This window comes from Pseudomonas pudica, assembly GCF_015680405.1.
In the GTDB taxonomy this organism is placed as follows: domain Bacteria; phylum Pseudomonadota; class Gammaproteobacteria; order Pseudomonadales; family Pseudomonadaceae; genus Aquipseudomonas; species Aquipseudomonas pudica.
The window spans coordinates 1-57,235 of record NZ_JADLJS010000024.1 but is presented as its reverse complement, the minus strand read 5'-3'; the positions used below and the strand labels follow the sequence as shown (position 1 = coordinate 57,235).

Here is a 57,235-nt window from a genome sequence, read left to right as displayed (position 1 = left end):
GCAAGAGCAAGATTGCGATGTTTACCGGGATCATTGCGGGGATACTCATTTCACGACGTTTTGGGCGCATCAAAGGTTGCAAATTGGGCAACCCCGTTGCGGTCGCCACGGGTAGCAAGTTCCAGGACGGTCCAGAGGATGTTGATTTCAACTTACCTGGCTTGCTGGGAATCCAATGGGCTCGTAGTTACGACAGTAGAGACTTACGCACTGGCGGCCTGTTCGGAAAGGGCTGGAGTGTTCCTTATGAAGTTGAACTGGTCCGCGTCCCGCATCCTGACGGCGGCGAGTTGTGGATTTACGTCGATGAAGAAGGCAATCGCCTGGAACTCGGGCGCCTGCGCGCCGGCGATGCCTTTGTCAGTGTTGTGGACGGCTTGGCTTTCTTCCAGTTGGAGGATGGCCAAACAGTTGTCGAGGACATTCATGAGGGACGCTACAAGGTTTTTGATGTCGACCCGCACGAGCCCAGTCGTTCAAGACTCATCAGGCTGAGCGACCGCAATCTCAATTACGTAGATGTGCTTTACGACAAACAAGGTCGCCTGCAAGCACTCTATGACAAGTACGGCCAGACGGTTGTCCAGCTTCACTATGATGCTGCGCATACAAGGCGCGTATGCAAGGTGTCGCGGCTCTTCCTGTCAAACAACGGTGAGCCCGCTATCGAGCGGAACGAGCTGCTGGTCAGCTACAGCTATACCGACAGAGGGCAGTTGCAGGAAGTCCTGGATGCGACAGGTCAGGTGGTGCGCCGCTTCAGCTATACCGAAGAGGGCTATCTGAAGCGCCACCAATTGGCTAGCGGCGCCGTCCGCGAGTACGAGTGGGAGCGCTACACCATCCCTGAAAAACGCCCTTTGCCTGTAAGAGCAAATGGCACACCCTATCGCCTGCCACCTTTGCTTGAGCCGCAACCTGACCACGAATGGCGGGTGGTTCGCCACTGGGGTAGCGATGGGGAGGAGTACAAGTTCGAGTACAACCTCGAAGAAGGCGAAACCCTCGTAACAGACGGACTGGGACGTATAGACCGCTATTTCTGGGGCCCGCTATACGACGTTTACAAGCATGTCGATGCACTTGGGAACTGCTGGCAAGCAGAGATCGTCGCCGGCCAGTTGGTCAAACGAACTGATCCACAGGGCGGCGAGTGGGAATACAGCTATGACGATATCGGGCGTCTGATCGAGACACGTGACCCGCTTGGGCGAAGCGAACGCATAAGCTATCTGCGCCACTGGGCCTTGCCCGTTCAGGTCACAGACGGAGCAGGACGTACCCGGCGCTACGGCTACGATGCTCATGGCAATTTACTGTGGGAACAGGACCCACTGGGCCGGAGCACACAGTATCAATACAACCCGGAAGGTCGTGTTACCCGCGTCACCGATGCCCTCGAAAAGACCAAGCACCTGGGTTGGAACACCCGTGGCCAGTTGCTCAGCTATCGCGACTGCAGCAACAACCAGACGCTGTACCACTACGACTTGCATGGCCGCCTGAGCGAAAGCATCAATGCCCGCGGAGAGCAGACCCACTTCCGCTATGACGCTCGCGGCTATCTCATAGAAAGCGAACGACCCGATGGTCGTATCGACCGCTACGAAGTTGATACCGCCGGCCAGCTGACGCGCTACATCGATCCCGCGCAAAAGATCTTGCAGTTTCGCTATGACCGCAGCGGCCGCCTGGTAAAACGCACCGATGCCATGGGGTACAGCGTGAAGTTTCGCTACGACGCCTATGGTCGCCTGCTGCAACTCACCAACGAGAATGAAGAGTCCTACACGTTTGGCTGGGACAAACTTGACCGCCTGGTGGCACAACAAGATCTGGATGGAAGTGGCCGGATATACGAGTACGACACACTCGACGGTGTCACCAGCCTAACCCATGTCCCCTCTTCATACGAACAGCCACCCCTCTCCGACAACGCCCCGCCGACACGGGCCACTTCGATTCGCCATGATTTCCAACGTGATGCCGTTGGCCGCCTGCTGAGCAAACGCACCGAGGATGGCATCACCGACTACAGCTATGACCCCGCCGACAACCTGTTGTCCATCACGTTCACGGACAACCAGGGTGAGCAACAGCAGCTTGATTACACCTATGACGCGAACGGGCAGTTGCTCAGCGAAACCAACAGTGCCGGGCTGCTGCAATACCGCTATGACGAACTGGGCAATCTGCAGACGTTGACACTGCCTGACCAGCGACAACTGAACTACCTGCACTACGGCAGTGGGCACCTTCATCAGATCAACCTGAACGGCCGGGTCATCAGTGACTTCGAGCGCGATGCGGTGCACGACGAAGTGCTACGTACTCAGGGAAGTCTCATCACTCGCACCCGCTATGACCAGAGCGGCCGTCTGGGTAGCAAGACCATCCACTATCGCGATGCCCCGGTTGAAATGCTGCCTTTACTTGAGAAGAGCTACCGCTACGATGCTAGTGACAACCTGATTGCTGAGATTCTGACCCAAACCCAGCGTCGTGGTGTTGCCGACGTTGCAACTGAAGACGCCGCACACCTTGAACAGATCATCGGCCATTTTCATCGCTCCCCACACACCGGCAAGAGTTACACCGGTAGCAACCGGTATGGCTACGATCCGAACGAGCAGTTGCAGAGTACTCAGCAGTCTCGCCCCAACTGGCAAGCGACACAGGTTGAGGATTTCAAATATGACAAGGCCGGCAACCTGTTCGACGGGCCGAAGCTCAACGGCCTGATCAAACACAACCGTGTACTGGTCTATCAGGACAAACGCTATCGCTATGATCGATTTGGGCGATTGTGCGAGAAAAGGATTGGGAGTAACTGGGTACAGTACTTCGAGTACGACGCTGAACAACGTCTGATTTGCGTAGACCAGTATCGCAGCGGTGAGCGCGAACGTGTTGTGTTTCGTTACGATCCACTGGGAAGACGAATCAGCAAGGAGGTTTACCAAGACGAACACTCTGAACCACGTCAACAGGTAGTGTTCTACTGGCAAGGGTTCCGCCTGCTGCAGGAGATACAAAGTGGTATGTACAGTCTTTTCATCTATGCCAACACGAACGGCTATGAGCCATTGGCGCGAATAGATGGAAGTCCTAGCCAAGAGGATATCCACTATTTTCACACCAACTTGGCAGGACTTCCTGAACAACTAACTGATAGCAATGGGGATATCACGTGGCGAAGTGACTATCATGGCTGGGGCAAGACACATGGCGAGTGGCACCGCTTAGCAGAAAGACGACAACAAAATCTTCGACATCAAGGCCAGTACGCAGATATTGAAATATCTTTTTATTACAATATTTTCAGACTCTACGACCCAGATCTTGGTCGCTTCACACAGCCGGATCCTATCGGGCTCATGGGTAACACCAATCTTTATCCATACCCACCGAATCCGACTACCTATACCGACCCACTTGGTCTGGACTGGAACTACGTCCTAGTCGACAGTAGTGGCCCATATTACCATGGGCGCGCATCTGATAAAGAAACCCTAAAGACCGTAGCGCGGCGCCATAGTAAGAACAAAGGTATCGATGGATACCGCTTCCAAGCTGGAGATACAATTCACCAGGTCACACCAGTCGGCACGAGAAGAGACATTGTCCGGGGGATAGAAGATATTGGTAGTCGCGAGAATGGCGTACTTGGCCGTGGAACAGGTAGAGTTAGAGGAAACGTGGATCCTGGCATCTCAGACAAAAACCGTAACCGTTCAGCATATCTTGCTCAAGCAGGGGCGTATTTAGAAAGCAAAGGGGTCACATCACCAACCAAACTTCCCTCTCTTAACAACATGGCTCACCCACACACCCCACCCACTCAGAAAATCCCAAGTATTTGCAAATAGCAGAGCACTCCATCATGAAAATCCCAGCCAGAACCAAAAAAGCGTTAAAGAATTACTCTATAGGTATAGACAGCCATGACGAAGATATCAGCATCTTGATTGAATCAGAGCTATACATCCCCCCAAAAACAATGTCTCACGACGAGTGCCTGAGGTGGCTTGACCATTCACTCAAATCAACATCCAAAAAACTTGTTACAGATCACTTCCTCTACGGGGTTCAAAACTTCAAACCTGAATACAGAGCCGCTTTTTCGGCCTTTTCAGTTGCATCAAAGTTACCACGCCACACTTACCAAGGACTCGACGTTTACTGCAAAACTTGCGGAGCCTTCGAGACTCAAACCATAGACCTGACACTTATCAACTGCTCCAGATACCTCTACGGCTCATTAAGAAGCATGACTCCTGCAGATCTAGCTCTCTATTTACAACTAGACACTAATCTACCAGCACCAAAAAAATTCACAAACGAGAGATTCATAGTTCTTTTAAGCGAACTAGCCATCTCTCCAATAAACGAGACTCCCACATCGCTACTTAAAAGACTAAGCAACAATAAGCACTTAAATTTTCCAAAAGAAGAAATCAGAGGCCTACTAGAAACTCTCGGATTTACCGGAATCTTGCAATCCCCTTTGCACCCAGGCTATATCTATGAATACACACCTCCCTTTTCAAAATCCGCAAAAACATCAAAATCTGATTGGCGATACCCCATTGACTTCTGGACAGGCACAAACGGAATTAATGACTCAGCTATAAAATTTTGGTTTTCCGAACAGCAAGATATCATGGACAAAATATAAAAACTCACAGCAATTGGAGTGAGCGAACAATAGAAACCAATATAGATGTATATCTATTGCTGCCGCTCCTGCCCTAGGGACTCTCCGATCAAGTCAGCACAACCAGAGCCATGGAACGCGGTGAAGGCATGGATATGATGAATGTCGAGCTGACCATTCACTAAGCGAAAAGGGCGATCAACAGACATCCAGCAGTATGTCTGTTGCCACCAAATAAAACCACTTGCCCACAGGAGAAAAACATGGAACTCCCTTTCGCAAAATTCCAAGCCCAATACACCAACATGCAAAGTGGTGCCATTAATAAAAATCCACTTTACGCAAAGGTTAAGACAAATGGGCAAGAAAAAGCTATTTACCCATAATGACATCATGCTCAACGACTCACTGCCAGGATTGAGCATTAACTCATTAAAACAGATATTCCCTAACAATTTCCCTGAAAGAGACAGCCTAATATCATTTTACTCCACCTATAATGGAGGATACCTTGATGGCGGCGCCTATATCTACAGAGAAGACATTTACACCTTAAAGCCAGACGACTACAACCTCCTAGAAATCGAAGCGTTCAACTTTATACCCGCGCACCCAAACCAGACACACTCAAGATTAATGTCGACAACAGAAAAACTAGACTTAAGAATAATTCATCACAAAGCTAACTCCTGCTTTCTTTCAAAAAACATCCCTTTCGCGGGTGACGCTGGCGACAACGACTTCTGGATTGACACAGCAACCGGAGTTATTAGATACACGAGATCAGAGCACCTATCCGATCCCTCGAGCGCAATACTTATCGCTCCCAATTTTCGCGCTTTCCTCGACGCCATAAGAGGATCGAGAAAACCATAATTATGTAAATATCACCATCTGCGTGGCGTTATAAACATTGACGGCGATTGCAGATAGATCTGCAACCACCGTCAAATCAATACTACTTTATGGTCAACCAAAGCAGGCGAACAACAGACATCTCAGCAGTATCTGTTGCCGCCGCTTCCGACCTAGGCGAGGAAGCACCTGAAGACCTGACGCTCAACATGCTGCGCTTTCGTGCTCGAGACACCACGTTGGTAATGGCGCGCAGCCCCGTCGGCAACGACAAGACTCTAGACCAAGCCATCGATGACCAACTGCGGATGCTGCGAAAAAAGTCCGGGGCAATGACCATCACACCCACGAAGATCGCACGTTTGGGGGAGGTGAGCACTCCGTCGAAGCTCGAGAAATGGCCATTGAATTCAAGGTGGGGGACAAGCCCAACTTCCAGCTCCAGGCCGCCTGCATGATTCTAGGTCAGCACCGGCTGCTGGTGATCAACTACAGCAAGTCAACATGCCACTCAACATCAATTAAGCCAGCAAGAACAAAAAAATAGGAGCTTGCCCATGAAAGAACTAAAAACCTGGAAGTGGGAAGATAAAGAGAGAACAATGCTGAGAAAAATCTCTGTTGGAGATATATTTTGCCTCACCAAAGACAACAGCAACTATCATTTCGGTAAAATCTTGTCAAAAATGATTGTAGGCCACGCAGTCGAAATATTAAATATCACTAAAGACAGCCCATCAATCACCCAGCAAGAACTTGAACAATCAGCCTTAGCAGGCCGACCGCTACTGCTAGATAGTTACGCTTTATTCGACAAGAAAATTGACAAAGGTGGCGACTGGAGAATAATTGGCCATCAAGAGATATCATCACCAGAATCCTATCGAAACTACTACTTCCTGTACGGAACACACAACAACTGGAAAAAAGTCAACATCCTCAATGAGGAAGTTGAAATATCAAATACAGAGGCCCTAACGCTCCCCTTGCTTAAAGCTCTTAGCAATCACAGATTCTGGGAAACAATAAACGAAGAACTAAAGCTAAACTGGTAAAACCATAATTTCACCAGCATAAGTGTACGCAACCGGACTTGTCGACCAATGAGCTGTCCATGCAGTTCATGCACGAAGAACACCATGGACCTCATCGTCACATCGGCGGAGCACACGAGGCTACCTTGGTCGGCCCGAAGGGAGAAGAGATCTATTGCGATGAGTGGGGCCGAGTAAAGGTCAGCTTTCCCTGGTACCGTGAAAGCCAGAACAACGAGTCAGCTCCTGCCGGGTGCGGATATCCCAAGGCTAGGCCGGTAGCTGCTGGGGCTTGATGAGGAGCTCGGAGACCACACCCCACACCTCGTCCGAGTATTCGTAACGCTTTGCCATCACAGAATGCCTTTCCGTCGATGCCGGGGGACTCTGCAAAGTTTCAGCGTTCGAGGGGCGGTGATTGGGTTTCTTGGGATTTCGTACAAAGCCTGGAAAGGCCCGAATGCCATGGATCCTGATGGATCTGACTGAAACGAAAAAAGACGCCGAAGCGTCTTTTTTCAATGATTTACAGATTTCCATGGAACCCTGTAAATCTATATTTGGAGCGGGAAACGAGACTCGAACTCGCGACCCCGACCTTGGCAAGGTCGTGCTCTACCAACTGAGCTATTCCCGCGTCGTGATGGGTGCCATTCTAGCGATTTCTAAAACAGCGTCAACCCCTTGATTCAAAAAAACTTTTATTTCTGCTCAGAGCCTTCGCGCAGGTGCGGCCAGGCGGCCAGCAGGTAGTGCACCATCGACCACAGGGTCAGCCCCGCCGCCACCAGCAGCAGCGCGTAGCCGAGGATTACCCAGAAGGTCACCGCCGGCGGGTTGGCCAGCAGGATCACCAGCGCCAGCATCTGCGCCGCGGTTTTCCACTTGCCAAGGTTGGACACCGCTACATGCGCCCGGGCGCCCAGCTCGGCCATCCACTCGCGCAGCGCCGACACCACGATCTCGCGGCCGATGATCACCGCGGCCGGCAGGGTCAGCCAGAAGTTGGCATGGGTCTGCACCAGCAGCACCAGGGCCACCGCCACCATCAGCTTGTCGGCCACAGGGTCGAGGAAGGCACCGAACGGCGTGCTCTGCTGCAGGCGACGCGCCAGGTAGCCGTCCAGCCAGTCGGTGGCGGCGGCAACGGCGAACACACTGCTGGCGGCCATGTAGCTCCAGTGGTACGGCATATAGAACAGCAGTATGAAGATCGGGATGAGCAGGACGCGTAGAACGGTGAGCAGGTTTGGAATATTCATCGGTACGACTGGCCGCAAGTTGAGCCCGCATTCTACTCGCTATGCAGGCTGGCATAAATCGACTCGGCAAGCTTTTTACTGATGCCGGGTGCTTTGGCGATTTCATCGACACTGGCGCGGTTGAGCTCCTGCAGGCCGCCGAAATGTTTCAGCAGGTCGCGCCGGCGCTTGGGCCCTACCCCGGCCACATCCTCCAGGCTGGACACCCGGCGGGCCTTGCCACGGCGGGCGCGGTGGCCGGTGATGGCGAAACGGTGGGCCTCGTCGCGGATCTGCTGGATCAGGTGCAAGGCCGGTGAGTCGCCCTTGAGGGTGAACTCGTGGTGCACGTCGTTCAGGTACAGGGTTTCGAAACCGGCCTTGCGCGTCACGCCCTTGGCCACGCCAAGCAGGGTCAGGTCGCTGAAGCCCAGCTCCTGCATCACGTCACGGGCCATGTTCAGCTGGCCTTTGCCGCCGTCCACCAGCAACACGTCTGGCAGCTTGCCCTCGCCATCCTTGATGCGCCCGTAACGGCGGGTCAGGGCCTGGTGCATGGCGGCGTAGTCGTCACCAGCGGTGACGCCTTCGATGTTGAAGCGGCGGTAGTCGGACTTGAGCGGGCCTTCGGGGCCGAACACCACGCAGCTGGCCACGGTGGCTTCGCCGCTGGAATGGCTGATGTCGTAACACTCCAGGCGCTGCGGCACCTCGTCCAGGCCCAGCACCTCGGCCAAGGCCTCGAAACGTGCGGCCATGTGCTGGCGGTTGGCCAGGCGGGCATTGAGCGCCTGCTCGGCGTTGGTCACCGCCAGCTGCTGCCAGCGGGCGCGGGTACCGCGTACCCGGTGGCTGATGGTCAGCTCACGGCCGCGCAGGGTCTGCAGGGCTTCGCTGATGGCTGCGAAGTCTTCGTGCACCACGTTGACGATCAGTTCGCCCGGCAATTCGCGCTCGGCATTGCCCAGGTAGTACTGGGAGAGGAACGCGGCCATCACTTCGGCTACCTCCTCTTCGATGCCCACCTGCGGAAAGAAATTCTTGCTGCCCAGCACCCGCCCGCCACGCACACTGATCAGGTGCACGCAGGCGCCACCGGGGTTGACGAAGGCGGCGATAACGTCGACGTCGCCGCTGCCGCCTTCGATGTACTGCTGGTCCTGGACGCGGCGCAGCAAGGCGATCTGGTCACGCAACTCGGCGGCCTTCTCGAAATTGAGGGCCATGGCGGCCTTCTCCATCTCGGCATTGAGCTCATTGCCCAGTTGCTGGCTACGCCCTTCGAGGAACATCACCGAGTGGCGCACGTCCTCGGCATATTCCTCGGCGGTCACCAGGCCCGTGCAGGGCCCTTTGCAGCGCTTGATCTGGTATTGCAGGCATGGCCGGGTGCGGTTGGCGTAGTAGCTGTCTTCACACTGGCGCACCGAAAAGGCCTTTTGCAGCAGGCTGAGGCTTTCACGAATGGCCCCGGCGCTGGGGTACGGGCCAAAGTAGCGGCCCTTGGCCTTCTTCGCCCCACGGTGAATACCCAGCCGCGGGAACTCGCCGTCGGAAAGGAACACGTAGGGGTAGGATTTGTCGTCGCGCAGCAGGATGTTGTACGGCGGCCGCCATTCCTTGATCAGGTTCTGCTCCAGCAGCAGCGCCTCGGTTTCATTGGCGGTGATGGTGGTTTCGACCTGGGCGATGCGCGCCACCAGCGCGGCGGTCTTGGGAGCCAGGCCGGTCTTGCGAAAATAGCTGGCCAGGCGTTTCTTCAGGTTCTTGGCCTTGCCCACGTAAAGCAACCGGGCTTCGCCATCGAACATCCGGTAGACGCCCGGGCGACCACTGCAGGTCGCCAGGAATGCGCTGGCATCGAAAACTTGAGACATGAGGTTTACAGGCTTGCGTCGACCATACCGTGGCGAACGGCCAGCAAGGTCAGTTCGACGTCGCTGGTGACCGAGAGTTTTTCAAAGATCCGATAACGGTAAGTATTGACGGTCTTGGGCGAGAGGCACAACTTGTCGGAAATGATCTGCACTTTCTGGCAGCCGACGATCATCAGGGCAATCTGGATTTCCCGCTCCGACAAGGCATCGAACGGCGAGCCCTGTGGCTGGAATGGCTTCAGCGCCATCTGCTGGGCAATCTGCGGGCTGATGTAGCGCTGGCCGGCGAAGGCCAGGCGGATAGCCTGGACCATTTCGTCAAGGCCGGCGCCCTTGGTAAGGTAGCCAGCAGCGCCGGCCTGCAGCAGGCGCGTGGGGAACGGGTCTTCCTCGCACACGGTCACGGCAACCACCTTGATGTCCGGGTGGCTGCGCAGCAGCTTGCGGGTGGCCTCCAGGCCGCCGATGCCGGGCATTTTCACATCCATCAGCACCACATCCGGCTTCAGTTCACGGGCCAGCCTGAGTGCCGACTCGCCCGAATCGCCCTCACCCACCACCTGCAGGCCATCGATGTCGGCCAGCATGCGTGTAATACCGGTTCGTACCAGATCGTGATCGTCGACCACTAAGACCCTAATCAAGCACACACCTCGTCAGCAGGGCGATTGGATCCTGCCACCTTAACAAAATTTTTCACGGCGGACCTAACGCATTCCTTCCGTAAGAAACGCCTGACGTTAAACCGTAAGCGGCCTCACTGTCTGCCTGGATTTGTCGTTGTTGGTCAACCGCCGCAACAAATGCCAGAGTGCAGCCTGATCGTCGCACGACAACTGCCGGAAAGCCCCCAGCAAACAGGACTCATCGGCGCTCAGCCCCTCGAGCGGTACCGGGGTGCGGATACCGCTGAGCACATATAGCGCATCTACACCTCGGGTTGCCAATGCCGCCAGGTAATCAACCCGTGGCGTGCGTTCACCACTCTCGTATTTGCCCTGGGCATTGGGTTCGACCCCGCCGATATCGCCAAACACGCGTTGGGTCATCCCCAGACGTTCTCGCTCTTCCCTCAGCCGCGGACCGATTCCATTCATGGGGGTCTCCTTATCCCTGATCACAGTCATGTACGGCCTACCTACCTGCAGGCGGCCGTGAACGCCTGGGCACTATGCCGATGCTCACCAGTCGCGACAAGCCATCATTGAGCTATTAGTCGATCATGCGCTGCATGCGCACAAAGCATTCGTCCTCACCCATTTCGACGAAACCATGGCGCTGGTAGAGCACACGCGCCGGGTTGCTGCGAAACACCATCAGCCGCAGCAGCGGCAGGTGCCGCTGGCGGGCCCACAATGCCAGCTGCTCCAGCACCCAGCTGCCGACCCCACATCGACGGTGCTCGGGTAGCAGGTGCAACTCGCGGATGAACAGCGCCTGGCGGTCCTGGCTGAGGCTGCAGAAACCGAACACGGCGTCGCCTTCAGTCACCAGCCACTGCTCGCGCCAGCCCCAGGCTTCGTCGAAGGCTTCCTCTAGCCAAAGCAGGTCGTATTCGCGGTAGTACGGCAGCATGGCGCGGCGCGTGAGGTCACGGGCGAAGGTGCGGTGGGTGTCGTTGGCGGGGGTCAGTTTCAGGGACATCACATTTCGGACTCTTCGGTTTGCCAGGCCCGGCCCTATCGCCGGCAAGCCAGCTCCCACAGGTACAGCGATAGCCTTGAAGGCAGCGCCGTACCTGTGGAGCAACTGTCTTGTATTGCCTGTTTTGACCCTATCGCCGGCAAGCCAGCTCCCACAGGTACAGCGATAGTCTTGAAGGCAGCGCCGTACCTGTGGAGCAACTGTCTTGTGTTGCCTGTTTTGGCCCTATCGCCGGCAAGCCAGCTCCCAGAGTTACAACGATAGTCTTGAAGGCAGCGCCGTACCTGTGGGAGCTGGCTTGCCGGCGATAGGGCCAGCACAACGAATACCAATCATTGGGCGTAGCACACGGGCGAACTGCCGGGCCCACGCCGGTCCAGTTCATCCTCCAGCCATTCAGCCAACACCCGGGCATTGTTGTACTCGGTATCCTTGCCCGCATAAAGCAATGTCAGCGTGCCCTTTCCGGCCTGGTCCAGCAGCGGGTACCAATACTCGGGGTGGGCCGCCAGCTCTTGCTGGTAAAGCTGAGTGAAGCCGGCGAAATCCACTTCACCCTGGTGAAACGCCTTGCGCAACTCATCCGAGGGTGCAACTTCGCGCAACCACTGCCCGTGCAGGTCTTCCTTGCGCTTGTTGCGCGGCCACAGGCGATCGACCAGTACGCGCAGGCCGTCGTCCTGCTCAACCGCATCGTAGACACGCTTGCAGCGAATCATGGGTCTCTCCTGCCATTACCGTCCGTCTTGAGCCTAGATAAATCATTGATCGAGGTCACGGCCGGGTTACGAATTGTTTCTATGCTCAAGGCCTTCGGCACCCTTGCCCCACCCCGACCGGAGCCACCATGGCAACCCCCTCACTGGCCAGCTTGCCGCAACTGGCCCAACGCGATGCCCGCCCGCAACTTGCCCACAAGCCCGGGCGAGCCACCCTGGTGTTGTTCTTCGGCCTGCTGCTGGCCGGTATCGCCTACACCGCCTGGAGCCTGAAGCAGGATGTGACGGCCAGCGGCACGGTAATCACCACGGTCACGCCATTCCTGCTGCTGGGCCTGGCGTTGCTGATTGCCCTGGGCTTCGAGTTCGTCAATGGCTTCCACGACACCGCCAACGCGGTGGCCACCGTCATCTACACCCACTCGTTGCCGGCCCCCGTCGCCGTGGTCTGGTCCGGGCTGTGCAATTTCCTCGGCGTGCTGCTTTCCAGTGGCGCGGTGGCGTTCGGCATCATCGCCCTGCTGCCGGTGGAGCTGATTCTGCAGGTCGGCTCCTCGGCCGGTTTCGCCATGGTCTTCGCCCTGCTGCTGGCAGCGATCATCTGGAACCTCGGCACCTGGTGGCTGGGCCTGCCGGCATCATCCTCGCACACCCTGATCGGTTCGATCATCGGTGTGGGCGTGGCCAATGCCCTGATGCACGGGCGCGACGGTACCAGCGGCGTGGACTGGGCCCAGGCCAGCAAGGTCGGTTACGCCCTGCTGTTCTCGCCACTGATCGGCTTTGCCTGTGCCGCCCTGTTGCTGCTGGCCCTGCGCGCGCTGGTCAAGCGCAAGGCGCTGTACCAGGCGCCGGAAGGCCAGACACCACCACCGTGGTGGATTCGCGGTGTACTGATCCTGACCTGCACCGGGGTGTCCTTCGCCCACGGCTCCAACGACGGCCAGAAAGGCATGGGCCTGATCATGCTGATTCTGGTTGGCACCCTGCCGATGGCTTATGCATTGAACAAGACCATGCCCAATGAACAGGCCTTGCAGTTTTCCGCAGTCGCCGAGGTTACCCGCCAGGCACTGGTGCGCGACGCCCCGCAAGCAGCACCGGCCGACCCACGTCAGGTGCTGACTACGTTCATTGCCGAGCCCAAGGCCAACCCCCAACTGATACCGGCGCTGGCGGCACTGACCGGCATGATCGGCGAAGAGGTCAAAGGTTATGGCTCGCTCAAGCGGGTACCGGCAGAAGCCATGGCCAACGTGCGCAACGACATGTACCTGACCAGCGAAGCCATCCGCCTGATCGAGAAGAACCAGCTGGTGATGTTCGATGCAGACACGCGCAGTCAGGTGCTGCTATTCAAGACCCAGCTGGACGATGCCACCCGCTACATCCCGCTGTGGGTGAAAGTGGCCGTGGCCATCGCACTGGGGCTGGGCACCATGGTCGGCTGGCGGCGCATCGTGGTGACGGTAGGCGAGAAGATCGGCAAGACCCACCTCAGCTATGCCCAAGGGGCTTCGGCCGAAGTGGTGGCAATGTGCACCATTGGTGCGGCGGACATGTTCGGGCTGCCGGTGTCGACAACCCACGTGCTGAGTTCCGGGGTGGCCGGGACCATGGTGGCCAACGGGTCGGGGATACAGAAGCATACGCTGGTCAACCTGTTGATGGCCTGGGTGCTGACCCTGCCGGCAGCGATGCTGTTGGCCGGCAGCCTGTACTGGCTGCTGCACCACATCTTCTGAGCCTGAATACAGTTTCGCCTTCACTGGCCCTATCGCCGGCAAGCCAGCTCCCACAGGAACACCACAGACCTCAAGCCCTGTGCATTACCTGTGGGAGCCGGCTTGCCGGCGATAGGGCCCTTACAGCCAACCTCAACCTGGAATTTTCAGCCCGCGTTGCACGGCCGGCCGCTCGAGGAACGCCGCCAGCACCCGCTGCACTTCCTTGAACTGATCGAAGCCGACCAGGTCTCGGGCGTTGTAACGCTCAACCAGGTTACGCACCCACGGGAAGATCGCGATATCGGCAATGCTGTACTCGTCGACCATCCATTCCCGGCCGTTCAGATGCCGGTCCAGAACACCGAGCAGGCGCTTGGACTCGTTGACATAACGGTCCCGCGGGCGCTTGTCCTCGTATTCCTTGCCAGCGAAGAAATGGAAGAACCCGACCTGGCCGAACATCGGCCCGATGCCACCCATCTGGAACATCAGCCACTGCAAGGTCTGGTAACGCTGTGCCGGGTCCTGGCTGAGCAACTGGCCGCTCTTCTCCGCCAGGTACTGCAGGATCGCCCCCGACTCGAACAGCGGCAGCGGCTGGCCGCCCGGGCCATTGGGGTCGAGGATGGCGGGGATCTTGTTGTTGGCGCTGAGCGAGATGAACTCGGGGCTCAGCTGGTCATCGTTGTCGAAGCTGACCTTGTGCGGCTCATAGGCCAGGCCAATCTCTTCGAGCATGATCGACACCTTGACGCCGTTGGGCGTCGGCAGCGAGTAAAGCTGCAGGCGCTCGGGGTGTCTGGCGGGCCATTTGCGGGTAATGGGGAAAGCACTGAGATCGGTCATGATCAACCTTGCCTGGGGAATGAAGCTCTCACTCTAGAGACATCCCCGGCCGCTGACCATCACCGACCACTCATCAGCACTGGCACCTCACGCCTGGCCGTGGGCCTTGAGCTTGAGCTTTTCGGTATCGACGCGAACGAATACCGAGTCGGCAGTCACTGTCAGCACATCATCGGCCCAGACTTCGCAGATCACCCGGGTCTTGCGCCCGACTTCACCTTCCACACGCGCCTTGAGCAGCAGTTCGACGCCCATGGGCGTGGGCTTGAGGTAGTTCAGGCCAAGGCTGCCAGTGACGCAGTCGATGCGCGGCAGGCTGCCCGCTTCGCGACCTTCGTTGCGGTAGTGGTAAGCCATTGCCGTCCAGTTGGAGTGGCAGTCGACCAGCATCGCCAGCAACCCGCCGTAGACCAGCCCGGGCCAGCCGATGAAGGTACTGTCGGGCGCGTGCCGGCACACCAGGTGGATGCCGTCGGCGTCCCAGTGGCTTTGCAGGTGCAGGCCGCTGGGGTGGGAGCAACCGCAGCCGTAGCAAGTGCCGTCGGGTGCGGCGAGGGCCTGGAGGGAAAGGGAATGGTCGTTCATACGCTTCCTGTGCTTATTGATATGGGGGGCGCGCAACGCCCCCACATTAAAGCAGAAACATCAGGCCGCCTGGGCAACCACCCTGGCGCGCCGCTGGGTCAGCGAAACCAGCAGGATGAACGCGGTCACCCCGGCAGTCATCAGCGTCTCGTAGCGGTAGGCATCGCTGAACAGCATGTAGCCCAGCACCATGACGATTGTGCCGATCACCAGCCAGGTCAGCCACGGGAACAGCCACATCTTCAGCTCCAGCGGCCGCCCTTCACGCTCGGCACGGGCCCGCATGCGCAGCTGCGACACGGCAATCACCAGGTACACCAGCAAGGCGATGGCGCCGGTGGTGGACAGCAGGAAGCCGAATACCTTGCCCGGGAACACATAGTTGACAAAGCATCCGGCAAAGCCGGCCAGGGTCGAGAAGATGACCGCCACGGTCGGTACGCCAGAGCCGGAGATACGCTTGGTAACGCTCAGTGCCTGGCCGCGGGCACCCAGCGAATAGAGCATGCGCGACGCGGTGTACAGGCCCGAGTTCATGCAGCTGGTCACGGCCACCAGCACCACGATATCCACCAGCAGCTTGGCACCCGGCACGTTCAGCACTTCCAGCACGCGCTGGAACGACCCCACCGCTTTCAAGCCCGGGTCGTTCCACGCCACCAGCGACACCACCAGGAAGATCGACGCCAGGTAGAAGATGGCGATGCGGTACACCACCAGGTTGGTGGCGCGGCGGATCTTGTCTTTCGGGTTGGCGGTTTCGTCAGCCGCAATGGTGACGATTTCGGCGCCGAAGAACGAGAAGATGGTGATCAGCACGCCACCGAGCACAGTGCCGAAACCGTTGGGCATGAAGCCGCCGTTGTCCCACAACCGGCTGACCCCCGACACCTCGGCCAGCGGCCAGACGCCGAACACCGCCAGGCTGCAGACCACGATGAAGGCGATGATCGCCACCACCTTGACCAGTGCGAACCAGTACTCGAAGGCACCGAAGCTCTTCACGCTGATCAGGTTGGTACCCGACAGCACCAGCATGATCAGGAAGGCGAACAGCCACGACGGCACGCCAGGGAAGTAGGCATGCAGGATGTCGGCACCGGCAATGGCCTCGACCGGAATGATCAGTACCCAGAACCACCAGTACAGCCAGCCGATGGTAAAGCCCGCCCAAGGGCCGATGGCTTCGGAGGCATAGGTGGAAAACGAGCCACTGTTGGGGTTGGCGATGGCCATTTCGCCCAGCATGCGCATCACCAGCAGGACCAGCAGCCCGGTCATGGCGTAGGAGATGAGGATGGCCGGGCCGGCGGTGGCGATGGCGTTGGAGGAACCGATGAACAGGCCGGCGCCGATGATGCCGGCGATGGAGATCATGGATACCTGACGGGACGTCAGGCCGTGCTGCAGGGAGCGCTGTTTGTTGTTGTGTAGCGAAGCCATGAAGAACCCTCGAATGGGTCGGCCGCAGCAAGGCGGCTGAAGACTGGAGCAGAATTCTTATAAATTTCTGATGTTCGTTGTTGTTGTTTTGCAGATGCCGGAAGCGGGTACTGACCTCCTCTTCGCACGACCGGTTGTAATCGTTGATCCAGGTCAGTATTAATCTATAGGGCGGGGTCAACAAACGACCTTTTCGAAACACATGATTCCGTTATGGAATGAACTCCTTCCTTTTTTGCTCGGTATTTGCCCGTCATGTCCAAACGCCTGATGCCTTCGACCACCGCCCTTCAGTGCTTCGAAGCGGCCGCCCGCCACCTGAGTTTCACCCGCGCGGCCCAGGAACTGCACCTGACCCAGAGCGCCGTCAGCAAGCAGGTAGCGCAGCTCGAAGACATGCTGTCGCACTCGCTGTTCCAGCGCATTCGCCGGCGCCTGCACCTGACCCCGGCAGGCGCGCTGTACCTCACCGAAGTGAACAAGATCCTCACCCAGATCGACATTTCCAGCCGCTACATCCTCAGCTACGGCGACGAGACCGAAGTGCTGCGCATCGCCACACAGCCCACCTTCGGCGCACGCTGGCTGGTACCCCGGCTGAAGGGTTTTGGCGACCGCTACCCGCGCATTCACCTGGATATCCGCAACGAGCTGGAGCCGTTCGATCTGGTGCAGGCCAAGGCCGACATTGCGTTTTTCTTCGGCCAGGGCACCTGGCCCGGGGCAACCTGCATCGAGTTGTTCAGCGAGGAAGTGGTGCCGGTGTGCAGCCCGCAACTGCTGGCCAATTACCGTTTCGACAGTGCCCAGGCGCTGACCGAACACCGCCTGTTGCAGTGCGTGTCGCGCCCGGAGGCCTGGCACGAATGGTTCCTGGGGCTGGGGCTGCACAGCCAGAACAGCTACCACGGGCCCCGCTTCGACACGTTCTACCTGTGCATCCGCGCGGCCATTGCCGGCTGCGGCATCGCCCTGATTCCGCGCTACCTTGTGGCCGAAGAGCTGAGCGAGGGCAAGCTGGTGGTGGCCTGGGACCACCCGGTGGCGAGCAATGGCCGGCACTTCATCGCCCATGCCGAGCATGCGGCCGAAGTGCCCAAGGTCAGGGCCTTCGTGCAGTGGATTCGGGAGCGGGTGGCCGAGGGGGATTGATGCTGCCTGCATCGGCCTCTTCGCGGGCTTGCCCGCTCCCACAGGATCGCTGCAGGTTTGAACACTGTGCAGTACCTGTGGGAGCGGGCAAGCCCGCGAAGAGGCCGGCACAGGTAACAAAAAAATGGCGAGATCACGAATCCATGGAATGATCGCAATCGAATAATTCGTTTGCGGAATAACCTGCCAACACGCTTGGATAATAAGAAATTCGAACAAAGGTCCGCGTGCCCATGAACCAGGAAAGTATCAGCCAGTCCATTGCCATCGTTCATCCGATCACACTTTCCCATGGCCGCAATGCCGAAGTCTGGGACACCGACGGCAAACGTTACATCGACTTCGTCGGCGGTATCGGTGTACTCAACCTGGGCCACTGCAACCCGGCCGTGGTCGAGGCGATCCAGACCCAGGCCGCTCGCCTGACCCACTACGCCTTCAACGCAGCCCCCCACGGCCCATACCTGGCGCTGATGGAACAACTGAGCCAATTCGTACCAGTCAGCTACCCATTGGCCGGCATGCTCACCAACAGTGGCGCGGAAGCTGCGGAAAACGCCCTGAAAGTGGCCCGTGGTGCCACCGGAAAACGCGCCATCATTGCCTTCGACGGCGGCTTCCACGGTCGCACCCTGGCCACCCTGAACCTCAACGGCAAGGTCGCCCCGTACAAGCAGCGGGTCGGTGAACTGCCGGGGCCGGTTTATCACCTGCCCTACCCCAGCGCCGACACTGGGGTTACCTGCGAACAGGCCCTCAAGGCCATGGACCGCCTGTTCAGCGTCGAGCTGGCAGTGGAGGACGTGGCGGCGTTCATCTTCGAGCCGGTGCAGGGCGAAGGCGGCTTCCTCGCCCTTGACCCAGCTTTCGCCCAGGCCCTGCGCCGCTTCTGCGACGAGCGCGGCATCCTGATCATCATCGACGAGATCCAGTCGGGCTTCGGCCGCACCGGCCAGCGCTTCGCCTTCCCGCGCTTAGGGCTCGAGCCCGACCTGCTGCTATTGGCCAAGAGCATTGCCGGCGGCATGCCGCTGGGTGCAGTGGTCGGGCGCAAGGAGTTGATGGCAGCGCTGCCCAAAGGCGGCCTGGGTGGCACCTACTCTGGCAACCCGATCGCCTGCGCAGCGGCCCTGGCCAGCCTGGCGCAGATGACCGACGAGAACGTCGCTACCTGGGGTGAGCGCCAGGAGCAGGCAATCGTGCGCCGCTTCGAGCACTGGAAGGCCTCGGGCCTGAGCCCGTTCATCGGCCGCCTGACCGGCGTCGGCGCCATGCGCGGGATCGAATTCGTCAATGCCGACGGCAGCCCGGCACCGGCGCAACTGGCCAAGGTGATGGAAGCGGCGCGGGCCAAGGGCCTGTTGCTGATGCCGAGCGGCAAGGCGCGGCACATCATCCGCCTGCTGGCACCGCTGACCATCGAGGCCGAAGTGCTCGAGGAGGGCCTGGATATCCTCGAGCAGTGCCTGACCGAGCTGAACTGATACTTACAAACCCAGTTCTGCCGGAGTGAGCATGTCGGACTCGAAGGCAATCCAGCCGCCTTCGAGCTCGGCGTGGCCGTTGACGATCGGGCCGTAGTAGGTCAGGCCGTTCTCCAGGGTCACGCAGATGTGTGTGGCGTTCTTTTCGGGGGCTGCGAGCGTACCGACGAAATGCACCTTCTTCAGCGTTTCGGTCACCGCTTCCAGACCAACGCGCATGTTGGGGTTTTCCGAGGCCTCGGCGTCGCCGCCACGGTCTTCGGCGCTGACGGTGATGGTGGCGATGTACGGGTACTTGGTGCTCAAGCGGGGTTACCTCAGTGGGTGTGTAGGCGTATGGGCGCGTAGAGTACGGCAGGTGGTCTCTATTGTCTCTACTGGCCTCTTCGCGGGTAAACCCGCCCCACAGGGACCGCATGCGCAGTACCTGTGGGAGCGGGTTTACCCGCGAAGAGGCCGGGCCTGCAAAAGGTGATCTGAAGGGCCCGATCTGTTAGGGTGCCCGCCGATGCATGCCACACCACACGAGGATACCGAGTGAGCGCCGAAGAACCCCTGATCGCCGACCTGTTCGAAGTCGACAAACGCCTGTCCCTCAAGCCCGTGGTGGACTTCAACAGCTACCTGCGCAACGCCTTCGGCGAAGGCGCGTGCCGTTGCCATCGCTGCACCGAAGGTGGCGACCAAGGCACCTACAGCCACGCCCACACCTTCACCTTCGACGGCAGCCAATGGCACCGCCGCTTTGCCAGCACCTCCGGCAGCGACGTCGCCCAGGCCCTGAAAAAGGCCTGGCTGTCATACACCAAGGCCGATCTCAACCTGGTCGGCGCACTGGACCTGGCCACCCTCAAGACCTTCACAGAGGCTGCCCTGCACGCGCGCCTGCTGGCCCTGCTGCCTGCCAGCGGCCTGGCCCGCGAAGTGGATGGCCAGTGGCTGCTGCAAGCCCAGGCCGACTGACGGCCCGGCGGTAAAGCAGGATTCTCCCGTTCTGCTACCGTGGGAGAATCCGTTCATCCGCAGGTAGTCCGCCATGGCCCGTACAACGCCCATCGAGCTGTACCGCAATATCGGTATCGTCGCCCACGTGGACGCCGGCAAGACCACGACCACCGAGCGGATCCTGTTCTACACCGGGGTCAATCACAAGATGGGCGAAGTGCACGATGGTGCCGCGACCATGGACTGGATGGCCCAGGAGCAGGAGCGCGGCATCACCATCACTTCGGCGGCGACCACTGCCTTCTGGCAGGGCTCGACCAAGCAGTTCGCCCACAAGTACCGCTTCAACATCATCGACACCCCGGGCCACGTCGACTTCACCATCGAGGTGGAACGCTCGCTGCGCGTGCTCGATGGCGCGGTGGTGGTGTTCAGCGGCGCGGACGGGGTCGAACCTCAGTCCGAGACCGTATGGCGCCAGGCCAACAAGTACCACGTGCCCCGCCTTGCCTACATCAACAAGATGGACCGCCAGGGCGCCGACTTCCTGCGCGTGGTCAGGCAGATCGATCAGCGCCTGGGCCACCACCCGGTACCGATCCAGCTGGCGATCGGCAGCGAAGAGAACTTCATTGGCCAGATCGACCTGGTGAAGATGAAGGCGATCTACTGGAACGATGCCGACCAGGGCACCAGCTACCGCGAGGAAGACATCCCCGCCGAACTGCAGGCACTGGCCGACGAGTGGCGCGCGCACATGGTCGAGGCAGCGGCCGAGGCCGATGACGAACTGCTCACCAAGTTTCTCGAAGGCGAAGCGTTAAGCATCGAAGAGATCAAGGCCGGCCTGCGCAAACGCACCCTGAACAACGAGATCGTGCCGACCATCCTCGGCTCGTCGTTCAAGAACAAGGGCGTGCCGCTGATGCTCGACGCGGTCATCGACTACCTGCCCGCCCCGTCGGAGATCCCGGCCATCAAGGGCACCGACCCGGATGACGAAGAAAAGCACCTGGAGCGACACGCCGATGACAGCGAGCCGTTCTCGGCCCTGGCATTCAAGATCGCCACCGACCCGTTCGTCGGCACCCTGACCTTCGCCCGGGTCTACTCCGGCGTGCTCAGCTCCGGCAACGCGGTGCTCAACTCGGTCAAGGGCAAGAAGGAACGCATCGGTCGCATGGTGCAGATGCACGCCAACCAGCGCGCCGAAATCAAGGACGTGTGCGCCGGCGACATCGCCGCGCTGATCGGCATGAAGGACGTGACCACCGGCGACACCCTGTGCGACATGGACAAGCCGATCATCCTGGAGCGCATGGACTTCCCCGACCCGGTGATTTCCGTGGCGGTGGAGCCAAAGACCAAGGCCGACCAGGAAAAAATGGGCATAGCCCTGGGCAAGCTGGCCCAGGAAGACCCGTCATTCCGCGTGCGCACCGATGAGGAGACCGGCCAGACCATCATCTCGGGCATGGGCGAGTTGCACCTGGACATCATCGTCGACCGCATGCGCCGCGAGTTCAACGTCGAGGCCAACATCGGCAAACCGCAGGTGGCCTACCGCGAGAAAATCCGCAACACCTGCGAGATCGAGGGCCGCTTTGTCCGCCAGTCCGGTGGCCGAGGGCAGTACGGTCACTGCTGGATCCGCTTCGCCCCCGGCGACGAGGGCAAGGAAGGCCTGGAGTTCATCAACGAGATCGTTGGCGGCGTGGTACCACGCGAGTACATCCCGGCGATCCAGAAAGGCATCGAGGAGCAGATGAAGAACGGCGTGCTGGCCGGCTACCCGCTGATCAACCTGAAGGCGGCGGTGTACGACGGCTCGTACCACGATGTCGACTCGAACGAAATGGCCTACAAGATCGCCGCCTCGATGGCCACCAAGCAGCTGTCGCAGAAAGGTGGAGCGGTGTTGCTGGAGCCGGTGATGAAGGTGGAAGTGGTGACCCCGGAGGAGTACCAGGGTGACATCCTTGGCGACCTGAGCCGGCGCCGCGGGATGATTCAGGATGGTGATGAAACGCCGGCCGGCAAGGTGATCCGTGCCGAGGTACCGCTGGGCGAGATGTTCGGCTACGCCACCTCGATGCGCTCCATGACCCAGGGCCGGGCCAGCTTCTCGATGGAGTTCACCCGTTATGCCGAGGCACCGGCGAGCATTGCCGATGCCATCGTCAAGAAGAACCGCGGGGAATAGTTCATTCGCCTGTACCGGCCTCTTCGCGGCTAAAGCCGCTCCCACAGGGAATGCATAACACCTGTGGGAGCGGCTTTAGCCGCGAAGAGGCCGGTACAGGCAACAACCACTCTCAGTGCTGCTCCCCAGCCCGCTTCAGCAGCTTCTTGCATCGCTCGGACAGATGCACCACCCGCAACTGCTTGCCCGCCCTCGCATACCGCTCCCGCAAGGTCTTCAACGCCGCAATCGCCGAATAATCGACAAAGCTCAAATGCTGGCAGTCCAGGGTCACCTTGGCCGGGTCGTTAGCCGGGTCGAACTGGTTCAGGAACACCGTAGTCGAGGCAAAGAACAGTGTGCCGTGCACCTGGTAACGCTTGCCGCCCTCCCCATCCTCACGGCTATCGGCATACAGCTCCCGCGCATGCTGCCAGGCAAAGTTCACCGCCGCGATGACGATGCCGAACAGCACCGCCACCGCCAGGTCGGTGAACACCGTGACCACGGTCACCGCGATGATCGCCAGCACATCGCTGACCGGCACCTTGTGCAGCACCCGCAAAGACGCCCAGGCAAACGTCTGCTGCGCCACAACGAACATCACCCCGACCAGCGCCGCCAGCGGAATGCGCTCGATAAGCGGCGACAGGAACAACACGAACAGCAGGACCATCACCCCGGCCACCACGCCCGACAGCCGGCCGCGGCCATTGGAACTGAGGTTGATTACCGTCTGGCCGATCATCGCGCAGCCCCCCATGCCACCGCACAGGCCGGAAACCATGTTGGCCGCGCCCAGTGCCACGCACTCGCGGTCCGGGTAGCCACGGCTCTCGGTGATTTCATCGGTCAGGTTGAGCGTCAGCAGGGTTTCCAGCAGGCCGACCATGGCCATCAGCACCGCGTAGGGGGCGATGATCTTCAGGGTCTCGAGGTTCCACGGCACGTCTGGCAGGGCCAGCTGTGGCAGGCCACCGGCGATGCGCGCCATGTCGCCCAGGGTGCGGGTAGGCAGATCTAGCAGGTACACCAGCAAACCAACACCAAGGATCGCTACCAGCGCTGGCGGCACCGCACGGGTCAACTTCGGCAGCACATAGACCACCGTCATGGTCAGCGCCACCAGGCCGATCATCAGGTACAGCGGTACACCGCCTAGCCAGTGCCCGCCCTCCTTGAAGTGCTCCAGCTGGGCCATGGCGATGACGATAGCCAGGCCGTTGACGAAGCCGAGCATCACCGGGTATGGCACCAACCGCACCAGCTTGCCCAGGCGCAGCAAGCCGAACAGGATCATCACCACGCCGCCCAGCAAGACCGTGGCCAGCAGGTACTGCGCACCGTGCTGCACCACCAGCGCAACGATCACCACCGCCATCGAGCCGGCGGCACCGGAAATCATCCCCGGCCGACCACCGAACAGCGCCGTCAGGGTGCAGATGATGAAGGCGCCATACAGGCCCATCAGCGGGTTGAGGTGAGCCACCAGGGCAAAGGCGATGCACTCGGGCACCAGGGCGAACGAGGTGGTCAGGCCGGCGAGCACGTCGGCACGGAGTCGGGCGGGTTTCATGGGTATCCTGTGGTGCAGTCCGGATGGACAAATCGAAAACAAGCGGGCGCGATGTTACGGAATTTGTCCGGCAGCGGCCACCGTTCAGCGCACCCGCTCCCGGCTCTGCACTGCAAGGTCCAGGGCGCGCTGCATGTCCAGGCGCGCCGAACGCCCCAGGTCGGGGTGGTTCAGTTGGCCGCCACGCTCAGACGGCAGGATCGGCGCCGTCAGGTCCTCGGCGTCCATCGCTTCGAAATCCTGCTCGGCGCCCAGGGTCAAGGCGCTGCGTCGCAACAGCATGCGCACCTGTTCGGGGGTCAGGGCCGGGTTGATCGACAGCATCGTCGCCACGGTTGCAGTCACCAGCGGTGTTGCGTACGACGTGCCACAATGCGCAGCGCCCGCACCCGGGCGAATGCAGGCCGCCGCACTGACATCCACGCGCATGTCGATGTTGGAGCTATGACGCTTGCGCACATGGCCAGGGTGTTCGACCGCCACTGACTTGTCACTGCGCTGGTGCCCGCCCACCACCAGCAATTGTTCGGTGATGAACGACGATGGCAGGCGATATTCATCCGTACCCGACCAGGACGCACCATTACCCGCCGAGTTGACCACCACCACATCAGGGTGCTCGGCGCGCAGCCACAGGAAGAACTCCTCGAGCAGTTCCTCATAGCCACTCATGGCCAGCCCGGAACGCACCAGCGAATCGACTTCGTCACCTTTGACATCGCGCGCCCCTACCCGATGGATGCCCCAGCTCCAGTTCAACACCCGCACCCCATCCTCGACCAGGTTCACCGATGCAGCGATATTGGCGGTGATACCGGCATCCGAGTTGCGCTCGACAATCACCTCGAAGCCAGGACTGTGCTTGCCCAGCCTTGGCAAAAAGCCTTCATCCTGGTTCGCCAGGATACCGGCCACATGGCTGCCGTGACTGCCTGGGCGGTCATCGTCGCGCGCATACAGGCACGTCTGCGCCTGCTCGCAGCGCCCTCGATAATGGCTGAACCCTGGCGCGTCGAAGTCCACCTCTCGCTCGATCACCCCGACCCGCACCGGTTGCACCGGCAAGCTGGAAGCGGCAATTCGCCGCTGGTAGTAATACAGCGCGTCCATGAAGCGGTTGGCGGCCCATTCATCCGCCTGATCGATGGCCTGGGCATCGCGTCCGCTGCCTTCCTCGCCACGCTCCGGGGCAGACTCCTCGACAATCACTGCATCCACGCTGACTTCACTGCCCATGCGCAGGATCATCGCGTCGCGCTGCACCAGGTCGCCCACTGGCAAGCGCAACTGGTAGACATTCAGCGGCGGTATGGTACCCACGACCTGGGCGCCGTACTTCGCGGCGATCCGTCGGGCTTCGCCGTAGCCATCATGTTTTTCCTCGATCAAAAGGCTTACCAGGTCCACATAGGTGGTGAGGCCATCCATGTTCTTCGCCACTTCATCAGGCCCGGCGGCCACAACATGGCTGCGCTGGCGGGTGAGCCAAACCGGGTTGCTGGTGCGCTCGCCGTCTTCCAGCCACAGCGGAGCACTGCGCAGGGCTTGTTCCGCCAATTTGAGCGTAAGCCGGTCACCGTGCCGCTCGAAATCGGCTGTCGGCAGCCGCGCATCACCGAGCCAGACCGTCGGCAGCTGCGCCCCTAGCCCCTCGGCGCGCAGGCACCATTGCTGCTGGCCATCGCCAAGCAGGTCGCCGCAACGCTGCAGCTGCTTGATGCGCAACGAATCAGCTGCAGCCTGGGCACCAAGGCTGCAAAGCCACAACAACAGGATCAGACCACGCTTCATGCCATCAGCCCCACTCACTCCCTGTGAATGCGACTGACGGGAAAGATCAAAGGTTCAGCCATGGCGGACAGCCGTCTCGCCCCAGGTGCTTTGGTAGCCACTTCCCCATCATCGACATGATCCAGACCCGGCAGGAAGTCAGTAAATTTGCCATCATGTCCATTCCACCTGCGGAGATCATGGACATGCCGCTACGCCCCCTATTCGCCGCCTTGCTGCTGGCCGCCAGCCTCACCGCCCAGGCCGCCACCGAGGTATTGCCGCTACAACACCGCAGCAGCGCCGAACTGCTGCCCGCCGCCCAGGCGTTCATTGGCAAGGATGGCACGGTCAGCGCCTTCGAGAACAAGCTGATCGTCAACGCCAGCCCCGAGCGCATCGACGACCTGCGCACCCTGCTGCAACAGCTGGACACCGCACCCAAGCGCCTGCTGATCAGCGTCGACAACAACGACAGCAACTTCCAGGACAACCGTGGCAACGCACGTGTCATCCACTACGGCACCAGCAACCGTGACGGCGGCCTGCAGCAGATTCAGGCCAGCGAAGGCCAGCCGGCGCTGATCCAGGTTGGCCAGAGCATCCCGATCACCAGCACCAGCACCGACGGCTACGGACGCATCCAGAGCAACACCGAATACCGCAACGTGACCCAGGGTTTCTATGTCACCCCCACCTTGAGTGGTGACACGGTTCGTCTGCAAATAAGCACCAATAATGATCGCATCAGCCAGGAACGTGCTGATGTAGTGAAAGTGCAAAGTACCGACACGACAATCACCGGCAAGCTCGGAGAATGGATCACCCTGGCGGGCTACAACCAGCAGAGTCAAGCCGACCGTAGCGCGTCAAGCCATAGTTACAGCACCCAACGGGGTGAAAACATGACTTTGCGTGTCAAAGTCGACCTTCTCGACTGATCCCAGGCAATTCAAGGCCTCGACCAAAGGCCTTGAAACTGACTGCCAAGTCGCATTAGACCAAAGATGTAGTAAGTGAAAAAAACCACTACAAAACATTTGACAGGGTCTTTTTCCCAAGGGCATGATGGCCTCGCTCCCGCTAATCAGGGGCCCTGGCAAGGGCCTTCGAGGCGCGCTCCTCCCACCCCTGGAGGCGTCTCGTGTCTATACGGCCCACAAGGCGGTTCGACGGGATTGCGACTGCAACGAAGAAGTTGTCCCGAGGGACGGAAGCGCATCACCGCAGTAACGGCAATCGCGTAGCACCGCAGCAAGGCAACCACGAGCCGACCTGCCGGAGCACCCTTTCGCCCAGCCTGCACACCCTTCCCCTTCGAGCCTTCGCGTTCGCCGCCGCACTCCTGCGAACAGGACAGCCGCCAGCTCCTGATCTGCTCCGAGCATCAGCACAATTACCCCAAGATCGATGCGACGAGGTTTATTTCCATGGCACTGACACGCGAACAGCAAATTGCAGCCCTCGAGAAAGACTGGGCCGAGAACCCGCGCTGGAAAGGCGTGACCCGTACCTACACCGCCGCTGATGTCGTTCGCCTGCGTGGCTCCCTGCAGCCGGAGCACACCCTGGCCCGCCTGGGTGCAGAAAAACTGTGGAAGCTGGTCACCGAAGGTGCCCACCCGTCCTTCCGCCCAGAAAAAGATTTCGTCAACTGCATGGGCGCCCTGACCGGCGGCCAGGCAGTGCAGCAGGTAAAGGCCGGCATCCAGGCCATCTACCTGTCCGGCTGGCAGGTTGCCGCCGACAACAACTCGGCCGAGTCCATGTACCCTGACCAGTCGCTGTACCCGGTCGACTCGGTACCGACCGTGGTCAAGCGCATCAACAACGCCTTCCGCCGCGCCGACCAGATCCAGTGGAAAGCCGGCAAGAACCCGGGCGACGATGGCTACATCGACTACTTCGCACCGATCGTGGCCGACGCCGAAGCCGGTTTCGGTGGCGTACTCAACGCCTATGAGCTGATGAAGAACATGATCGAAGCAGGCGCCGCCGGCGTGCACTTCGAAGACCAGCTGGCCTCGGTGAAAAAATGCGGCCACATGGGTGGCAAGGTGCTGGTACCGACCCAGGAAGCCGTGCAAAAGCTGGTGGCCGCGCGCCTGGCAGCTGACGTATCGGGCGTGCCGACCATCATTTTGGCCCGTACCGACGCCAACGCCGCCGACCTGCTGACCAGCGACTGCGACCCGTACGACCAGCCGTTCGTGATTGGCGAGCGCACCCGTGAAGGCTTCTACAAGGTACGCGCCGGCCTCGACCAGGCTATCGCTCGTGGCCTGGCCTACGCACCGTACGCCGACCTGATCTGGTGCGAAACCGCCAAGCCGGACCTGGACGAAGCCCGCCGCTTCGCCGAAGCGATCAAGAAGGAGTACCCGGACCAGATCCTGTCGTACAACTGCTCGCCTTCCTTCAACTGGAAGAAGAACCTGGACGACGCGACCATCGCCAAGTTCCAGCGCGAGCTGTCGGCAATGGGCTACAAGCACCAGTTCATCACCCTGGCCGGCATCCACAACATGTGGCACGGCATGTTCAACCTGGCGCACGACTACGCCCGCAACGACATGACCGCCTACGTGAAGCTGCAGGAGCAGGAATTCGCTGACGCCAACAAAGGCTACACCTTCGTGGCGCACCAGCAGGAAGTGGGCACTGGCTATTTCGACGACATGACCACCGTGATCCAGGGTGGCGCATCGTCGGTGACTGCACTGACCGGTTCGACCGAGGAAGAGCAGTTCCACTGATAGTGGGTTGCTGTTGAAGAAAGGCCCGGGGCTTGCTGAAGCCCCGGGCCTTTCTTTTTGGTCTGTACCACACCTATCAGGAATACACCGAACCTGTAGGAGCGGCCTTGTGTCGCGAAAGGGCTGCAAAGCAGCCCCAGCATTTTTTGCCTCGATGCTTAAATCCCGGGGCCGCTCTGCGGCCCTTTCGCGACACAAGGCCGCTCCTACAAAGCAATTCAGTTCGCGAACGTAACCCTTCAATTCCACAGAGACTGTGCAAGTGTTGAAGACTGTGGTGATCCTGTGGGAGCGGGTTTACCCGCGAAGAGGCCCGCCCAGACAACACCTCATTCAAGCCTCAGTGCAATGTCCGAGGCTCAGCAGGCATCTGCACCTGAATCAATGCAGACTCAAGCAAAGCCCGCAGTACCTCAAGCTCATGCATCGAGATCATCATCAGGATCACAATCAGGTCTATGCTTGTGGCAGCCCAGCAGCAAGGACCGTCCATGCCCCGTCCAAGCCACCTGACCACAATCGCCCTGGTCGCCGCCGCCTTCTATATATATGCACTGGCCAGCGACAACCCCCTGCTCGCCCTGCTGGCCAAACCGATCCCGGTACTGGCCCTGATCGCCTGGCTGCGCAGTGCTCCCGACAAACCTTATCGCCGCTGGATCACCCTAGGCCTGGCATTCTCGGTACTCGGCGACATCCTGCTGGCCATCCCCGCTGACCTGTTCGTGTTTAGCCTGGCCGCCTTCCTCTGCGCCCACCTGGCTTACCTGCGCGCCTATTGCAGCCAGACCCTGCGCCCAGCCCTGCCCGCACTGCTGCTGAGCGCCATCACCGGCATCACTCTGCTCGGCGTGCTGGTCAGCCACGGTCTCGGCCCGCTACTGATCCCGGTCGTGCTCTATGCCTTGGCCATCAGCGCCATGCTCTGGCGCGCCCTGGCCTGTGGCGGGCTCGCCGCGCTCGGCGCCTGCCTGTTCGTGCTCTCCGACAGCCTGATCGGTATCGACCGCTTCGTCAGCCCGTTCGCCGCCGCGCCGTACCTGATCATCCTCACCTACTGGCTCGGCCAGTGGGCGATCGCTTCATCAGCCAGTCATCACTCAATCGATAAAGAATTGACCCAGAGCGGTACGAGCGGTGTCGAACGGTGCTAGAACAGACGTTTTTCACATTTGCAAGTAGAGGGAATCGCCAGATGAACTTTACAAGGCGCAGAACAGAAGAAATATCAGGTCTCAGGCCAAATGATATTAATTATCATTACGAAACTTGCAATTCGTTACCCGCCGCAAGAAACATAATTAACAAAAACGCGCGCAATGCCCGAATATCAAGGCTTTCAGCCAGTTAGACGCAGGTTTTGTACTTAATCCTACGAATAATTTTGCGACAGAAATTTTACTTGCACGGGGTTTACCCATAAAATCAGCGCGATTGATTCAGCTGCGACATTTGGTCACTGCATGTGCGACACCAGGTCGCCGCTCTACACTTATTTCAGACTGCAGAGCTGGGTCTCTGTATAAGGATCTCTAGCATGTCCGATTCGGCAGGACTCATCGCCCACAACTGGGGCTTTGCCATCTTCCTCCTAGGTGTCGTCGGCCTGTGCGCCTTCATGCTCGGCCTGTCCAGCCTGCTCGGTAGCAAGGCCTGGGGTCGCGCCAAGAACGAACCCTTCGAATCCGGCATGCTGCCCGTCGGCAGCGCCCGCCTGCGCCTGTCCGCCAAATTCTATCTGGTCGCGATGCTGTTCGTGATCTTCGATATCGAAGCCCTCTTTCTCTTTGCATGGTCTGTGTCCGTCCGCGAAAGCGGCTGGACCGGATTCGTCGAAGCACTCGTTTTCATAGCAATTCTGTTGGCTGGTCTTGTCTACCTATGGCGCGTCGGGGCACTTGATTGGGCTCCCGAAGGTCGCCGCAAGCGGCAAGCGAAGCTGAAACAATGAGGCTTTGGCATGCAATACAATCTCACCAGAATCGATCCGGATGCGCCCAACGAGCAGTACCCGGTCGGTGAACGGGAAACCGTCACCGACCAACTGCTGGAGGACCAGGTCCACAAGAACATCTTCATGGGCAAGCTTGAAGATGTGCTGCGTGGCGCGGTCAACTGGGGTCGCAAGAACTCCCTCTGGCCGTACAACTTCGGCCTGTCCTGCTGCTACGTGGAAATGACCACGGCCTTCACGGCACCCCACGACATCGCCCGCTTCGGCGCCGAAGTCATCCGGGCCTCGCCGCGTCAGGCCGACTTCATGGTCATCGCCGGTACCTGCTTCGTCAAAATGGCGCCGATCATCCAGCGCCTGTACGAGCAGATGCTCGAACCGAAATGGGTCATCTCCATGGGTTCGTGCGCCAACTCCGGCGGCATGTACGACATCTACTCGGTCGTTCAGGGGGTCGACAAGTTCCTCCCCGTGGACGTCTATGTGCCTGGCTGCCCGCCACGCCCTGAGGCTTTCCTGCAAGGCTTGATGCTGCTGCAGGAGTCGATCGGCCAAGAACGACGCCCGCTTTCCTGGGTTGTTGGTGATCAAGGTATTTACCGTGCCGAGATGCCAGCCCAGAAAGACCTGCGTCGTGAGCAGCGCATTGCAGTAACCAACCTGCGCAGCCCCGACGAAGTCTGATCCAGCTACCTGCCGCCCGCTCCCCTGGAGCCGGCGGCCTGGCTTCATTCTTAACGTTGACCCAAAGCGACCGAGACCATGACAGCGGACAACGCTATTTTCATTCCGCCCTACAAGGCTGACGACCAGGATGTGGTCGTCGAACTGCATAACCGTTTTGGCGCCGAAGCATTCGTCGCCCAGGAAACCCGCACCGGCATGCCCGTGCTGTGGGTCAAGCGCGAGCAGCTCAAGGAAGTGCTCAGCTTCCTGCGCGGCGTGGCCAAACCGTACAGCATGCTGTACGACCTGCACGGCGTCGACGAGCGCCTGCGCACCCAGCGTCGCGGCCTGCCAGCCGCCGACTTCAGCGTGTTCTACCACCTGCTGTCGATCGAGCGTAACAGCGATGTGATGATCAAGGTGTCGCTCAGCGAAGGCGATCTGAACCTGCCGACCGTGACCGGTATCTGGCCGAACGCCAACTGGTACGAGCGCGAAGTCTGGGACATGTTCGGCATCGACTTTGCCGGCCACCCGCACCTCAGCCGCATCATGATGCCGCCCACCTGGGAAGGCCACCCTCTGCGCAAGGACTACCCGGCCCGCGCCACCGAGTTCGATCCCTACAGCCTGACCCTGGCCAAGCAGCAGCTTGAAGAGGAATCGGCACGCTTCAACCCGGAAGCCTGGGGCATGAAGCGCCAGGGCGCGAACGAGGACTACATGTTCCTCAACCTCGGCCCCAACCACCCTTCCGCGCACGGTGCCTTCCGTATTGTCCTGCAGCTGGACGGCGAAGAGATCGTCGACTGCGTACCGGACATCGGCTACCACCACCGTGGCGCCGAGAAAATGGCCGAACGCCAATCCTGGCACAGCTTCATCCCCTACACCGACCGTATCGACTATCTCGGCGGGGTGATGAACAACCTGCCGTACGTGCTCGCGGTCGAGAAGCTGGCCGGCATCAAGGTGCCACAGAAGGTCGACACCATCCGCGTGATGCTGGCCGAGTTCTTCCGTATCACCAGCCACCTGCTGTTCCTGGGTACCTACATCCAGGACGTCGGCGCCATGACCCCGGTGTTCTTCACCTTCACCGACCGCCAGCGCGCCTACACCGTGATCGAAGCGATTACCGGTTTCCGCCTGCACCCGGCCTGGTACCGCATCGGTGGCGTCGCCCACGACCTGCCGCGCGGCTGGGACAAGCTGGTCAAGGACTTCGTCGAATGGCTGCCCAAGCGCCTCGACGAGTACGAAAAGGCCGCCCTGCAGAACAGCATCCTCAAGGGCCGTACCATCGGCGTTGCTGCGTACAACACCAAGGAAGCGCTGGCCTGGGGTACCACCGGTGCCGGCCTGCGTGCCACCGGTTGCGACTTCGACCTACGCAAAGCCCGGCCCTACTCCGGCTACGAGAACTTCGAGTTCGAAGTACCGCTGGCCCACAACGGCGATGCCTACGATCGCTGCATGGTCCGTGTCGAGGAGATGCGCCAGAGTATCCGCATCATCGACCAGTGCCTGCGCAACATGCCGGAAGGCCCGTACAAGGCGGATCATCCGCTGACCACGCCGCCGCCGAAAGAGCGCACCCTGCAGCACATCGAAACCCTGATCACGCACTTCCTGCAAGTCTCGTGGGGCCCGGTCATGCCGGCCAACGAGTCGTTCCAGATGATCGAGGCGACCAAGGGCATCAACAGTTACTACCTGACGAGCGATGGCGGCACCATGAGCTACCGCACCCGGATCCGTACCCCGAGCTACCCGCACCTGCAGCAGATCCCTTCGGTGATCAAAGGCAGCATGGTCGCCGACCTCATTGCGTACCTGGGCAGTATCGACTTCGTTATGGCTGACGTGGACCGCTAAGCATGAACAGCACGCTTATCCAGACAGACCGTTTCGCCCTGAGCGAAACCGAGCGCTCGGCCATCGAGCACGAAATGCATCACTACGAGGACCCGCGCGCGGCGTCCATCGAAGCCCTGAAGATCGTCCAGAAGGAACGTGGCTGGGTGCCGGACGGCGCCATTCACGCCATCGGCGAAGTACTGGGCATCCCGGCCAGCGACGTCGAAGGTGTCGCCACCTTCTACAGCCAGATCTTCCGTCAGCCGGTCGGCCGCCACATCATCCGCGTGTGCGACAGCATGGTCTGCTACATCGGCGGCCATGAATCCGTGGTCAGCCAGATCCAGAGCGAACTGGGCATCGGCCTGGGCCAGACCACCGCCGACGGGCGCTTCACCCTGCTGCCGGTATGCTGCCTGGGCAACTGCGACAAGGCCCCGGCGCTGATGATCGACGACGACACTTTCGGTGACGTGCAGCCGGCTGGCGTTTCCAAACTGCTGGAGGGTTACGTATGACCATTACTTCCTTCGGCCCGGCCAACCGCATCGCGCGCACGGCCGAAACCCACCCGCTGACCTGGCGCCTGCGTGACGACGGCGAGCCGGTCTGGCTTGCCGAGTACGAATCGAAGAACGGCTACGCTGCCGCCCGCAAGGCGCTGGCGCAAATGTCGGCCGACGACATCGTGCAAAGCGTCAAGGACTCCGGCCTCAAGGGCCGCGGTGGTGCAGGCTTCCCCACTGGCGTGAAGTGGGGCCTGATGCCCAAAGACGAATCCATGAACATCCGCTACCTGCTGTGCAATGCGGACGAAATGGAGCCGAACACCTGGAAGGACCGCATGCTGATGGAGCAACAGCCCCATCTGCTGGTCGAGGGCATGCTGATCAGCGCCCGCGCCCTGAAGGCCTACCGTGGCTACATCTTCCTGCGTGGCGAATACACCACCGCAGCGAAGAACCTCAACCGCGCCATCGAGGAAGCCAAGGCCGCCGGCCTGCTGGGCAAGAACATCCTCGGCAGCGGTTTCGATTTCGAGCTGTTCGTGCACACCGGTGCCGGCCGCTACATCTGCGGTGAAGAAACCGCACTGATCAACTCGCTGGAAGGCCGTCGCGCCAACCCGCGCTCCAAGCCGCCCTTCCCTGCCGCCGTTGGCGTGTGGGGCAAGCCGACTTGCGTGAACAACGTCGAAACCCTGTGCAACGTCCCGGCCATCGTCGCCAACGGCAACGACTGGTACAAGTCGCTGGCCCGCGAAGGCAGCGAAGACCACGGCACCAAGCTTATGGGCTTCTCTGGCAAGGTGAAGAACCCGGGCCTGTGGGAATTGCCGTTCGGCGTGACCGCCCGCGAACTGTTCGAGGATTATGCCGGCGGCATGCGCGACGGCTTCAAGCTCAAGTGCTGGCAGCCAGGCGGCGCCGGTACCGGCTTCCTGCTGCCCGAGCACCTCGACGCGCAGATGTACGCCGGCGGCATCGCCAAGGTCGGCACCCGCATGGGTACCGGTCTGGCCATGGCGGTGGACGACAGCATCAACATGGTTTCGCTGCTGCGCAACATGGAAGAGTTCTTTGCCCGCGAGTCGTGCGGCTGGTGCACCCCATGCCGTGACGGCCTGCCGTGGAGCGTGAAGATGCTGCGCGCACTGGAAAAAGGTCAGGGCCGCGCCGAAGACATCGAGACGCTGCTGGGCCTGGTCAACTTCCTCGGCCCTGGCCGTACCTTCTGTGCTCATGCACCGGGTGCCGTCGAGCCGCTGGGCAGTGCCATCAAATACTTCCGGTCCGAGTTCGAGGCCGGTGTCGCTCCCGCTGCGGCTGGCGATGCCCTGCGCCCCAACCTGGCCAAGCCGATCGTGGTCGGCGCATAACAAGATGATTGAGGCGGGTGGTCCGTGCCACTCGCCAGCTTGCCGGCAGGCCCGAGAAATCGTGGCGTGTCGCAAGCTCACCGATTTCCATTAGCCACGCCCGCTCACGCGGGCCAACGAAGAACTTTGAACAATGGCCACTATCCACGTAGACGGCAAAGCGCTCGAAGTCAACGGTGCAGACAACCTGTTACAGGCCTGTCTGTCGCTCGGCCTCGACATCCCTTATTTCTGCTGGCACCCGGCGCTTGGTAGCGTTGGTGCCTGCCGGCAGTGCGCGGTCAAGCAGTACACCGACGAGAACGACACCCGCGGTCGTATCGTCATGTCCTGCATGACCCCTGCCTCCGACGGCACCTGGATCTCCATCGACGATGAAGAGTCCAAGGCGTTCCGCGCCAGCGTCGTCGAATGGCTGATGACCAACCACCCGCACGACTGCCCGGTGTGCGAGGAAGGCGGTCACTGCCACCTGCAGGACATGACGGTAATGACCGGCCACAACGAGCGCCGCTACCGTTTCACCAAGCGTACCCACCAGAACCAGGACCTCGGCCCGTTCATCGCCCATGAGATGAACCGCTGCATCGCCTGCTACCGCTGCGTGCGTTACTACAAGGACTATGCCGGTGGTACCGACCTGGGCGTTTACGGCGCCCACGACAACGTGTACTTCGGCCGCGTCGAAGACGGCGTGCTGGAAAGCGAATTCTCCGGCAACCTGACCGAGGTCTGCCCGACCGGCGTGTTCACCGACAAGACCCACTCCGAGCGCTACAACCGCAAGTGGGACATGCAGTTTGCCCCGAGCATCTGCCACGGCTGCTCCAGCGGCTGCAACATCAGCCCGGGCGAGCGCTACGGCGAACTGCGTCGGGTGGAAAACCGTTTCAACGGTTCGGTCAACCAGTACTTCCTGTGCGACCGCGGCCGCTTCGGCTATGGCTACGTCAACCGCAAGGATCGCCCGCGCCAGCCACACCTGGCCGACGGCACCAAGCTGGGCCTGGACGCTGCCCTGGACAAGGCCGCCGACCTGCTGCGCGGCCGTACCATCGTCGGTATCGGCTCGCCACGCGCCAGCCTGGAAAGCAACTACGGCCTGCGTGAACTGGTAGGTGCCGAGTACTTCTACTCGGGCATGGAGGCCGGCGAACTGGCCCGCGTGCGCCTGGCCCTGAACGTGCTGAACAACAGCCCGCTGCCGGTCCCGACCCTGCGCGACATCGAAGATCACGACGCCGTGTTCGTGCTTGGTGAAGACCTGACCCAGACCGCTGCCCGCGTTGCCCTGGCCGTGCGCCAGGCCACCAAGGGCAAGGCCGAGGCCATGGCCGAAGCAATGAAGGTGCAACCGTGGCTCGACGCCGCCGTGAAGAACATCGGCCAGCACGCGCTGTACCCGCTGTTCATCGCTTCGCTGGCTGAAACCAAGCTGGACGACGTCGCCGAAGAATGCGTGCACGCCGCCCCGGCCGACCTGGCCCGTATCGGTTTCGCCGTGGCCCACGCCATCGACCCGAGCGCCCCTGCCGTCGAAGGCCTGGACGCCGAAGCGAAAGCCCTGGCCCAGCGCATCGCCGACGCCCTGGTCGCAGCCAAGCGCCCACTGGTCGTAGCCGGTACCTCGCTGGCCGACCCGGCGCTGATCGAAGCCGCCGCCAACATCGCCAAAGCGCTGAAACTGCGCGAGAAGAACGGCTCGCTGAGCCTGGTGGTGCCTGAAGCCAACAGCCTCGGCTTGGCCATGCTCGGTGGCGAGTCGGTCGATGCCGCGCTGGACGCGGTCATCAGCGGCAAGGCCGATGCCATCGTCGTGCTGGAAAACGACCTGTACACCCGCGTACCAGCCGCCAAGGTCGATGCAGCCCTGGCCGCAGCCAAGGTAGTGATCGTTGCCGACCACTCGAAAACCCCGACTGTCGACCGCGCCCACCTGGTGCTGCCGGCCGCCTCGTTCGCGGAAGGCGACGGTACCCTGGTCAGCCAGGAAGGCCGTGCCCAGCGCTTCTTCCAGGTCTTCGACCCGCAGTACCTGGACAGCAGCATCCAGATCCACGAAGGCTGGCGCTGGATGCACGCCCTGCGTGCCACCCTGCTGAACAAGCCAGTCGACTGGACCCAGCTGGACCACGTCACCAGCGCCTGCGCCGAAGCCGTCCCGCAACTGGCCGGCATCGTCAACGCCGCACCAGGCGCCGCATTCCGCATCAAGGGCTTGAAACTGGCCCGTGAGCCGCTGCGCTACTCCGGCCGTACCGCCATGCGCGCCAACATCAGCGTGCACGAGCCACGCACCCCGCAAGACAAGGACACTGCGTTCGCCTTCTCCATGGAAGGCTATTCGGGTTCGGCCGAACCGCGCCAGCAGGTTCCGTTCGCCTGGTCGCCGGGCTGGAACTCGCCGCAGGCCTGGAACAAGTTCCAGGACGAGGTCGGCGGTCACCTGCGTGCCGGTGACCCGGGCGTGCGCCTGATCGAATCGCAAGGCGACCGTCTGCACTGGTTCAACGCCATTCCGGGCGCCTTCAACCCAGCCCGTGGCACCTGGACTGCCGTGCCGTTCTTCCACCTGTTCGGCAGCGAAGAGAGCTCCTCGCGCGCCGCCCCGGTGCAAGAACGCATCCCGGCAGCCTATGTGGCCCTGGCCAAGTCCGAAGCCGACCGTCTGGGCGTCAACGACGGTGCCCTGCTGAGCCTGAAAGTGGCCGGTGTGGCCCTGCGCCTGCCGCTGCGCATCAATGAAGAGCTGGGCGCTGGCCTGGTCGCGTTGCCGAAAGGCCTGGCCGGCATTCCGCCTGCCATCTTCGGTGCATCCGTTGAAGGTCTGCAGGAGGCAGCACAATGAGCTGGTTCACCCCCGAAGTGATCGATGTGATCCTCTCCGTGCTGCGGGCCATCGTGGTCCTGCTGGCGGTGGTGGTCTGCGGCGCGCTGCTCAGCTTCGTCGAGCGCCGCCTGCTGGGCTGGTGGCAGGACCGTTACGGTCCGAACCGCGTCGGCCCGTTCGGCATGTTCCAGATCGCTGCCGACATGCTGAAGATGTTCTTCAAGGAAGACTGGAACCCGCCCTTCGTCGACCGCGTGATCTTCACCCTGGCACCGGTAGTGGCCATGAGCGCCCTGCTGATCGCCTTCGTGGTCATCCCGATCACCCCGACCTGGGGCGTCGCCGACCTGAACATCGGCCTGCTGTTCTTCTTCGCCATGGCCGGCCTGTCGGTCTACGCGGTGCTGTTCGCCGGCTGGTCGTCGAACAACAAGTACGCCCTGCTGGGCAGCTTGCGTGCCTCGGCACAGACCGTGTCGTACGAAGTGTTCCTGGGCCTGGCGCTGATGGGCGTGGTGGTGCAGGTGGGTTCGTTCAACATGCGCGACATCGTTGAATACCAGGCCCAGAACCTGTGGTTCATCATTCCGCAGTTCTTCGGCTTCTGCACCTTCTTCATCGCTGGCGTCGCCGTGACTCACCGTCACCCGTTCGACCAGCCAGAAGCGGAGCAGGAACTGGCCGACGGCTACCACATCGAGTATGCCGGCATGAAATGGGGCATGTTCTTCGTCGGTGAATACATCGGCATCATCCTCATCTCGGCGCTGCTGGTAACCCTGTTCTTCGGTGGCTGGCACGGCCCGTTCGGCATCATGCCGCAACTGTCGTTCCTGTGGTTCGCGCTGAAGACCGCGTTCTTCATCATGCTGTTCATCCTGCTGCGCGCCTCGATCCCGCGCCCACGCTATGACCAGGTGATGGACTTCAGCTGGAAGTTCTGCCTGCCGCTGACCCTGATCAATTTGCTGGTGACCGCTGCGATCGTGCTCTACAACACGCCAGCCGTCGCGGCCCAGTGAGGATTTGACCCATGTTCAAGTATATCGGCGACATCGTTAAGGGCACCGGCACCCAGCTGCGCAGCCTGGCAATGGTGTTCTCCCACGGGTTCCGCAAGCGCGACACCCTGCAGTATCCCGAAGAACCCGTGTACCTGCCGCCGCGCTACCGCGGCCGCATCGTCCTCACCCGCGACCCCGACGGCGAGGAGCGCTGCGTAGCCTGCAACCTCTGCGCGGTGGCCTGCCCGGTCGGCTGCATCTCGCTGCAGAAAGCCGAGACCGAGGACGGCCGCTGGTACCCGGAGTTCTTCCGCATCAACTTCTCGCGCTGCATCTTCTGCGGCCTGTGTGAAGAAGCGTGCCCGACCACCGCGATCCAGCTGACTCCGGATTTCGAAATGGCCGAGTTCAAGCGTCAGGACCTGGTGTACGAGAAAGAAGATCTGCTGATCTCCGGCCCCGGCAAGAACCCTGACTACAACTTCTACCGTGTTGCGGGTATGGCAATCGCTGGCAAGCCGAAGGGCGCTGCGCAGAACGAAGCCGAGCCGATCAACGTGAAGAGCTTGCTCCCATAAGGACAGAAAGATGGAATTCGCTTTCTACTTCGCATCCGGGATCGCCGTGGTCTCCACCCTTCGGGTGGTGACCGGCACCAACCCTGTGCACGCCTTGCTTTACCTGATCATTTCGCTGATTTCCGTGGCCATGATCTTCTTCGCCCTGGGTGCGCCGTTCGCCGGCGCCCTGGAAGTGATCGCCTACGCCGGCGCCATCATGGTGCTGTTCGTGTTCGTGGTGATGATGCTCAACCTCGGGCCGGCTTCGGTCGCCCAGGAACGGGGCTGGCTCAAGCCCGGCATCTGGGCCGGGCCGGTGATCCTCGCCGCCCTGCTGCTGCTGGAGCTGCTGTACGTGCTGTTCGTCACCCCGAGCGGCGCCGGCATCAGCGGTACCACCGTGGGCCCGAAAGAAGTCGGCATCAGCCTGTTCGGCCCTTACCTGCTGGTGGTCGAACTGGCTTCGATGCTGCTGCTGGCCGCGGCCGTCACCGCCTTCCACCTGGGCCGCAACGAGGCGAAGGAGTAAATCATGGGTGCTATCCCTCTCGAGCATGGTCTGGCGGTCGCCGGCATCCTGTTCTGCTTAGGTCTGGTTGGCCTGATGGTCCGCCGCAACATCCTCTTCGTGCTCATGAGCCTGGAAGTCATGATGAACGCCTCTGCCCTGGCGTTCGTCGTCGCCGGTGCCCGTTGGGTCCAGCCCGACGGCCAGGTGATGTTCATTCTGGTGATCAGCCTGGCAGCCGCCGAAGCCAGTATTGGCTTGGCCATCCTGCTGCAGCTGTATCGCCGCTTCCACACTCTCGACATCGATGCTGCCAGTGAGATGCGCGGATGAACCTTCTCTTCCTGACTTTCGTCTTCCCCCTCGTCGGCTTCCTGCTGCTGTCGTTCTCGCGCGGGCGGTTCTCGGAGAACCTTTCCGCCCTGATCGGCGTCGGCTCGGTAGGCCTTTCGGCCGCCGTTGCCGCCTACGTCATCTGGCAATTCAACGTCGCCCCGCCTGAAGGCGGCGCGTACAGCCAGCTGCTGTGGCAGTGGATGTCGGTGGACGGCTTCGCGCCGAACTTCACCCTGTACCTGGACGGCCTGTCGGTCACCATGCTGGGCGTGGTCACCGGTGTCGGCTTCCTGATCCACCTGTTCGCCTCCTGGTACATGCGTGGCGAAGCCGGCTACTCGCGTTTCTTCGCGTACACCAACCTGTTCATCGCCAGCATGCTGTTCCTGGTGCTGGGCGACAACCTGCTGTTCATCTACTTTGGCTGGGAAGGCGTGGGCCTGTGCTCGTACCTGTTGATCGGTTTCTACTACAGCAACCGCAACAACGGTAACGCGGCACTCAAGGCATTCATCGTCACCCGCATCGGCGACGTGTTCATGGCCATCGGCCTGTTCATCCTGTTCGTCCAGCTGGGTACCCTGAACGTGCAGGAACTGCTGGTGCTGGCACCGCAGAAGTTCCAGGCTGGCGACACCTGGATGGTGCTGGCAACCCTGATGCTGCTGGGTGGTGCGGTCGGTAAATCGGCCCAGCTGCCACTGCAGACCTGGCTGGCCGACGCGATGGCCGGCCCAACTCCGGTCTCCGCACTGATCCACGCGGCAACCATGGTGACCGCGGGCGTGTACCTGATCGCTCGTACCAACGGCCTGTTCCTGCTGGCACCGGACATCCTGCACCTGGTAGGCGTGGTCGGTGGCGTGACCCTGGTACTGGCCGGCTTCGCCGCGCTGGTGCAGACCGACATCAAGCGTATCCTCGCCTACTCGACAATGAGCCAGATCGGCTACATGTTCCTGGCCCTGGGCGTTGGCGCCTGGGACGCGGCGATCTTCCACCTGATGACCCACGCCTTCTTCAAGGCCCTGCTGTTCCTTGCCTCCGGTGCGGTGATCGTTGCCTGCCACCACGAGCAGGACATCTTCAAGATGGGTGGCCTGTGGAAGAAATTGCCGCTGGCCTACGCCAGCTTCGTGGTCGGTGGCGCTGCCCTGGCTGCCCTGCCGATCGTGACCGTGGGCTTCTACTCCAAGGACGAGATCCTCTGGGAAGCCTTCGCCAGTGGCAACACCGGCCTGCTGTATGCCGGCCTGGTCGGTGCGTTCATGACCTCGCTGTACACCTTCCGCCTGATCTTCATCGCCTTCCACGGCGAAGCCAAGACCGAAGCCCACGCTGGCCACGGCATCAGCCACTGGCTGCCGCTGGGCGTGCTGATCGTGCTGTCGACCTTCGTCGGCGCCTGGATCACCCCGCCGCTGGCAGGTGTGTTGCCTGAAAGCGCCGGCCACGCTGGTGGCGAAGCCAAGCACGCGCTGGAGCTCACTTCGGGCGCCATCGCCATCGCCGGTATCCTGCTGTCGGCCCTGCTGTTCCTGGGCAAGCGCCGCTTCGTCAGCGCCATCGCCAACAGCGGTATCGGCCGTGTCCTGTCGGCCTGGTGGTTCGCCGCCTGGGGCTTCGACTGGATCTACGACAAGCTGTTCGTCAAACCTTACCTGCTGATCAGCCACATCCTGCGCAAGGACCCGGTTGACCGCAGCATCGGCCTGATCCCTCGCCTGGCTCGCGGCGGCCACGTCGCCATGAGCAAGACCGAGACCGGCCAGCTGCGCTGGTACACCGCTTCGATCGCCGTTGGCGCAGTGCTGGTACTCGGCGCTGTGGTAGTGGCCGCGGTATGACCATGAACCTTGCGAACCTTGCGACCCTGCAAAAGGAAACGAACCCGTCATGATTTTGCCTTGGCTGATCCTGATCCCCTTCATCGGCGGCTTCCTGTGCTGGCTGGGTGAGCGCTTCGGCGCCACCCTGCCGCGCTGGATCGCGCTGCTGACCATGTCCCTGCTGCTCGGCATCGGCCTGTGGCTGTGGGGTAACGGCGACTACACCCTGGCCCCCGCTCCGGGCGCCGAGCCTGCCTGGGCCCTGGAATACAAAGTCCAGTGGATCCAGCGCTTCGGCATCAGCATCCACCTGGCCCTCGACGGCCTGTCGCTGCTGATGATCCTGCTCACCGGCCTGCTCGGTGTGCTGTCAGTACTGTGCTCCTGGAAAGAGATCCAGCGTCACGTCGGCTTCTTCCACCTCAACCTGATGTGGATTCTCGGCGGCGTGGTCGGTGTGTTCCTGGCCCTGGACCTGTTCCTGTTCTTCTTCTTCTGGGAAATGATGCTGGTGCCGATGTACTTCCTCATCGCGCTCTGGGGTCACAGCTCCGCGGACGGCAAGAAAACCCGGATCTACGCGGCGACCAAGTTCTTCATCTTCACCCAGGCCAGCGGCCTGATCATGTTGGTGGCGATTCTCGGCCTGGTGCTGGTCAACTACACCAACACCGGCGTGATCACCTTCAACTACAGCGACCTGCTCAAGGCCGAACTGCCAGCCGGTACCGAATACCTGCTGATGCTGGGCTTCTTCATCGCCTTCGCGGTGAAGCTGCCGGTGGTGCCGTTCCACTCCTGGCTGCCTGACGCTCACGCCCAGGCGCCGACCGCAGGCTCCGTGGACCTGGCCGGTATCTTGTTGAAGACTGCGGCCTACGGCCTGCTGCGCTTTGCCCTGCCGCTGTTCCCGAACGCTTCGGCCGAGTTCGCGCCAATCGCCATGACCCTGGGCCTGATCGGTATCTTCTACGGTGCCTTCCTGGCCTTTGCGCAAACCGACATCAAGCGCCTGGTCGCCTTCTCCAGCGTCTCGCACATGGGCTTCGTACTGATCGGTATCTACTCCGGCAGCCAGCAGGCCCTGCAAGGCGCGGTGATCCAGATGCTGGCCCACGGCCTGTCCGCTGCCGCGCTGTTCATCCTGGCCGGCCAGCTGTACGAGCGCCTGCACACCCGTGACATGCGCCAGATGGGTGGCCTGTGGCACCGCATCGCCTACCTGCCGGCCATCAGCCTGTTCTTCGCAGCCGCCTCCCTGGGCCTGCCCGGTACCGGCAACTTCGTCGGCGAGTTCCTGATCCTGATCGGCAGCTTCGCCAGCGTGCCGTGGATCACCGTGATCGCCACCACTGGCCTGGTGTTCGGTTCGGTGTACTCGCTGATCATGATCCACCGCGCCTACTTCGGTCCGGCCAAGACCGATACCGTGCTGGCCGGCATGGACGGTCGCGAGCTGATCATGGTCCTGGGTCTGGCGGTACTGCTGATCCTGCTGGGCGTGTATCCGCAGCCGTTCCTCGACACCTCTGCCGCCACCATGAGTGGTGTGCAGCAGTGGCTCGGTTCCGCTTTCACTCAACTCGCTTCGGCCCGGTAAGAGCGCTATGGAATTCACCACTCAACACTTCATCGCATTGGCGCCGATGCTGATCACCACCATCACCACAGTGGTGGTGATGCTGGCGATCGCCTGGAAGCGCAACCACTCGCAGACCTTCCTGCTGTCCACCGTGGGCCTCAACCTGGCCCTGCTGTCGATCCTTCCGGCGCTGAAGGTTGCGCCGCTGGCGGTCACCCCGCTGATCACCATCGACAAGTTCGCCTGCCTGTACATGGCGATCATCCTGGTGGCGACGCTGGCCTGCGTCACCCTCGCCCACGCCTACCTCGGCGAAGGCTCCAAGGGCTTCCCGGGCAACCGTGAAGAACTGTACCTGCTGCTGCTGATGTCGGCTCTCGGTGGCCTGGTGCTGGTCAGCGCCAACCACCTGGCCGGCCTGTTCATCGGCCTGGAGCTGCTGTCGGTACCGGTCTACGGCCTGGTGGCGTATGCCTTCTTCAACAAGCGCTCGCTGGAAGCCGGCATCAAGTACATGGTGCTGTCGGCCGCAGGCTCGGCCTTCCTGCTGTTCGGCATGGCCCTGCTGTACGCCGACGCCGGCAGCCTGAGCTTCGACCAGATCGGCAAGGCCCTGGCCGCCACCAGCATGCCAAGCCTGGTGGCCCAGCTGGGCCTGGGCATGATGCTGGTCGGCCTGGCCTTCAAGCTGTCGCTGGTACCGTTCCACCTGTGGACCCCGGACGTGTACGAAGGCGCCCCGGCACCGGTCGCCGCCTTCCTGGCCACCGCCAGCAAGGTTGCGGTGTTCGCCGTTGTCGTGCGCCTGTTCATGCTCTCCCCTGCTGCCAGCAGCGGCGTGCTGAGCACCGTACTGGCGGTGATTGCCGTGGCCTCGATCCTGATCGGCAACCTGCTGGCACTGACCCAGAGCAACCTCAAGCGCCTGCTGGGTTATTCGTCCATCGCCCACTTCGGTTACCTGGTCATCGCCCTGGTCGCCAGCAAGGGCCTGGCCCTGGAAGCCATGGGCGTGTACCTGGTCACCTACGTGATCACCAGCCTGGGCGCCTTCGGCGTCATCACCCTGATGTCCTCGCCTTACGGCGGCCGTGACGCCGATGCACTGTACGAGTACCGCGGCCTGTTCTGGCGCCGTCCGTACCTGACTGCGGTGCTGACCGTGATGATGCTGTCGCTGGCGGGCATTCCGCTGACCGCCGGCTTCATCGGCAAGTTCTACATCATCGCCACCGGCGTCGAGTCGCACCTGTGGTGGCTGGTCGGTGCCCTGGTGATCGGTAGTGCCATCGGCGTCTACTACTACCTGCGCGTCATGGTCACCCTGTACCTGGTCGAGCCGAACCTGCGTCGTCACGACGCTCCGCTGAAGTGGGAACAGCGCACCGGTGGCGTCATGCTGCTGGCCATCGCCATTCTCGCGTTCGTGCTGGGTGTGTACCCGCAACCGCTGCTGGAAATGGTTCAGCAAGCCGGCCTGCAACTGATCGGCTGATCGCCCTGGCAAGACAAGACACCCCGCTCATGCGGGGTGTTTTTTTATCTGCGCGCTTTTCATCAGTGAGCTTGAAGGCTCATTCATCAGATTTGTCCTGGACGGCCCCCGGCAGCGCTGCCTTGCGTAAATCACCATTGGCAGAGGGCAGGTACACTTCCGGGTTGGGCATGCCGCTGGGCGAGAGTTCATGGGTCATTTCGAACTCGGCGCGCACCGACCAGCCACATGCCTCGTTGGTGCATTGCAAATAGGCGATCCGCAGGAAAATATGACGCCCTTCACTGGTGCGTATGCGCATCCGGCTGTGGCAATGCGGGCAAACCAGCTTGTATGTACTCACGGCAAGTACCTGCAAGCATTGTTCAGGCTTACCCTCTGTGAGAATAGTCTTCCGGTTTTGTCAGTATTGGCTGCATGTATAGGTGTATTCTTCAGTTTGATGCTTCTCATTGCAGGAATGCTCCTTAAAACGCAGGGCTGTATTCATAACGAGTAGTTTAAGCCCATGGAATATCATTAAACCAGTCATGGATATTTGTTATGAGTACCCAAGTACTTGCTTCGGTTCTGACCAGACTGAAGCTTCTGACCGCTACGGAATCTGACGCCGAGCTGTCCAGAGCGCTTTCGATCAGCCCGCAGACATTGAGCAGCTGGAAGGTGCGCGACAGCATTCCTTATTCACTTTGCATAGACATCGCCAGGCAGTATGCATGCTCACTGGACTGGCTTCTGCTGGGTGAGCCCGAACGAAATCGCGCAGGCCTGGACAACGAAGGCTGGGAACAGGACATGCTCGCGCGCCTGCGCACCCTGTCGCTTGCCGATCGCCAGGCCGTTCTCCTGCTGGTCCAGGACAAACAGCGCATCCAGCAGCTGGAACGGCAATTGAGCGCGCTGACCAGTCGTTCGCCCAATGCCGCCAGCGGCTAGCCCCGGCGGCGCCAGCGCTGAATGAGTTCGCGCGGGTCCAGCGTATCCAGCCAGACCATCACCTTGAGGCTGATGGGGATCACCACCACGGCAGCCACGAACCCCGCCATGCCGCGGCTCAGCAAGGGCACCAGTGACGAAACCAGCGGCTCGAACAGGTGGCCCACCCCCACGGTCACGAACACCAGCAAAAGTTTCTTGCCCAATGTCAGGCGCCTGGCCTTGTTGGTGATCAACCGGTCGCGCGCCGCGCTCACCAGCAAAGCCCCCAGCAGCGCGGCGAACAATACGTTGCCATCCACGCCCAGCAACTCAACCAGCGCCCGGGCCAGGCTGTCGAAAACAGATTCTTCAGTCATGGGCAGCCCCTCGGTGTGCAGCGGCCAGGTAGCCCGCCGAGCCCAGGTTATGCATGACCGCTGCTTCGACAAAGCGGATGTAGCACACCCGCAATGCACGCCCATGGTCATGCCCGGCCACATCCTCGAGGCGCTTGTAGCCCCGTTCTCGCAACACCGCCCGCCACCGCGCGAATTCGCGTGCCGCGTCGATGGCGGCGCAGCGTGCGGCCACTTCCAGCGCAGCCTCACTGACAGGCCGCTGCAGGTTCAGGCGCTCACGAAGCCTGCCGAGGTCCACCCGTGGCCAGAATGGGTCATGGCAATCGGCAAAACGGGGTAACCGAGGATCGTTGCCCATGCTTCACCCCCTCACTGCTCGGCCAGCATGCCGTAGCGAATGGCCTTGATCACCGCAGCCACCCGCGTGGGCACGTCGAACTTGCGCAGGATGTTCGACACATGGAAGTTCACTGTCGATTCCTTGCACTCAAGGATCTGGCCAATCTCCCACGAGCTCTTGCCGTAGGCACACCACAACAGTACTTGCCGTTCACGTGGTGTCAGGCGAACCGGGGCGTCCACCAGGGGTTGCTGCGAGTGTCGTGCGTTGTCAGTCATGTTTGAACTCCACGGGTGATTGAGCGAGGCATCGCTGCCGGTCTGCAATCACCTTACGAAGCGCAGGTCGCTCTGCTCCATCGCTACGGCTTGTAAAGAACTTTCGTACAAAACCGTCTGACGAAGGTTGCGCGATATTTGTCGACTTTCCTCGTGCTCCAAGCGGCATTTCGCTCGTCTCAACGCCGTTGTCCAATCGCCTTTCGCCTGGAGTCGTACAATGCGTTGCGTTTTGCCCCCGCCATCCTGCCTCGGCCTGCTGGCTGCTTTCGCTGCCTCCCAGCCCGCTCTGGCGGCACCTTCGGTCGAGTTGGGCCAGGTGCTGATCACCGATGAGGAGCAGAACGACCTGACCGCAGCCAGCGAACGCCTGCACGAAGTACCGGGCGCCAGCAACCTGGTGGACATGCAGCGTGTCGAGCAAGGCCGGGTTGCCAGCAACCAGGATGTACTTGCCTACCAGCCCGGAGTATTCGCCCAATCGGCAGGCAACGATGGCATCAAGCTTTCGATCCGCGGTTCGGGCATCAACCGCGCACCTGGGGCCCACGGTTCCGGGGTGTACACGATGTTCGACGGCCTGCCGCTGACCGGCCCGGGCGGTACGCCCTACGAGCTGTTCGAGCCGCTGTGGCTGAGCCGTGCCGAAGTGCTGCGCGGTGCCAACGGCTTCGACCAGGGTGCCCTCGCCCTTGGCGGTGCAATCAACTACGTCACCCACACCGGCTACGACGCCGCACCGCTGCAGGTGCGCTACGAAGTCGGCAGCCGCGGCTACCAGCATCGGCACATCAGCTCGGGACAGGTGCTGGGCAACCTCGACTACTACGTGGCCCTGACCGATTCGGAATATGACGGCTACCAGGCGCACAGCAGCGGCAGCGCCAAGGGCGTTGCCGCCAACATCGGCTACCGCTTCAACCCGAACCTGGAAACCCGCTTCTACCTGCGCTATCGGGAAACCGAGAACGAATTGGCCGGGCGCCTGACCAAGGATCAGATCAAGCACCACCCCCGCGCGGCCAACCCGGCCTACCTGGCCCGCGACGACAGCCGCCCGCAACCGGGCAGCACCTGGGCGGGCAACAAGACCACCTTCTACCTCGACGACGATGCGCGGCTGGAAGCCGGCCTGGTCTACCACGACTACCCGATGGACCTGCGCGAAGGCCCAATGCGCCTGAAGGTGGCCTATACCGATGTGAGCGGCACCTTGAACTACTTCCGCCGCGACACCCTGTTCGGCCACGAGAGCAAGACCACCATCGGCTGGCGCACCACCAAGCACCTGCCCAACAGCGGTGCTTCGCAGTTCACCCGCAATGGCGACGTGTTCGGTGAGCGCACCCGCGACTTCAGCTACCAGGGTTCGGACACCGTGCTACATGTGGGCAACGACCTGGAGCTGGTACCGAACCTGTGGCTGACCACTGGCCTGGCGATGATCTATACCCGCCGTGAAAGTGATGTCACTTACCACCCTGCCGGGGGCGGCAAAGTGAGCCAGCATGACTGGGACTATGCACCACGCCTGGGGCTACGTTATGACATCAGCCCGGACCTGCAGGTGCACGGCAACCTGAGCCGCTCGGTCGAACCACCCCATCCCTGGGCCCTGATCTGGAGTGCGCCCACAGCCAATCAACCGATCGAAATGCAAAACCAGACGGCCACCACACTGGAATTGGGCGCACGCGGCGAATCGGCATTGGGGCATTGGGACCTGGCGTGGTACTACTCGCAGGTTCGCCATGAATTGCTGGCGGTGGAGATCGTGCAAGGCGCTCCGGCCAAGGAATTCAACGCCAGCCCCACCGTGCACCAGGGCGTGGAGGCAGGCCTCGACAGTACCCTGTGGGAACGCGCCGGTACTGGCAAGCTCAGCCTGCGTCAGGCCTATACCTTCAGTGACTTCCACTACCGCGATGACGACAAGTTCGGCGACAACCGCCTGCCGGGCATCCCCATGCACTACTACCAGGCCGAGCTGCGCTATGACTGGCCGAACGGCTTCTATGCAGGGGTGAACACGCAGATGGCGTCGAAGGTGCAGGTGGACTACGCCAATAGTTACCACGCCGATGAATATGCCTTGCTCGGCGCACGCCTGGGCTGGGACTCACCGAAGCAGGACTGGCAGACCTGGCTGGACCTGCGCAACCTCACCAACAAGCGTTATGCGGCGACGGTGACACCTGGCTACAACGATGCAGGAAAGGATGAGGCCCGTTCGACGCCGGGCGAAGGCTTTGGCGTGTATGCCGGGGTTTCCTACAGCTTCCGCTAGTCCGCTGGGGGCCGCTGCGCGGCCATCGCCGGCAAGCCGGCTCCCACACCGAGCGAATCGCACTCAAGCCATGTGAGTGTCCTGTAGAAGCAAATTGCCTAAGCCAACACGGCCCCTGTGGGAGCTGGCTTGCCGGCGATGGGCTGCGCAGCAGCCCCTTTTGAAAGCTGACACCGAACGAACAGGTCTCAAACCGCCCTGTTCAACTTCACCCAGGAAGCGAACTTGTCGATAAACGCCTGCAAGAACGGCCGAGTCTTGTCACTGAGCTTGCCCGCATCGTCGAACAGACTAGCCGCGCCACCGATGTAGGCCTCGGGCATCTGCATGCACGGCATGTCCAGAAACACCAGCGACTGGCGCACGGCATGGTTGGCGCCAAAGCCACCAATGGCCCCCGGCGACACACTGACCACCGCCGTCGGCTTGCCACTCCAGGCGCTTTGCCCGTAGGGCCGCGAGCCCACATCGATGGCATTCTTCAGGCCGCCAGGCACCGAGCGGTTGTACTCCGGGGTAACGAACAGCACCGCATCGCTACGGCGGATCTCGTCGCGAAAACGCTTCCACGCGTCCGGCGCGTCGGCCTCGATATCCTCGTTGTACAACGGCAAATCGCCAATCTCGACGATCTTCAGGGCAAGGCTGGACGGCGCCAGCTCTGAGAGTGCGCGGGCGACCTTGCGGTTGTAGGACTCCTTGCGCAAGCTACCGACGACCACTGCTACCGAATACACCTGGCTCATGGCAATTTCCAACCTCTGCTGGGTAAAGAGACGTTGTAGTTATAGATGACCGTTCCTCGGCGCTTTGGTTTTTTTTCCGCGGGGCGAAAACTTCCGACGCTGTTGCACGGTCTATGCCTGCAGACATTTCTCACGTAATTCAGAGGTTTCCACCCAAATGGCAGCAGTAATGGTCGGCCAATTCCACGCCCGTGACGCCGAAGGCCGCATCTACCCCGTGCACGAGTTCCAGGAGTCGACCCTGCAAACCGACGGCAGCACGCTGGGCGCCCCCATCACCACCTATCGCCTGGCCATCGGCGACAAGGTCAACCACCTGGGTGAAAACCGCTTCGAACTGGCGCGCAGCGGCGTCGAGATCATTCGCATTCCTTGATGCAATCCACCGTGTAGCAGCCGCTTTCGTTCTGCAGGCCGTGCACGTCGGCGACGAAACCAGGGAAGCCTTGGTTGAACGCCCGGGCAAAGGCCAGGTAATCGATTATCGAGCGGGTCGCCTCGGTGAACCGCTCCCCTGGCATGATCAACGGAATACCAGGTGGGTACGGCACCAGCATAACCGCCGCCACCCGCCCCAGCAGCGCCTCGATCGGCACCGCCTCCACCTCACCGCGCACCATCTGGTCATAGGCCCGGGCCGGGCTCACGGCCACCTCTGGCAAGCGCGTGAACAGCCGCTTCAGCTGCTTGGCCGTGGCATTGGCGCGGTAGCAGCCATGCAACTGGTCGCACAGGTCGCGCAGGCCCATGCCCAAGTAGCGTGAGGCATCGGCCGCCACCACGCTCGGCAGGCAGTCGCTCAGGGCGGTATTGCCGTCATAGTGGCGCTTGAACTCCAGCAATTCGGTAAGCAAGGTGCTCCATTTGCCCTTGGTGATGCCCATGGAGAACAGCACCAGAAAGCTGTACAGGCCGGTTTTCTCCACCACCAGCCCCCGCTCCCAGAGGAACTTGCTGACCACCGCCGCCGGGATGCCATGCTCCCCCAGCGCACCGCCCGCGCTCAGGCCCGGCATTACCAGGGTCACCTTCAAAGGGTCGAGCAGCACATAGTCGTCCGCCACTTCGCCAAAGCCATGCCACTCCGCCCCCGGCTGCAGCAGCCAGTCCTGCGCGGCCAGGCGGTGGATGCCTTCGGCGCTCGGCGGCTGCCAGATGCTGAACCACCAGTCGTCCGCGGCGATGTGCTCGCGCAGGTTGGCCAGGGCACGGCGAAAGCTCAGCGCCTCGTCGAACATTTCTTGCAGCAGCGAACGCCCGGCCGGCCCTTCCATCATGGTCGAGGCCACGTCCAGCGAAGCGAGGATGCTGTACTGCGGCGAGGTCGAGATGTGCATCATGAACGCTTCGTTGAAGCGGTCACGGTCCAACTGGCGCCTGGCCCCGTCCTGCACATGAATCATCGAGGCCTGGCTGAACGCGGCCAACAGCTTGTGGGTGGAATGGGTGCTGAACACCAGCGGGCTGTCTGCCGCGCAGGCCGTGCCCATGGCATGGCGCCCGGTGAAGAAGTCGTGGAAGGCTGCATAGGCGAACCAGGCCTCGTCGAAGTGCAGCACCTCGACACTGGCCCCCAGGGTCTGCTTGATCAGCCCGGCGTGGTAGCACAGGCCGTCGTAGGTGGAGTTTGTCACCACCGCCAGCTTGATGCGCTGCCCGCGATCACGGGCGAGAGGGTTGGCCTGGATCTTCGCCTGGATTGCCTCGGCGCTGAACTCGCTGAGCGGGATCGGGCCGATGATGCCGAGCTCGTTGCGCTCCGGGCAAAGATAGAGGGGAATGGCACCGGTCATGATGATCGCGTGCACCACCGACTTGTGGCAGTTGCGGTCCACCAGCACCAGGTCGTCGCGGCCAACCATGGCGTGCCAGACGATCTTGTTGGCCGTGGAGGTGCCATTGATCACGAAGAAGGTGTGGTCGGCGCCAAAGTTGCGCGCGGCCCTGGCTTCGGCTTCGGCCAAGGGGCCGGTGTGATCGAGCAGCGAGCCCAGCTCCGGCACGGAAACGGACAAGTCCGAGCGCAGGGTGTTTTCCCCGAAGAACTGGTGAAAGGCCTGGCCCACCGGGCTTTTGCGATAGGCCACGCCGCCACCGTGGCCCGGGGTGTGCCAGGAATAGTTGGACTGCGCGGTGTGCTGCACCAGGGCCTTGAAGAACGGCGGCAGCAGGCCGTCGAGGTAGATATGTGCGGCACGCGCCACCTGGCGAGCGAGAAACGGTACGGTGTCTTCGAACAGGTAAAGAATGCCGCGCAGCTGGTTGAGCTCACTCATGGCTTCGGCAGGGGCGTTCTCCAGGGTTACCTGTTCGCCCAGGGCGAAAATCGGCAGGTTGGGGGCACGCAGGCGGGCCAGGCGGATGAGCTCGGCCATGTTCTGCAGCAGGTGGGTATTCTCGCCGACGCCCTCGGCGGCAATCAGCATGCAGGCCAGGCCATGGTGGGTGGCGGCGACCAGGCAGGCCTCGGCATGGTCGGCGGCGGCGAGGATGGCAAAGCCGTCCTGGCGCAGTTCCTCGGCGATGCCCCGCACACGCTCGCCAGCAACGCTGTCGGCCTTGATGGCGCGGTGCACGATGAGGATGGGGAACTTGAGGTCCTTGTACATCAGGTGGCTACCTCCGAAGGACATGGCGTCCAGTTCAGGGTAGTAGAACCTGTGTGGTCAGGACCTGCCTCTTCGCGGGCTTGCCCGCTCCCACAGGATTCCCAACAGGCTCAAGGCCTGTGCAATACCTGTGGGAGCGGGCGAGCCCGCGAAGTGGCCGGAGCAGGCGAAAGATTAGCCTGCAGGTGTCTCGGTCAGAGCCTGCCACATGGATGGCCCACCCGCCGACTTGGCAATGGCCGCCAGGCGCTCGGCATGCGCCTCCAGCTCCTCGGCACTGGCCATGATCACCCTCCCGGGCACACGCCCGGTAATACGGCGAATCTCGCTGCCACCAGCACCCGCCCCTTCATCCCCGGCCTCTGCCCCATGCCCGGCCAGCGACAGGCTGGTCTGGCCACCGGTCATTGCCAGGTAGACGTCAGCCAACAGTTCCGAGTCGAGCAATGCGCCGTGCAGTTCACGGCCCGAGTTGTCGATGTCGTAGCGTTTGCACAGCGCATCCAGGCTGTTGCGCTGCCCCGGGTGGCGCGCGCGCGCCAGCAGCAGGGTGTCGAGGATGGTGCAGTGCTGCGAAATGTCCGCGCGGTCCTGCTGGCCCAGCAAGGCAAATTCGTTGTTGATGAAGCCAACGTCGAACGCCGCGTTATGGATGACCAGGGTGGCGCCCTGGATGAACTCGAAGAACTCTTCGGCGACATCAGCAAAGCGCGGCTTGCCGACCAGGAAGGCATCGGTGATGCCGTGGACGTTGATGGCGCCCTCGTCACTCTCGCGGTCCGGCTGCAGGTAGACGTGGAAGTGCCGCCCGGTCAGGCGCCGGCCGATGACCTCGACACAGCCGATCTCGATGATCCGGTGGCCTTCGCTAACCGGCATACCCGTGGTTTCGGTATCGAGAATGACGAACCGTTTATCTTGCTGTTGCTCCACGCGGGGCGCTCCAACTTGCATCAGTTACAAAGGCCGGAATTGTACCCCAGCTCAACGCTTGGCGCGCACCTCATCGACCCCACGGTTGGCCAGCTGGTCGGCACGTTCGTTGCCGGGGTGGCCGATATGCCCGCGCACCCACTTCCAGGTCACCTTGTGGCGGTTGACCTGCTCATCCAGCTGCTGCCACAGGTCGGCATTCTTCACCGGCTCCTTGGCCGCGGTTTTCCAGCCGCGCTTCTTCCAGTTGGTCATCCATTCGTTGATGCCCTTCATCACGTACTGCGAGTCGGTGGTCAGCACCACTTCGCATTCGCGTTTCAGCGCCATCAAGCCCTGGATCGCGGCCATCAGCTCCATGCGGTTGTTGGTGGTTTCGCGTTCGCCGCCCCACAGTTCCTTCTCGACGCCCTTGTAGATCATAAGGACGCCCCAGCCGCCAGGGCCAGGGTTGCCCTTGCAGGCACCATCGGTAAACATCTCGACGCTTTCGCTCATGTACCACTCATGTTCAGTGCTTTTCAGTATCCGGATTGGCCGCCGTGCGGTTGACCTTGGCCAGTGGCAGCGGCAGCAGCTTGCCCATCGGCTCGCGACGCTCCTGGCGCAACGGCCGCAGCCCCACCACCATCTTGCGCGCTACCAGCAGGTATACCCCGCCACCGGAGCTCTGCCAGCCGCCGGCCACCCGCTCCCAACCCGCCAGGCGCTGCTGCCAGGCCGGTGAGGCAAGCGGCGGACGATAGCACCCGAAGCGGCGTTTCTCCAGCGCGAAGCCCAGCAGGTTGAGCCAGTCGCCTACCCGCGACGGCGAGATGCAACGGGCCTTGCGCAAGGCGCCGTGGCTGAAGAAATGGCGCATGCCCCAACTGCTCCAGGGGTTGATCCCGACGATAAGCAGGTGCCCGCCAGGGCGCACCGCGCTGGCCGCCTCGCGCAGCAGGCCGTGGGGCGAAAGGCAGAAATCCAGGCCATGCTGCAGCACCACCACGTCGGCGGCGTGCTCGCTCAGCGGCCATGCCTGCTCTTCGCAGACGATCTCCACCCCCGGCAGCGGCGCGCCGAGGCGCACGTTGCGCTGCACCTGGGGCGCGCTGGGCGGCGGCTCGGCGCAGGGCCCGTAGTGCACAAGGTAACCCCCGAAGAAGCGCCCGAGCTCTTCTTCCAGCAGTTTTTCCTCCTCCTTGAGCATCAGTTGGCCGAGTGGGCCGTTGAACCACTCACGGGCCAGGCTGATCAGCTTGACCCAGTCCGGGTCGGCCTGGGCAAAGGCTTGGTCGGTCATTGCGCTCTCCCTCGAAGGTTCTCGCACCGCGCCATCGCGGATAAGATGCCCTCATGTGCCACGCTAGGCGAATCGGATCCGCACCATGATACAGATCGATGCTCTCCCCGCTTTCTCCGACAACTACATCTGGTTGTTACAGGATACTGCCAAACGCCGCTGCGCGGTGGTCGATCCGGGTGACGCCGGCCCAGTGGAACGCTGGCTGTCGGCCAACCCTGGCTGGGTACTGAGTGACATCCTGATCACCCACCACCACAACGACCACGTCGGCGGCGTGGAACGGCTCAAGCAACTGACCGGCGCGCGGGTATGCGGCCCGGCCCACGAGCGCATTCCCTGCCGTGACCTGGCGCTGGACGAAGGCGACCAGGTAACCGTGCTGGGCGTGACCTTCCAGGTGCTGGCCGTGCCCGGCCATACCCTGGGGCATATCGCCTTGTTCAGCGACCAGCCGGCAACGCCGGTGCTGTTCAGTGGCGACACGCTGTTCGCCGCCGGCTGCGGGCGCATGTTCGAAGGCACCCCCGAACAGATGCAGCCTGCCCTCGCCCGCCTGGCAGCCCTTCCTGAGCAGACCGAGGTGTACTGCGCCCACGAATACACACTGAGCAACCTGCGTTTCGCCAAGGCGGTGGAACCTGACAACATGCACGTTCAGCGGCGGTTCGAGGACGTTACCCGTTTGCGCGCCGACAATCGCATCACATTGCCATCAACGATCGGTCTGGAGCGCCTGACCAACCCCTTCCTGCGCACCTCTGAAACATTAGTTAAACAAAAAGCAGACGAATGGAAGGGACATTCAAACCCCTCGCATGTCGCTGTTTTTGCTGCCTTGAGGTCTTGGAAGGACACCTTCTGATAACCTCAAGATATATCGCAAGCGATGGTCAAAGGTTGACCAGGCCCGGAGCGGTTTCTAGAATCGCCGAAATTTTTCGCCCGGAAACCTGTGTCAGCCGATGTCTTCCCGTAGCCGCAGAACCTCTCATTCCGTCGCCCTGACGCGCCTGGCCCAAATCAGTGCGCTGGCCCTGGCCGCCACTTTGGTGGGCTGCCAGAGCACCCGTCAGCTCGACGAATCCGATAGCGTTCGCGCGCACAACTACCAGGCGCGGATCAAGCACAAGCCTTCACCGCTGCTGGTCAAGCCGGCCGAACAGGCACCACAGGATGTGTGGGAACGCATGCGCCAGGGCTTTGCGCTGCAGGACAACATCGACGTCAACCCGCGCATCGAGCAGCAGCGCCTGTGGTTCGCCAGCAACCCAAGCTTCATCGAAAGCGCCGGCGAGCGTGGCAGCCTCTACCTGCACTACATCGTCGAGCGCCTCGAAGAACGTGACATGCCGCTGGAGCTGGCTCTGCTGCCAGCCATCGAAAGCGCCTACAACCCGATGGCCTACTCGCGCGCCCATGCCGCGGGCATGTGGCAGTTCATCCCCTCCACCGGCCGTCACTTCAACCTGCGCCAGACCAACTTCTACGATGGCCGTCGCGACGTGACCGCCTCGACCAACGCCGCACTGGACTACCTCAGCCGCCTGCACGACATGTTCAACGGCGACTGGCTGCTGGCCCTGGCTGCCTACAACGCCGGCGAAGGCACGGTCAGCCGCGCCATCGAGCGCAACGAACGGCTCGGCCTGCCCACCGACTACTGGAACCTGCCGCTGCCGCAGGAAACCCGTGACTACGTGCCCAAGCTGCTGGCCCTGTCGCAGGTGGTACTCACGCCCGAAGCCTATGGCGTGAACCTGAACCCGATCGCCAACGAACCCTACTTCGAGGCGGTGGCCATCAACGACCGCCTCGACCTGTCGCGGGTAGCGGCCTTCGCCAACATCGACGAAGACGAGCTGATCCAGCTCAACCCGGCATTCAAGAAGCGCATGACCGTGGATGGCCCGCAGCAGCTGCTGGTACCCACCGCCAAGGCACAGCTGCTAAGCGACAGCCTGTCCAACCTCAAGCCTGAGCAACTGGTCAGCCTGCAGCCGAACAAGGCCGTGTTCGCCCGCGCGGTGGCCGAAGGCAAGGCCCCGGTGGCGGCACGCAGCTACCGGGTCAAGCGCGGCGACAATCTGGGCTCAATCGCCAAGGCCAACCGCGTTTCGGTCAAGGACATCAAGCGCTGGAACCGCCTCTCCGGAAACAGCGTTCGCGCTGGCCAGGTCCTGGCCCTGCGCGGTGGCAGCGCGCCGAGCGCCGCCGGCAATCGGGTAGCCGCCTCCGGGCAGCGCTCCACGCAGTACAAGGTACGCAAGGGCGATTCGCTGTACCTGGTGGCCAAGCGCTTCAACGTGGAAATGAAGCACCTCAAACGCTGGAACCCGCGCAGCGGCCATGCCCTGAAGCCAGGCCAGACCCTCACCGTCTACCTCTCGCATTGATGTAGTGCGGGGCCGCTGCGCGCCCCATCGCCGGCAAGCCAGCTCCCACACCGGCCGCATCGACTTCAAGTCCTGCAGTACCTGTGGG

Annotated in this window: 52 protein-coding genes and 1 tRNA gene (1 of these 53 cut by a window edge); 31 read left to right on the top strand and 22 right to left on the bottom strand. The window is 61.4% G+C overall.

The genetic code is table 11. The features are described 5' to 3' along the window. The 5 genes from IRZ77_RS17280 to IRZ77_RS17265 all read left to right on the top strand — a co-directional run. Positions 1–3,869, top strand: partial view of an RHS repeat-associated core domain-containing protein gene (locus IRZ77_RS17280; protein WP_230386552.1) — the 3' portion only. Its footprint begins 778 nt before the window's first position; the window shows 3,869 of its 4,647 coding nt (coding positions 779–4,647); its start codon lies off the left edge, out of view; its stop codon occupies positions 3,867–3,869. A gap of 14 nt (positions 3,870–3,883) precedes the next feature. After that, complete coding sequence (locus IRZ77_RS17275; protein WP_146190384.1) at positions 3,884–4,678, top strand: hypothetical protein; 795 nt, start codon at positions 3,884–3,886, stop codon at positions 4,676–4,678. 242 nt (positions 4,679–4,920) lie between these two features. After that, positions 4,921–5,043, top strand: a complete 123-nt coding sequence (locus tag IRZ77_RS27110) for a hypothetical protein (RefSeq protein ID WP_256220376.1) — start codon at positions 4,921–4,923, stop codon at positions 5,041–5,043. Then, a complete protein-coding gene (locus IRZ77_RS17270; protein ID WP_108480809.1) occupies positions 5,015–5,533 on the top strand; it encodes an SMI1/KNR4 family protein in 519 nt (172 codons plus the stop codon). Before IRZ77_RS27110 ends, IRZ77_RS17270 begins: the two co-directional genes overlap by 29 nt. 536 nt (positions 5,534–6,069) lie before the next feature. Then, entirely contained in the window at positions 6,070–6,567 is a 498-nt protein-coding gene (locus IRZ77_RS17265) for an Imm26 family immunity protein (RefSeq protein ID WP_085599517.1), read from the top strand. Positions 6,568–7,107: 540 nt separating this feature from the next. Here the strand turns inward: IRZ77_RS17265 and IRZ77_RS17260 are convergent. The 7 genes from IRZ77_RS17260 to IRZ77_RS17230 all read right to left on the bottom strand — a co-directional run bounded on the left by IRZ77_RS17260 (position 7,108) and on the right by IRZ77_RS17230 (position 12,027). Continuing rightward, positions 7,108–7,183 (bottom strand) — tRNA-Gly (locus IRZ77_RS17260). A gap of 64 nt (positions 7,184–7,247) precedes the next feature. Further along, entirely contained in the window at positions 7,248–7,808 is a 561-nt protein-coding gene (pgsA, locus tag IRZ77_RS17255; protein ID WP_015271035.1) for a CDP-diacylglycerol--glycerol-3-phosphate 3-phosphatidyltransferase, read from the bottom strand. 32 nt (positions 7,809–7,840) lie between these two features. Next, positions 7,841–9,664, bottom strand: coding sequence for an excinuclease ABC subunit UvrC (uvrC, locus tag IRZ77_RS17250; protein WP_013973365.1), 1,824 nt, complete (start codon positions 9,662–9,664; stop codon positions 7,841–7,843). Between the two features lie 5 nt (positions 9,665–9,669). Then, positions 9,670–10,308, bottom strand: coding sequence for a response regulator transcription factor GacA (gene gacA / locus IRZ77_RS17245; protein WP_015271036.1), 639 nt, complete (start codon positions 10,306–10,308; stop codon positions 9,670–9,672). Between the two features lie 96 nt (positions 10,309–10,404). After that, positions 10,405–10,761: a helix-turn-helix domain-containing protein gene (locus IRZ77_RS17240; protein WP_108480807.1), complete on the bottom strand. Its 357-nt coding sequence runs from the start codon at positions 10,759–10,761 to the stop codon at positions 10,405–10,407. 115 nt (positions 10,762–10,876) lie between these two features. Further along, complete coding sequence (locus IRZ77_RS17235; RefSeq protein WP_108480806.1) at positions 10,877–11,308, bottom strand: GNAT family N-acetyltransferase; 432 nt, start codon at positions 11,306–11,308, stop codon at positions 10,877–10,879. 332 nt (positions 11,309–11,640) lie between these two features. Next, the gene (locus tag IRZ77_RS17230) at positions 11,641–12,027 is read right to left on the bottom strand and encodes a DUF488 domain-containing protein (protein WP_108480805.1); all 387 of its coding nucleotides are present in this window, start codon (positions 12,025–12,027) and stop codon (positions 11,641–11,643) included. 128 nt (positions 12,028–12,155) lie between these two features. Here IRZ77_RS17230 and IRZ77_RS17225 point away from each other — a divergent pair, with 128 nt between their 5' ends. Then, entirely contained in the window at positions 12,156–13,772 is a 1,617-nt protein-coding gene (locus IRZ77_RS17225) for an inorganic phosphate transporter (protein WP_108480804.1), read from the top strand. A 132-nt stretch (positions 13,773–13,904) separates the two neighbouring features. On the opposite strand, the gene IRZ77_RS17220 is transcribed toward IRZ77_RS17225, so the two are convergent. From IRZ77_RS17220 to IRZ77_RS17210, 3 genes are all read right to left on the bottom strand, one after another. After that, positions 13,905–14,600, bottom strand: coding sequence for a glutathione S-transferase N-terminal domain-containing protein (locus IRZ77_RS17220; protein WP_046615603.1), 696 nt, complete (start codon positions 14,598–14,600; stop codon positions 13,905–13,907). An 87-nt stretch (positions 14,601–14,687) separates the two neighbouring features. Next, positions 14,688–15,185 (bottom strand): PaaI family thioesterase, encoded by a 498-nt coding sequence (locus tag IRZ77_RS17215; RefSeq protein WP_061551111.1) that lies wholly within the window; start codon positions 15,183–15,185, stop codon positions 14,688–14,690. 60 nt (positions 15,186–15,245) lie between these two features. Further along, the gene (locus IRZ77_RS17210; protein ID WP_108480803.1) at positions 15,246–16,628 is read right to left on the bottom strand and encodes an amino acid permease; all 1,383 of its coding nucleotides are present in this window, start codon (positions 16,626–16,628) and stop codon (positions 15,246–15,248) included. A gap of 255 nt (positions 16,629–16,883) precedes the next feature. Here IRZ77_RS17210 and gcvA point away from each other — a divergent pair, with 255 nt between their 5' ends. Together gcvA and IRZ77_RS17200 are read left to right on the top strand one after the other, a co-directional pair. After that, a complete protein-coding gene (gene gcvA / locus IRZ77_RS17205) occupies positions 16,884–17,780 on the top strand; it encodes a transcriptional regulator GcvA (protein WP_046615600.1) in 897 nt (298 codons plus the stop codon). 233 nt (positions 17,781–18,013) lie between these two features. After that, complete coding sequence (locus IRZ77_RS17200) at positions 18,014–19,264, top strand: 2-aminoadipate transaminase (protein ID WP_085599530.1); 1,251 nt, start codon at positions 18,014–18,016, stop codon at positions 19,262–19,264. A 3-nt stretch (positions 19,265–19,267) separates the two neighbouring features. Here the strand turns inward: IRZ77_RS17200 and IRZ77_RS17195 are convergent, their stop codons facing one another. Further along, the gene (locus IRZ77_RS17195; RefSeq protein WP_015271046.1) at positions 19,268–19,570 is read right to left on the bottom strand and encodes a hypothetical protein; all 303 of its coding nucleotides are present in this window, start codon (positions 19,568–19,570) and stop codon (positions 19,268–19,270) included. 231 nt (positions 19,571–19,801) lie between these two features. On the opposite strand from IRZ77_RS17195, the gene IRZ77_RS17190 reads away from it, so the two are divergent. Together IRZ77_RS17190 and fusA are read left to right on the top strand one after the other, a co-directional pair. Next, entirely contained in the window at positions 19,802–20,227 is a 426-nt protein-coding gene (locus tag IRZ77_RS17190; protein ID WP_108480801.1) for a hypothetical protein, read from the top strand. Between the two features lie 73 nt (positions 20,228–20,300). Beyond that, positions 20,301–22,412 carry an elongation factor G gene (gene fusA, locus IRZ77_RS17185; protein ID WP_046615596.1) on the top strand — a complete coding sequence of 704 codons (2,112 nt, stop codon included), beginning with the start codon at positions 20,301–20,303 and terminating at the stop codon, positions 22,410–22,412. A gap of 112 nt (positions 22,413–22,524) precedes the next feature. On the opposite strand, the gene IRZ77_RS17180 is transcribed toward fusA, so the two are convergent. Then, positions 22,525–23,967, bottom strand: coding sequence for a SulP family inorganic anion transporter (locus IRZ77_RS17180; protein WP_108480800.1), 1,443 nt, complete (start codon positions 23,965–23,967; stop codon positions 22,525–22,527). A gap of 84 nt (positions 23,968–24,051) precedes the next feature. Then, positions 24,052–25,758 (bottom strand): S8/S53 family peptidase, encoded by a 1,707-nt coding sequence (locus tag IRZ77_RS17175; protein ID WP_135002400.1) that lies wholly within the window; start codon positions 25,756–25,758, stop codon positions 24,052–24,054. Positions 25,759–25,913: 155 nt separating this feature from the next. On the opposite strand from IRZ77_RS17175, the gene IRZ77_RS17170 reads away from it, so the two are divergent. The 16 genes from IRZ77_RS17170 (at position 25,914) to nuoN (ending at position 44,996) form a co-directional block, all read left to right on the top strand. Then, positions 25,914–26,678 carry a secretin N-terminal domain-containing protein gene (locus tag IRZ77_RS17170; RefSeq protein WP_173015139.1) on the top strand — a complete coding sequence of 255 codons (765 nt, stop codon included), beginning with the start codon at positions 25,914–25,916 and terminating at the stop codon, positions 26,676–26,678. A 489-nt stretch (positions 26,679–27,167) separates the two neighbouring features. Continuing rightward, a complete protein-coding gene (gene aceA, locus IRZ77_RS17165) occupies positions 27,168–28,493 on the top strand; it encodes an isocitrate lyase (protein WP_013973380.1) in 1,326 nt (441 codons plus the stop codon). Between the two features lie 491 nt (positions 28,494–28,984). Next, entirely contained in the window at positions 28,985–29,647 is a 663-nt protein-coding gene (locus tag IRZ77_RS17160) for a lysoplasmalogenase (RefSeq protein WP_173015138.1), read from the top strand. Positions 29,648–30,030: 383 nt separating this feature from the next. After that, positions 30,031–30,444: an NADH-quinone oxidoreductase subunit A gene (locus IRZ77_RS17155; RefSeq protein WP_003251427.1), complete on the top strand. Its 414-nt coding sequence runs from the start codon at positions 30,031–30,033 to the stop codon at positions 30,442–30,444. 9 nt (positions 30,445–30,453) lie between these two features. Next, positions 30,454–31,131 carry a NuoB/complex I 20 kDa subunit family protein gene (locus IRZ77_RS17150; RefSeq protein ID WP_003251429.1) on the top strand — a complete coding sequence of 226 codons (678 nt, stop codon included), beginning with the start codon at positions 30,454–30,456 and terminating at the stop codon, positions 31,129–31,131. A gap of 78 nt (positions 31,132–31,209) precedes the next feature. Continuing rightward, entirely contained in the window at positions 31,210–32,991 is a 1,782-nt protein-coding gene (gene nuoC / locus IRZ77_RS17145) for an NADH-quinone oxidoreductase subunit C/D (RefSeq protein ID WP_013973384.1), read from the top strand. A gap of 2 nt (positions 32,992–32,993) precedes the next feature. Next, entirely contained in the window at positions 32,994–33,491 is a 498-nt protein-coding gene (nuoE, locus tag IRZ77_RS17140; protein WP_003251433.1) for an NADH-quinone oxidoreductase subunit NuoE, read from the top strand. Continuing rightward, complete coding sequence (nuoF, locus tag IRZ77_RS17135; RefSeq protein ID WP_085602199.1) at positions 33,488–34,852, top strand: NADH-quinone oxidoreductase subunit NuoF; 1,365 nt, start codon at positions 33,488–33,490, stop codon at positions 34,850–34,852. The genes nuoE and nuoF overlap by 4 nt, the downstream gene beginning before the upstream one ends. 133 nt (positions 34,853–34,985) lie before the next feature. Beyond that, positions 34,986–37,700, top strand: coding sequence for an NADH-quinone oxidoreductase subunit NuoG (nuoG, locus tag IRZ77_RS17130; RefSeq protein WP_046615591.1), 2,715 nt, complete (start codon positions 34,986–34,988; stop codon positions 37,698–37,700). Further along, positions 37,697–38,704 carry an NADH-quinone oxidoreductase subunit NuoH gene (gene nuoH, locus IRZ77_RS17125; protein ID WP_108480796.1) on the top strand — a complete coding sequence of 336 codons (1,008 nt, stop codon included), beginning with the start codon at positions 37,697–37,699 and terminating at the stop codon, positions 38,702–38,704. The genes nuoG and nuoH overlap by 4 nt, the downstream gene beginning before the upstream one ends. Before the next feature lie 11 nt (positions 38,705–38,715). Next, positions 38,716–39,264, top strand: coding sequence for an NADH-quinone oxidoreductase subunit NuoI (nuoI, locus tag IRZ77_RS17120; RefSeq protein WP_016488223.1), 549 nt, complete (start codon positions 38,716–38,718; stop codon positions 39,262–39,264). A 10-nt stretch (positions 39,265–39,274) separates the two neighbouring features. Then, entirely contained in the window at positions 39,275–39,775 is a 501-nt protein-coding gene (nuoJ, locus tag IRZ77_RS17115; protein WP_003261007.1) for an NADH-quinone oxidoreductase subunit J, read from the top strand. 3 nt (positions 39,776–39,778) lie between these two features. Further along, positions 39,779–40,087 (top strand): NADH-quinone oxidoreductase subunit NuoK, encoded by a 309-nt coding sequence (gene nuoK / locus IRZ77_RS17110; RefSeq protein WP_003251446.1) that lies wholly within the window; start codon positions 39,779–39,781, stop codon positions 40,085–40,087. Continuing rightward, entirely contained in the window at positions 40,084–41,937 is a 1,854-nt protein-coding gene (nuoL, locus tag IRZ77_RS17105) for an NADH-quinone oxidoreductase subunit L (protein WP_046615590.1), read from the top strand. Before nuoK ends, nuoL begins: the two co-directional genes overlap by 4 nt. A gap of 49 nt (positions 41,938–41,986) precedes the next feature. Further along, on the top strand, positions 41,987–43,519 hold the full coding sequence (nuoM, locus tag IRZ77_RS17100; RefSeq protein WP_046615589.1) for an NADH-quinone oxidoreductase subunit M: 1,533 nt from the start codon (positions 41,987–41,989) through the stop codon (positions 43,517–43,519). Positions 43,520–43,526: 7 nt separating this feature from the next. Then, on the top strand, positions 43,527–44,996 hold the full coding sequence (gene nuoN, locus IRZ77_RS17095) for an NADH-quinone oxidoreductase subunit NuoN (RefSeq protein WP_025339926.1): 1,470 nt from the start codon (positions 43,527–43,529) through the stop codon (positions 44,994–44,996). Positions 44,997–45,075: 79 nt separating this feature from the next. Here nuoN and IRZ77_RS17090 read toward each other — a convergent pair whose 3' ends face one another. Next, positions 45,076–45,339, bottom strand: a complete 264-nt coding sequence (locus IRZ77_RS17090) for an ogr/Delta-like zinc finger family protein (protein ID WP_046615588.1) — start codon at positions 45,337–45,339, stop codon at positions 45,076–45,078. A 200-nt stretch (positions 45,340–45,539) separates the two neighbouring features. Here IRZ77_RS17090 and IRZ77_RS17085 point away from each other — a divergent pair, with 200 nt between their 5' ends. Continuing rightward, a complete protein-coding gene (locus IRZ77_RS17085; RefSeq protein WP_196173985.1) occupies positions 45,540–45,932 on the top strand; it encodes a helix-turn-helix domain-containing protein in 393 nt (130 codons plus the stop codon). Here the strand turns inward: IRZ77_RS17085 and IRZ77_RS17080 are convergent. Genes IRZ77_RS17080 through IRZ77_RS17070 form a run of 3 tightly spaced genes read right to left on the bottom strand, consistent with a single transcriptional unit; the run spans position 45,929 to position 46,891 of the window. Further along, the gene (locus IRZ77_RS17080; RefSeq protein WP_046615586.1) at positions 45,929–46,291 is read right to left on the bottom strand and encodes a hypothetical protein; all 363 of its coding nucleotides are present in this window, start codon (positions 46,289–46,291) and stop codon (positions 45,929–45,931) included. The genes IRZ77_RS17085 and IRZ77_RS17080 overlap by 4 nt on opposite strands. Continuing rightward, positions 46,284–46,631: a head completion/stabilization protein gene (locus IRZ77_RS17075; RefSeq protein ID WP_046615585.1), complete on the bottom strand. Its 348-nt coding sequence runs from the start codon at positions 46,629–46,631 to the stop codon at positions 46,284–46,286. Before IRZ77_RS17075 ends, IRZ77_RS17080 begins: the two co-directional genes overlap by 8 nt. Positions 46,632–46,642: 11 nt before the next feature. After that, positions 46,643–46,891, bottom strand: a complete 249-nt coding sequence (locus IRZ77_RS17070; protein ID WP_046615584.1) for a helix-turn-helix domain-containing protein — start codon at positions 46,889–46,891, stop codon at positions 46,643–46,645. Positions 46,892–47,111: 220 nt separating this feature from the next. Here IRZ77_RS17070 and IRZ77_RS17065 point away from each other — a divergent pair, with 220 nt between their 5' ends. Then, positions 47,112–49,178: a TonB-dependent receptor family protein gene (locus IRZ77_RS17065; protein WP_108480795.1), complete on the top strand. Its 2,067-nt coding sequence runs from the start codon at positions 47,112–47,114 to the stop codon at positions 49,176–49,178. Positions 49,179–49,366: 188 nt separating this feature from the next. On the opposite strand, the gene chrR is transcribed toward IRZ77_RS17065, so the two are convergent. Beyond that, entirely contained in the window at positions 49,367–49,924 is a 558-nt protein-coding gene (gene chrR / locus IRZ77_RS17060; RefSeq protein ID WP_108480794.1) for a class I chromate reductase ChrR, read from the bottom strand. Positions 49,925–50,081: 157 nt separating this feature from the next. On the opposite strand from chrR, the gene IRZ77_RS17055 reads away from it, so the two are divergent. Continuing rightward, the gene (locus IRZ77_RS17055; RefSeq protein WP_003261019.1) at positions 50,082–50,300 is read left to right on the top strand and encodes a hypothetical protein; all 219 of its coding nucleotides are present in this window, start codon (positions 50,082–50,084) and stop codon (positions 50,298–50,300) included. Here the strand turns inward: IRZ77_RS17055 and IRZ77_RS17050 are convergent. The 4 genes from IRZ77_RS17050 to IRZ77_RS17035 form a co-directional block, all read right to left on the bottom strand. Beyond that, a complete protein-coding gene (locus IRZ77_RS17050; protein ID WP_108480793.1) occupies positions 50,284–52,533 on the bottom strand; it encodes an Orn/Lys/Arg family decarboxylase in 2,250 nt (749 codons plus the stop codon). The two genes, IRZ77_RS17055 and IRZ77_RS17050, sit on opposite strands and share 17 nt — an antisense overlap. A gap of 174 nt (positions 52,534–52,707) precedes the next feature. Continuing rightward, complete coding sequence (gene dnaQ / locus IRZ77_RS17045; RefSeq protein ID WP_046615579.1) at positions 52,708–53,466, bottom strand: DNA polymerase III subunit epsilon; 759 nt, start codon at positions 53,464–53,466, stop codon at positions 52,708–52,710. A gap of 51 nt (positions 53,467–53,517) precedes the next feature. After that, positions 53,518–53,964 (bottom strand): ribonuclease HI, encoded by a 447-nt coding sequence (gene rnhA / locus IRZ77_RS17040; protein ID WP_003261021.1) that lies wholly within the window; start codon positions 53,962–53,964, stop codon positions 53,518–53,520. Positions 53,965–53,977: 13 nt separating this feature from the next. Next, positions 53,978–54,751, bottom strand: coding sequence for a class I SAM-dependent methyltransferase (locus tag IRZ77_RS17035; RefSeq protein WP_025339935.1), 774 nt, complete (start codon positions 54,749–54,751; stop codon positions 53,978–53,980). Positions 54,752–54,836: 85 nt separating this feature from the next. On the opposite strand from IRZ77_RS17035, the gene gloB reads away from it, so the two are divergent. Both gloB and IRZ77_RS17025 read left to right on the top strand, forming a co-directional pair. Further along, complete coding sequence (gloB, locus tag IRZ77_RS17030; protein ID WP_196173983.1) at positions 54,837–55,616, top strand: hydroxyacylglutathione hydrolase; 780 nt, start codon at positions 54,837–54,839, stop codon at positions 55,614–55,616. 100 nt (positions 55,617–55,716) lie between these two features. Further along, positions 55,717–57,147: a lytic transglycosylase domain-containing protein gene (locus IRZ77_RS17025; RefSeq protein WP_153671731.1), complete on the top strand. Its 1,431-nt coding sequence runs from the start codon at positions 55,717–55,719 to the stop codon at positions 57,145–57,147. Positions 57,148–57,235: the final 88 nt, after the last annotated feature.

Coding starts and splice junctions, on each gene's coding strand:
- IRZ77_RS17275 (WP_146190384.1), top strand. CDS start 3,884: ATGAAAATCCCAGCCAGAACCAAAAAAGCGTTAAAGAATTACTCTATA.
- IRZ77_RS27110 (WP_256220376.1), top strand. CDS start 4,921: ATGGAACTCCCTTTCGCAAAATTCCAAGCCCAATACACCAACATGCAA.
- IRZ77_RS17270 (WP_108480809.1), top strand. CDS start 5,015: ATGGGCAAGAAAAAGCTATTTACCCATAATGACATCATGCTCAACGAC.
- IRZ77_RS17265 (WP_085599517.1), top strand. CDS start 6,070: ATGAAAGAACTAAAAACCTGGAAGTGGGAAGATAAAGAGAGAACAATG.
- pgsA (WP_015271035.1), bottom strand. CDS start 7,808: ATGAATATTCCAAACCTGCTCACCGTTCTACGCGTCCTGCTCATCCCG.
- uvrC (WP_013973365.1), bottom strand. CDS start 9,664: ATGTCTCAAGTTTTCGATGCCAGCGCATTCCTGGCGACCTGCAGTGGT.
- IRZ77_RS17240 (WP_108480807.1), bottom strand. CDS start 10,761: ATGAATGGAATCGGTCCGCGGCTGAGGGAAGAGCGAGAACGTCTGGGG.
- IRZ77_RS17235 (WP_108480806.1), bottom strand. CDS start 11,308: ATGTCCCTGAAACTGACCCCCGCCAACGACACCCACCGCACCTTCGCC.
- IRZ77_RS17230 (WP_108480805.1), bottom strand. CDS start 12,027: ATGATTCGCTGCAAGCGTGTCTACGATGCGGTTGAGCAGGACGACGGC.
- IRZ77_RS17225 (WP_108480804.1), top strand. CDS start 12,156: ATGGCAACCCCCTCACTGGCCAGCTTGCCGCAACTGGCCCAACGCGAT.
- IRZ77_RS17220 (WP_046615603.1), bottom strand. CDS start 14,600: ATGACCGATCTCAGTGCTTTCCCCATTACCCGCAAATGGCCCGCCAGA.
- IRZ77_RS17215 (WP_061551111.1), bottom strand. CDS start 15,185: ATGAACGACCATTCCCTTTCCCTCCAGGCCCTCGCCGCACCCGACGGC.
- IRZ77_RS17210 (WP_108480803.1), bottom strand. CDS start 16,628: ATGGCTTCGCTACACAACAACAAACAGCGCTCCCTGCAGCACGGCCTG.
- gcvA (WP_046615600.1), top strand. CDS start 16,884: ATGTCCAAACGCCTGATGCCTTCGACCACCGCCCTTCAGTGCTTCGAA.
- IRZ77_RS17200 (WP_085599530.1), top strand. CDS start 18,014: ATGAACCAGGAAAGTATCAGCCAGTCCATTGCCATCGTTCATCCGATC.
- fusA (WP_046615596.1), top strand. CDS start 20,301: ATGGCCCGTACAACGCCCATCGAGCTGTACCGCAATATCGGTATCGTC.
- IRZ77_RS17180 (WP_108480800.1), bottom strand. CDS start 23,967: ATGAAACCCGCCCGACTCCGTGCCGACGTGCTCGCCGGCCTGACCACC.
- IRZ77_RS17175 (WP_135002400.1), bottom strand. CDS start 25,758: ATGAAGCGTGGTCTGATCCTGTTGTTGTGGCTTTGCAGCCTTGGTGCC.
- IRZ77_RS17170 (WP_173015139.1), top strand. CDS start 25,914: ATGTCCATTCCACCTGCGGAGATCATGGACATGCCGCTACGCCCCCTA.
- aceA (WP_013973380.1), top strand. CDS start 27,168: ATGGCACTGACACGCGAACAGCAAATTGCAGCCCTCGAGAAAGACTGG.
- IRZ77_RS17160 (WP_173015138.1), top strand. CDS start 28,985: ATGCCCCGTCCAAGCCACCTGACCACAATCGCCCTGGTCGCCGCCGCC.
- IRZ77_RS17155 (WP_003251427.1), top strand. CDS start 30,031: ATGTCCGATTCGGCAGGACTCATCGCCCACAACTGGGGCTTTGCCATC.
- IRZ77_RS17150 (WP_003251429.1), top strand. CDS start 30,454: ATGCAATACAATCTCACCAGAATCGATCCGGATGCGCCCAACGAGCAG.
- nuoC (WP_013973384.1), top strand. CDS start 31,210: ATGACAGCGGACAACGCTATTTTCATTCCGCCCTACAAGGCTGACGAC.
- nuoE (WP_003251433.1), top strand. CDS start 32,994: ATGAACAGCACGCTTATCCAGACAGACCGTTTCGCCCTGAGCGAAACC.
- nuoF (WP_085602199.1), top strand. CDS start 33,488: ATGACCATTACTTCCTTCGGCCCGGCCAACCGCATCGCGCGCACGGCC.
- nuoG (WP_046615591.1), top strand. CDS start 34,986: ATGGCCACTATCCACGTAGACGGCAAAGCGCTCGAAGTCAACGGTGCA.
- nuoH (WP_108480796.1), top strand. CDS start 37,697: ATGAGCTGGTTCACCCCCGAAGTGATCGATGTGATCCTCTCCGTGCTG.
- nuoI (WP_016488223.1), top strand. CDS start 38,716: ATGTTCAAGTATATCGGCGACATCGTTAAGGGCACCGGCACCCAGCTG.
- nuoJ (WP_003261007.1), top strand. CDS start 39,275: ATGGAATTCGCTTTCTACTTCGCATCCGGGATCGCCGTGGTCTCCACC.
- nuoK (WP_003251446.1), top strand. CDS start 39,779: ATGGGTGCTATCCCTCTCGAGCATGGTCTGGCGGTCGCCGGCATCCTG.
- nuoL (WP_046615590.1), top strand. CDS start 40,084: ATGAACCTTCTCTTCCTGACTTTCGTCTTCCCCCTCGTCGGCTTCCTG.
- nuoM (WP_046615589.1), top strand. CDS start 41,987: ATGATTTTGCCTTGGCTGATCCTGATCCCCTTCATCGGCGGCTTCCTG.
- nuoN (WP_025339926.1), top strand. CDS start 43,527: ATGGAATTCACCACTCAACACTTCATCGCATTGGCGCCGATGCTGATC.
- IRZ77_RS17085 (WP_196173985.1), top strand. CDS start 45,540: ATGAGTACCCAAGTACTTGCTTCGGTTCTGACCAGACTGAAGCTTCTG.
- IRZ77_RS17080 (WP_046615586.1), bottom strand. CDS start 46,291: ATGACTGAAGAATCTGTTTTCGACAGCCTGGCCCGGGCGCTGGTTGAG.
- IRZ77_RS17075 (WP_046615585.1), bottom strand. CDS start 46,631: ATGGGCAACGATCCTCGGTTACCCCGTTTTGCCGATTGCCATGACCCA.
- IRZ77_RS17070 (WP_046615584.1), bottom strand. CDS start 46,891: ATGACTGACAACGCACGACACTCGCAGCAACCCCTGGTGGACGCCCCG.
- IRZ77_RS17065 (WP_108480795.1), top strand. CDS start 47,112: ATGCGTTGCGTTTTGCCCCCGCCATCCTGCCTCGGCCTGCTGGCTGCT.
- chrR (WP_108480794.1), bottom strand. CDS start 49,924: ATGAGCCAGGTGTATTCGGTAGCAGTGGTCGTCGGTAGCTTGCGCAAG.
- IRZ77_RS17055 (WP_003261019.1), top strand. CDS start 50,082: ATGGCAGCAGTAATGGTCGGCCAATTCCACGCCCGTGACGCCGAAGGC.
- IRZ77_RS17050 (WP_108480793.1), bottom strand. CDS start 52,533: ATGTACAAGGACCTCAAGTTCCCCATCCTCATCGTGCACCGCGCCATC.
- rnhA (WP_003261021.1), bottom strand. CDS start 53,964: ATGAGCGAAAGCGTCGAGATGTTTACCGATGGTGCCTGCAAGGGCAAC.
- IRZ77_RS17035 (WP_025339935.1), bottom strand. CDS start 54,751: ATGACCGACCAAGCCTTTGCCCAGGCCGACCCGGACTGGGTCAAGCTG.
- gloB (WP_196173983.1), top strand. CDS start 54,837: ATGATACAGATCGATGCTCTCCCCGCTTTCTCCGACAACTACATCTGG.
- IRZ77_RS17025 (WP_153671731.1), top strand. CDS start 55,717: ATGTCTTCCCGTAGCCGCAGAACCTCTCATTCCGTCGCCCTGACGCGC.